Origin of the sequence: Roseovarius sp. (assembly GCF_048262375.1) — a bacterium.
Lineage (GTDB): Bacteria > Pseudomonadota > Alphaproteobacteria > Rhodobacterales > Rhodobacteraceae > Roseovarius.
Genome location: NZ_JBLXFE010000006.1, coordinates 112,981 through 168,422, shown reverse-complemented (window position 1 = coordinate 168,422; position 55,442 = coordinate 112,981). Strand labels below are relative to the sequence as shown.

Sequence of the window (55,442 nt, the reverse complement as noted above, 5' to 3'; positions counted from 1 at the left end):
AGGATCACGTCCGCCTGTCCATAAACCTTGCGCAAATGCGCGGCTTCCGCGTCGGGCAAGGTCAGGACTGGCCTGTCTATGGTTTTTGTCCCGCCCATCTCAACCCAACACGCCTGCAGAGGCGCTGACAGGTACCATGGACACCAAAGCGCCCGCGATCATGCCGTGGCAGTCAGTGACCCGTTGGCCCTCAGTGTGGCGGATGGTGGCAATAATCATCGCGTTTTTCCCAAGGGCGAGCGTTAGCCCACGCTCCCCTCAAGCGAAATCGCCACCAGTTGCTGCGCTTCCATAGCAAACTCCATCGGCAGCGCCTGAAGCACGTCCTTGCAGAACCCATTGACCACGAGAGCGACGGCCTCTTCTTCGTCCATGCCACGGGCGCGGCAATAGAACATCTGATCGTCATCCACCTTGGAGGTGGTGGCCTCATGTTCGACACGGCTCGAGTTGTTCTTGACCTCGATATAGGGCACCGTATGCGCCCCGCATTTGTCGCCGATGAGCAAGCTGTCGCATTGCGTGTAATTACGGCTGTTCTTGGCCTTGGGGTGCATGCTGACCAGCCCGCGATAGGTGTTCTGCGCATGGCCCGCGCTGATCCCCTTGGACACGATGCGCGACCGGGTGTTTTTGCCCAGATGGATCATCTTGGTGCCAGTATCGGCCTGCTGATAATTGTTGGCGATGGCGATCGAATAGAACTCGCCTTGGCTTTCATTTCCGCGCAGTATGCAAGAGGGGTATTTCCATGTGACCGCCGATCCGGTCTCCACCTGCGTCCACATCACCTTGGACCGGTCCCCCCGGCAATCGGCGCGCTTGGTGACAAAGTTGTAAATCCCGCCTTTGCCGTTCTCATCGCCCGGATACCAATTCTGCACCGTGGAATACTTCACCTCGGCATCTTCCTCGATGATGATCTCGACTACGGCGGCGTGAAGCTGGCTCGTGTCCCGCTTGGGCGCGGTGCAGCCCTCAAGATAGCTCACGTAAGAACCCTTGTCCGCGATGATCAGCGTCCGCTCGAACTGTCCGGTGTTCTCGGCATTGATGCGGAAATAGGTGCTCAGCTCCATCGGACAGCGTACACCGGGCGGAACATAGACAAAGGAGCCATCGGAAAACACGGCGGAATTCAGTGTGGCGTAGAAATTATCGCTCACAGGCACGACCGAGCCGAGGTACTTCTTGACCAGTTCGGGATGCTCCCGGATCGCCTCGGAGATCGAGCAAAAGATCACGCCGGCCTTGCGCAACTCAGCCTGAAAGGTTGTCCCGACGCTCACGCTGTCAAACACCGCATCCACCGCCACCTTGCGGCCCTCGGCGGGCGCGTCCTCGGCCCCTTCGACCCCGGCCAGAATCATTTGCTCCTTGAGCGGAATACCCAGCTTTTCATAGGTGGCCAGCAACTTGGGATCGACCTCGTCCAGCGACTTGGGCTTCACCTCCATCGACTTGGGGCGCGCATAGTAATACTGCGCCTGAAAATCGATCTTGGGGTAATCCACCATAGCCCAGTCGGGTTCAGTCTTGGACAGCCAGCGGCGGTACGCCTCAAGCCGCCACTCAGTCATCCATTCGGGTTCTTCGTTCTTGGACGAGATCAGGCGCACGATGTCCTCGTTCAGACCAAGCGGCGCGTATTCCATTTCGATGTCGGTATTCCAGCCGTACTTATAGGCCTCGCCAACTTGGCGCACTGCATCGACGGTTTCGCGGTCTACACCGTCCTTGACCTGAACGTTATCCACAGCAACCATTCCCCTCTCCTTACATATCAGGCCAATCGGCCCCGATGTTTTTGCAGGCGCTTCAGCCAAGCCTCGGCAAAGCGCAAGATATCGTCTTCTGATGTCTGCGGCCCCAACGATACGCGGATCGCGCACCCCGCCAGAGCCTCATCAAATCCCATCGCGCGCAGCACCCGACTTGCCTTGACCTTGCCACTGGAACACGCGCTCCCGGCAGAGATCGCAAACCCAGAAAGATCCATAGACATCACTTGTATCTCGCCCTTCCATCCCGGCGTGACAAAGCAACTGGTATTCGGCAAACGCGGCGCATCTTTCCCGACAAAAATAGTCTCATTTGAAAACTCTGCAATGGTATTTTCTAGAATGTTTCTAAGTTTTTCGATCTGCGCCCATTTTCCTTCAGCAAGATCATGGCCACAGGCCTCGGCTGCAGCGCCAAATCCGGCAATACCGATGACATTCTCGGTTCCGGCCCGACGGCCCATTTCCTGCCCGCCACCGCGAATCTGAGCCGCAAGATCGGTGCCGCGCCGGATAACCAATGCGCCGATGCCTTTTGGCCCGCCCAACTTATGAGCGGAAACAAGCGCCATCTCCGCACCGGACCAGTTGAAGGCCACCGGCAGCTTGCCAAAGGCCTGCGTCATGTCGCTAACGGCCAAACCTTCGGGCAGCGACTGAATCACCCCAGTCTCGGAATTTGCCAGTTGAAGGACTGACCCGCCGGGATCGGAAACTGAGACCCGCCCTTCAGCATCCACCGATAAATCGGGATTGATCCACGCGCCGACAGCATCATGCTCTACCATGCTCCCGTGCAAATCCCGCCCACTGCAGGCAAGAGCCGCCGCCTCTGTCGCCCCGGAGGTAAAGATTACATCCGCCCCCTCCGCGCCAAGGGCCGCCGCCACTTGGGCGCGCGCGCGCTCAACCAGCCCCTTGGCGGCACGCCCTTCTGCATGAACGCTCGACGGGTTGCCGATCAGGTCCATGGCCTCCAGCATGGCCTCGCGCGCCTCAGGGCGCAGCGGGGCCGTGGCATTGTAATCAAGATAGACCCTTTGCATGATCGCCCATTCTTGTTGGTCAGGTCCGCCGGGTCTGTAAGGGCCAAGCTCTCACAGGCATGGCGTCAATCGTCATCTACCACAGCAAAGAGATGCGGCACGGCCGGACATGGGGCGAGCGAATTGCCCGCCACATCGCTCAACCGCGTCTGATGTAAAAATACATAGACATGCGCGCTCAACCCTTCCCACAGCCGGTTCGCCATGGATTGCGCCCGAGATCCGCTTGTCCCCCCCGAGGCCCCTGCCCCCTTGTGCAGCGCGTCGATCGTTTCATCCACGGCAGCCAGAATATCGGCCACCCGGATTTCCGAGGCGGGCCGTACAAGTCGATAGCCCCCTCCAGGTCCGCGCACCGATGTCACAAGCTCTGCCCGGCGCAGCTTTACAAAAAGCTGCTCCAGATAGGGCAATGAAATATCCTGCCGCCGGGAAATATCTCCCAGCGTGACCACCGTTCCCGGAGGCTGTAAAGCGATATCGACAAGCGCAACCATGGCATAACGCCCTTTTGTGCTCAGTTTCATTGATCTTCTCCCATGCGAACAGATTGACCTTGCGCAGCACAACGCTTATCTCGCTCTGAGCCAGTTTGGCCCGGATCGCAATTTAGAACAATTCTAAGGTGCCCGAGCGAAGTCGTCAAGATTATCGCACTCACCCATGAAGAGGACACAGGGAACCCATGCCCGAGGTTATCTTTCCCGGCCCAGAGGGTCGGCTCGAAGGCCGCTATCACCCACAAAAGGAAAAAGACGCGCCCATCGCGATTGTGCTGCATCCGCATCCACAATTCGGTGGCACGATGAACAACAAGGTTGTCTATAACCTGCATTACGCCTTTTACAACATGGGCTTTACCGTGTTGCGGTTCAATTTCCGCGGCGTTGGCCGTAGCCAGGGCGAATACGACCAGGGAATCGGAGAGCTGAGCGATGCCGCCTCAGCCCTCGATTATCTGCAATCGATGAACAACAATTCCAAACATTGTTGGGTTGCGGGTTTTTCCTTTGGCGCGTGGATCGGCATGCAGCTTTTGATGCGGCGGCCTGAAATCACCGGATTCATATCCGTCAGCCCGCCAGCTAATATGTATGACTTCAGCTTTCTCGCCCCCTGCCCGGCCTCTGGCCTGATCATCAATGGCAGCCTAGACCGAGTCGCCCCCCCTGCGGACACCAAGACGCTGGTGAACAAGCTGCATGAACAGCATGGGATCACCATCACCCATCAAGAGGTGGAAGGTGCGGATCATTTCTTCAAAGAGCCGCATATGGACACGATGATCAGTTCCGTCAGCACCTATGTGAAACGTCGTTTGACCGAAAACACGCGTTGAGGACAGAATATGGGTGTTACCGAGGATCTGGCGGATGAGCTGGCCCGCGACGTCATCAAGGCGATCGAGGTCACGGGCGATGAGATGATCGTCAGCGATATCCAAAAGATCCTCGGGGCCACCTCGCAGACTGCAGAAGAGGCGTTTTTAACCGCCGTGCGCGTGCGTCGCGCCAATATCAAGGCGCGCGCGGTTCTTCTGGACAAGCTCAAACGGTTCAAAGCCGCCAAGGAAGCCGCCGCCGACAAAGGCGACGGCTGACGCGTCAGGCACGCAAACGCGCACCATCAGGATCAAACGGTGCCTCATGCAGAATACATGCGCGGTGCGGCCGACCCAAAACCATGACCTCGACCAAGTCACCTGGCACGGCCCCACCTTTGACATAGCCAAGCGCAAGGCTCATGCCGACAGTATAGCCATAGGCCCCCGATGATACGCGGCCGACGCCCACACCATCTTTGAAAATCGGCTCGCCCCCCGTGGCATCAGCGTTTGAGGCGGTCACATCACTCTCGTCGAGATGCAGAATCACCAGTTGCTCACGCGCAGGTTCGCCGATCACTTCCTGCAAGGCAGACTTGTTCAGAAACGCCTTGTCCATCTTGCACAGGCCAGCCAACCCTGCTTCTTGCGGCCAGTATTCGGGGCTGTATTCGCGCGACCAAGAACCGTAGCCTTTCTCAATCCGCAGGCTCATAAGCGCGCGACTGCCCACCGGCCCTGCGCCCACGGTACGTCCGACCTCAAGAAGTGCGGTGTAGAGCCGAACCTGATCCTCTGCCGCGCAATGCAACTCCCATCCCAGATCGCCGGTGAAACTGACTCGCAGGGCCACACAGTCCACCCCACCCAATTCGATCCGGGCCGAGCGCATGAACGGAAATTCCTGAGTGCTGAGTGAGGCATTGGTCAATCGTTGCAATATCTCACGCGATTTCGGCCCCGCGACATTGAAGCCGCACACCTTGTCGGTCAGGCTTTCGAATGTCGTGCCATCCGGCAGCGGTACCGCGTCAAAGAACCGCTTATGATAGCGTTCCGCCATGCCCGATGAAATCACCCAAAACTCGTCTTCTGCCAGCCGCGTAACAGTCGCATCGCCGGCGATTCCGCCGCGCACCCCAATCAGTGGCGTAAGACAGGACCGGCCGACAGACTTTGGCATCCGGTTCGCGAACACAGCATTCAACCAGTCCTCTGCCCCCGGCCCTTTGACCCGGTATTTGGCAAAGTTGGATATGTCGATGATGCCTGCGCGCTCGCGCAGCATGCGGCATTCTTCGCCCACCGTACCCCACCAGTTCTGCCGGGTAAAGCCGTTGGTATCCACCGTGCCGGGCGCGTCTGCGAACCACAAAGGATGCTCCCACCCATAATTGAGTCCAAAGACCGCCCCCATATCGCGCTGCATCTCGTAGGCAGGGCGCACCCGCAATGGGCGCCCTGCGCTCCGCTCTTCATTGGGAAAATGAATCGAGAACCGGTGGGCATATTGATCGCGCACCTTGGCCTTGACGAAATCGCGATTGTTGGCCCAGAGACCAAAGCGCGCGATGTCCCAGGGGAACATATCGTACTTCATTTCTCCGTTGATCAACCATTCGGCCACCATCCATCCCATGCCCGCCGACTGGCTGAACCCCGGAATAATGCCGTTACAACAGAAATACCCCTTAAGCTCTGGCACCGGCCCAAGAATCACGTTGCTGTCTGGCGACCAAATCATCGGTCCGTTTATCACGCGCTTAATGCCCGCATTGCCCACGACGGGCACCCGGTCAATCGCACGCATCATGTTTTCCTCGATCCGCTCCAGATCGTCCGGAAAGAGATCATGTGCAAAATCGAGCGGCGTGCCCTCTTCCGCCCAGAACCGCATGTCGCGCTCATAGGCCCCGATCAAGAGCCCCTTGCCCTCTTGCCGAAGATAATATTCGCCGTCCCGATCCGCGACCGAAGGCAACCTCCGGTCCAGGCCTGAAATCTCGGCGATCATCTCGGTCACGAAATACTGATGCTCGGTGGGCTGCAACGGCAGATCGATCCCGGCCAGTTTCGCCACTTCACGTCCCCAGAGACCAGCGGCGTTGATCACCCAAGGCGTGTGAATATTGCCTTTGGGCGTCTCGACAATCCAGCTGCCGTCGGGCTGCGGCACCGTTGCCGTCACGGGCGTAAAGCGATGAATTTCCGCGCCGCGCTGACGTGCGCCCACTGCGTAGGCGTTTGTCACGCCCGAAGGGTCCACATTGCCGCCATCGGGCTCGTACATGATGCAACGGATACCGTCAAAGTTCACCAAGGGGTGCAACCGCTCGGCTTCGTCGCGGCCAATCTCGTGAAAGTTCATGCCATAAAGCTTGGCCTTGGCCGCTTGCAGGCGCAGCTGATGCTCACGATTCTCGGTCTGCGCCAGATAAAGGCTACCGGGCTGAAACACCCCGCAGCTTTGTCCTGTTTCGGCCTCAAGCTCGTTATAGAGCTTCATCGTGTAATGCTGCAGGCGGCTGATATTGGCGCTGTCGTGCAAGCCGTGGATATTGGCCGCTGCGTGCCAAGTGCTCCCACTTGTCAGCTCGTTACGTTCCAGCAGGACTACATCGGTCCAGCCTAGCTTGGTCAAATGATAAAGAATCGAGCATCCGATAACGCCGCCGCCGATCACAACGGCCTGTGCATGGGTCTTCATGGGGTGTCCCTTTGGCTTTCCGCAGAGGCCACTTTTACCCGTCTCAAACCTGCAGACCTGCCGGTATGCGACAGTTCGTGTCGTGGATATTACAGGTCGCCGCACCCCGTGCGCCAGAGAGGTTGCGCCCAGAGATGTTGCGAAGCGCGGTCAGTAGAATGGCCTGCCCTCGATCAGAGGACAGGCCGATACCCGAACCCACCCGGAAAGGTGCATCAGGATCAATCTCAGGTTAGCACACGCCAAAAGTTTCGCTGAGCACCGTATTGCCCGCGACTTTGATATAGACCTTGATGCCGGTGGGAATGCCGAACTTGGTGCAGATGTCCAGACAGGCCTCAGCCGCAGTGCCATTAGGAATAGACACGGGCAGAGGGAAACAGTGCTTGCCAAATCCAAGCGGCAGATTGAGGCAGACCTTGTTGTTCTCGACGGTCACCGCGATGCATTGCGCCGCAAGGGCGACATGGCCACCGCCTGCGGGCACTGCGGATCGCGCCGTGAGGTTTTTAGCTGCATCGTTCTCTTCGTGTCTGCGTCGTGCGGCGTCCAATGCAGCTTCTACGGCGCCATGATCAAATTCATGAAATTGTTGAGCCATTTCAAAGTTCTCCTTAATATAATTGAAGTGTCCCATAGGCTATATGGGTGACGCCAACATACTATAAACGGGTCTTTTATTCCAATGATTCGTCTTAAGGTTGTTTTTCAGTGTCTAAACTTGGATCTGCAGGGGGCGGTTCTTTCCGTGAAAGCATTCCCGACACCTCATTTGCGTCAGCTTTTGTCGCCAATTGACATGCTCTTTGAGCGCCACCGGGCAGGGTCTGGAAAAACAAACGGAGGTTCCCCATGAAAACCAGCACCCGCGTGGTCGTGATCGGCGGCGGTGTCGTCGGCTGTTCCGTGCTCTATCACCTGACCAAATTGGGTTGGTCGGATGTTATGCTGCTTGAACGGTCTGAATTGACCAGCGGCTCGACATGGCATGCGGCGGGGGGATTTCATACCCTCAATGGCGACACCAATATGGCCGCTCTTCAGGGCTATACGATCCGGCTTTATAAGGAGCTGGAAGAGATCACTGGCATGTCCTGCGGCCTGCACCATGTGGGCGGCGTGACGCTGGCCGACAACCGTGATCGCTTTGATATGCTCTTGGCCGAGCGTGCCAAGCATCGTTACATGGGCCTCGACACCCATATCGTGACCCCCGAAGAGATCGCACAGATCGCACCGGTCACCAATGTCGATGGCATCATCGGTGGCCTCTACGATCCGCTCGACGGGCATCTCGATCCCTCGGGCACCACCCATGCCTATGCCCGCGCCGCGCGTATGGGCGGTGCTACGATCGAGACCCATTGCATGGTGCGCGAAACCAAACAGCGCGCCGATGGCACTTGGGATGTTGTCACCGACAAGGGCACGATTCACACCGAACATGTGGTCAATGCGGGCGGCCTATGGGCACGCGAGGTGGGGGCGATGGCGGGTGTCTACCTGCCGCTGCACCCGATGGAACATCAGTATATCGTCACGGACGAAATCCCTGAAATTTACAACCGCGACAGCGAGCATCCGCATGTCATGGACCCCGCAGGCGAAAGCTATCTGCGGCAAGAGGGGCGCGGTCTGTGTATCGGGTTCTATGAACAGCCCTGCAAGCCTTGGGCGGTGGATGGCACACCTTGGGATTTCGGCCACGAACTCCTGCCCGACAACCTCGACAAGATCGAGGCCAGCATCGAATTCGCCTACAGGCGGTTCCCGGTGCTGGAGCAGGCCGGGGTCAAATCGGTCATTCACGGCCCCTTCACCTTTGCTCCCGACGGTAACCCCCTAGTCGGCCCCATTCCGGGCCTGCGCGGCTATTGGTCAGCCTGCGGCGTGATGGCGGGCTTTTCTCAGGGTGGCGGCGTGGGCCTCATGCTGGCGCAGTGGATGGTTGAGGGCGAATGCGAGCGTGACGTAACCGCCATGGATGTGGCACGCTTTGGCGACTGGATCACGCCGGGGTATACCCGGCCCAAGGTGATCGAGAATTATCAGAAACGGTTCTCAGTGAGCTACCCCAACGAGGAGCTTCCTGCCGCTCGCCCCTTCCGGCAAACTCCAATGTATGACGTATTTGACACGATGGGTGCTGTGTGGGGCGCGCAGTACGGGCTCGAAGTCGTCAATTATTTTGCCCAAGGAGACGAGCCGCGCTTCGAGACCCCGTCTTTCCGTCGCTCGAACGCATGGGAGGCGACAGCCCGCGAAGTCAAGGCAGTACGAGAGGCCGTGGGCATCAATGAGGTGCACAATTTCGGCAAATACCTCGTCACCGGTCCCAAGGCACGGGACTGGCTCGACCGGATCATGGCGGGGCGTATCCCCAAAGCGGGACGGCTGTCACTGACCCCGATGCTTTCGCCCAAAGGTCGGCTTTGGGGGGATTTCACCGTTTCTTGCCTTAATGACGAGACATTTCAGCTCACCGCCTCCTATGGCGCACAGGCGGTCCATATGCGCTGGTTTGGTCTGAACGAGACCGCAGGCGTCAAGGTCGAAAACATCTCGGACCGGCTCAACGGCTTTCAGATCGCCGGGCCAAAGGCGCGCGAGGTGCTCACCGCTTGTACCCGTGACCAAGTGGCAGACATGAAATTCATGGATATCCGCCATGCCACCGTCGGTAAGGTAGAGTGCCTCGTGCAGCGCGTCAGCTACACCGGCGACTTGGGCTATGAGATATTTTGCGATCCAATGGCGCAACGCGCACTCTGGGATGTGCTCTGGTCCGAGGGACAAAAGCACGGGATGAAACCCTTTGGCATGCGCGCGATGATGTCGTTGCGGCTCGATCGTTTCTTTGGCTCATGGCTCAATGAATTCTCGCCGGACTACACCCCCGGCGAGACTGGCATGGACCGTTTCATCAGCTTCGCCAAGAACGCCGATTTCGTGGGGCGGGCGGCGGCTGAGACTGAGCGCGCCAAGGGTGCTGCCCGTAAACTGGTGGCCTTTGAGGTCGCGGCGACGGATGCCGATGTGAACGGCTACGAACCGGTCTGGATCGACGGTGAGGTATGCGGCTTTTGCACCTCGGGCGGCTATTCGCATCATGCGGGCAAATCCATCGCGCTGGCGCTCATCCCAACCGAGCGGGCACAGGCGGGCTTGCGGGCCGAGATTGAGATCCTTGGGCATCGACTGGGGGCGACGATGCTGACCGAGGCGCTCTTTGACGCAGAGGGCGCGCGGATGCGTGGCTGAACCAAAAAAAACCGGCGCCTGCTCTGAAGGCGGACGCCGGTTTTTTGAGTATTTTCAGAACGATGAACGACTGAGTCAGTCCTTGTGCTCATCGGGGTCGGGCTGTCCGACCCCGACAAATACGCGCTTGAGCGGTATGATCCACAGAAAACCAAGCCCGACATAGATCATCAACTCGATCCAGATCGAAGGCCGGTCAATCCAGTTCACAACACTCACGGCCACCACCACATAAGCGGGTAGCCCGATCAGCAAGACCACGAGCGACCAGCGTTTGCGGGCTTTGTAACTCAGCGCCATGCGCTCTCCTCAATCCGCGAACGGGTCGGTGACGAGAATGGTGTCTTCGCGTTCGGGTGACGTAGACAATAGAGCGACAGGGCAATCGATCAACTCTTCGACCCGGCGCACGTATTTGATCGCTTCGGCAGGCAAATCGGCCCAGCTGCGCGCGCCCTCGGTCGATTGCGACCAGCCCGGCAGTTCTTCGTAAATCGGTGTGCAGCGCGCCTGTTGATCGGCGGCAGTTGGCAGGTAATCCAGCCGCGTGCCATCGAGATCATAGCCCACGCAGATTTTCAGCGTCTCGAACCCGTCAAGCACATCCAGCTTGGTCAGCGCGATGCCGGTCACACCAGAAGTGACGCAGGTCTGCCGCACGAGACAGGCGTCAAACCAGCCGCAGCGCCGTTTGCGCCCCGTCACCGTGCCAAACTCACGGCCACGCTCGCCCAAACGCTGACCATCGGCATTGTCCAACTCGGTCGGGAACGGCCCTTCGCCCACGCGGGTGGTATAGGCCTTGACGATGCCCAGCACATAATCGATCGCACTGGGCCCAAGACCAACGCCCGTCGCGGCCTGTCCGGCGATCACATTGGACGAGGTAACAAAGGGGTATGTGCCGAAATCAATATCCAAGAGCGCGCCTTGTGCGCCCTCAAAGAGGATACGCTTGCCCGCACGGCGATTCTCGTTGAGCACTTTCCATACCGGCGCCGCATAGGGCAGAATGAGCGGCGCGATCTCTTTGAGCTGCGCGATCAGCGCCTCGCGATTGACAGGCTCAATGCCCAAGCCTCGACGCAGCGGATCATGATGCTGAAGCGCGCGGTCCACCCGAGCGATCAGCGTCGCCTCATCAGCCAGATCCGCAACCCGGACGGAACGCCGCCCCACCTTATCCTCATAAGCAGGCCCGATACCGCGCCCGGTGGTGCCGATCTTGGTACCCTTAGAGGCCGCTTCCTCGCGCGCACGGTCCAACTCGCCGTGAATAGGCAGAATCAGCGGTGTATTTTCAGCGATCATCAGCGTCTCGGGCGTGATGGTCACACCCTGATCCCGGATAGAGGCGATCTCTTTGACCAGATGCCAAGGGTCAAGCACCACCCCATTGCCGATGACCGACAGCTTGCCGCCGCGCACCACACCCGAGGGTAGCGCATTGAGCTTGTAGACCTTGCCGTCGATCACGAGGGTATGGCCCGCATTATGGCCACCCTGAAAGCGCGCGATAACATCAGCCCGCTCACTCAGCCAATCGACGATCTTGCCTTTTCCCTCGTCCCCCCACTGGGCCCCGACGACGACGACATTTGCCATGATTTACCCCTCGGCATTTGGTCCAAACCGCGCGTCGGTATAGCGGGGCTACGCGCCGGGTGAAACATCTAATTGAGTCCGGTTCGCCGACGGATGCAGACATCCACAGCAGATCAGAGCAAGCAAGAGCCCCACCCCCGGCCGAACTATCCGGCAGAAATCGCATATGACGATGAATAGGGACCCCTGCGCCGATTGTCGGGTTGCGGGCGGGCGCAGAATTGCATAGATAGCGGCAGATCGAGACATAAGCGTAGGCCCCCTGATCCATGGAAAATGTCGTCCTGACCGTCCACCTTCTTTTGGCGCTCGCCCTGATCGGCGTGGTGCTTCTGCAACGCTCCGAAGGCGGCGGGCTTGGCATGGGCGGCGGCGGCGGTGGTGCCATGACGGGCCGTGCGGCCGCTACAGCACTGGGCAAGATGACATGGATCTTGGCCGCTGCCTTTATCATCACCTCGATCACGCTGACCATTATCGCCGCGCAAAACGCCGCCGGGATTTCAGTTCTTGATCGGTTGACCGACGCGCCGCCTGCCATTGAGCAAACTGCGCCGTCTCTACCGGATGCCGACAGTCTGTTGCCGCCGCCGTCTGGCGATACAGCCCCGTTGACACCTACGGCCGACTGACACAATTCATTGAGGTTGGGGATTACCGCGCAACAGCATCTTGCGGTTGGCTTGCGTAATCCTCGCGAATCCTGTAAGGGTTAAATCCCGTGGCAGAGCGGTCTTTCGAGGCTATCTCTGGGTTTTTGACCAACCATCAAACACACAGCAACACGGGGGCCTCAGCGCATGGCACGATATATTTTCATAACCGGCGGCGTTGTTTCCTCGCTTGGCAAAGGACTTGCCTCGGCCGCCCTTGGGGCGCTCTTGCAAGCACGCGGCTTTTCGGTGCGTTTACGCAAACTGGACCCCTATCTTAACGTTGATCCCGGCACCATGTCACCGTTTGAGCATGGCGAGGTCTTTGTGACTGATGATGGCGCCGAGACTGATCTTGACCTTGGACATTACGAGCGCTTCACCGGCGTACCGGCACGGATCAGCGACTCTGTCAGCTCTGGCCGGATCTATTCCAATGTGCTGGAAAAGGAACGGCGTGGCGATTATCTGGGCAAAACCATTCAGGTTGTTCCGCACGTTACCAATGAAATCAAAGAGTTCCTTGCGATTGGCGAGGATGAGGTTGATTTCATGCTTTGCGAGATCGGTGGCACCGTGGGTGACATTGAAGGATTGCCATTCTTTGAGGCAATTCGCCAATTCAGCCATGATCGTCCGCGGGGGCAGTGCATCTTCATGCATCTGACCCTCCTGCCCTACCTCGCGGCAAGTGGCGAGTTGAAGACCAAGCCGACACAGCATTCGGTCAAGGAACTGCAAAGCATCGGCATTGCGCCAGATATTCTAGTGTGTCGGTCGGAACAGCCCATTCCTGATAAGGAACGTGAGAAAATCGCGCTATTTTGTAACGTCCGTAAGGAGCATGTGGTCGCGGCCTACGACCTCAAATCGATCTATGAGGCGCCGTTGGCCTATCACCGCGAGGGTCTGGATCAGGCCGTGCTCGACGTGTTTCAGATCAGCCCCGCGCCCAAACCGGACCTGACCGTTTGGCTGGATGTCGTCGACCGGATCCAGAACACGGACGGCGAGGTCAATATCGCCATTGTCGGCAAATATGTGCAGCTTGAGGATGCCTATAAGTCGATCAAGGAGGCGCTCATTCACGGGGGCATGGCCAATCGGGTCAAGGTCAATGTTCAATGGGTTGATGCCGAGATTTTCGAGCGCGAAGACCCTGCGGCACATCTCGAAGGATTCCACGCTATTCTGGTGCCCGGCGGATTCGGCGAGCGCGGCACAGAAGGCAAGATCAAGGCCGCAGAATTTGCCCGCACCCGCAAAATCCCATATCTGGGAATTTGTCTGGGCATGCAAATGGCCGTGATCGAAGCGGCCCGTAATGTGGCTGGCCTCAAGGATGCTGGATCGGAAGAATTCGACCATGAAGCCGGCAAGCGGCGATTTGAGCCGGTGGTCTATCACCTAAAAGAATGGGTGCAGGGCAACGAGAAAGTGCAGCGCAAAGTCAGCGATGACAAAGGCGGCACCATGCGTCTCGGGGCCTATGACGCAGTGCTCAAGGAAGGCAGCCGCGTAGCGCAGATCTATCACGGCACAGCGATCGACGAACGCCACCGTCACCGTTATGAGGTAGACACCAAATACCGGGAAAAGCTCGAAGGCTGCGGCCTGACATTCTCGGGCATGTCCCCCGATGGTCGGTTGCCTGAGATCGTGGAATGGTCGGATCACCCTTGGTTTATCGGCGTGCAGTATCACCCGGAATTAAAATCCAAGCCATTTGCACCGCATCCGCTGTTTGCCGATTTTGTGCGTGCAGCCGTCGAGACATCTCGTCTGGTCTGAGACCAACACAGAGCGCGCGCGTCAACTCTTGACTGGAAAGAGGAAACACCGATCGCGCCGGATCATCAGCCAAAGAGACTTGCCCGGCTGGGGCAGGAACACATTGGGCACCGTCGCCTTGAGCAACGATCCGTCGTGATCCATTCGGAATTCCACAAGGCTCTCTGACCCCATAAACCGCGCGCGCTCTACGACACCGCGCGCGGGCGTGCCATCCTGAGGTGTCGGGTTCGGGCCGCGCCCCTGACGATCAAAGTCGATCTTGATGTGCTGCGGGCGAATAACGATTTCGACCTCGCTGCCTTCATAGGCACCGGGGGCTAAAAACTGACCAAAGGGGGTATCGACCAGCGAGCCTCGCACCCGGCCCCGGATCACGTTGACCTCAGAGAAAAACGCCATGGCGCTTCGATCCACAGGGGCATTGTAGACATTGTAAGGCGCGCCCTGCTGCACAATCTGTCCATTGCGCATAAGGGCTATCTCATCGGCCATGCGCATCGCTTCTTCCGGTTCATGCGTGACCAAGAGAACGGCTGTGTCCTGTTCGCGCAAAATATCCAGCGTCTCGTCGCGAATGCCATCGCGCAAACGATTGTCGAGCCCGGAAAAAGGCTCATCCATCAACATGATGCCAGGTCGCGGAGCCAGAGCGCGCGCAAGCGCCACGCGCTGTTGTTCCCCCCCCGAAAGCTCGTGTGGGTAGGCATTGAGATAGCGTGCCAGTCCCACTCGGTTCAGTAGTTCGCCAACGCGGGCCATCTTGGCGGATTTATCACCGCTAAGGCCAAAACCCACGTTCTGCGCAACGCTGAGATGAGGAAAGAGAGCGAAGTCCTGAAACATCAGGCCAATATGCCGCCGCTCGGGCGGCACGCGAAACACTGTGTTGCAAACCAGATTGCCATCGACCCAGATTTCACCCGAATCCTGCATCTCGACCCCGGCGATCATGCGCAGCGTCGTCGATTTGCCACAGCCCGATGGCCCGAGCAAACAGGTCACCTGCCCCGGCATAACACGCAACGAGACGTCGTTGACTACAAGCCGCCCGTCATACCGCCGCGTCAGATTCTTGATTTCAAGCCGGGGGATTGGGGTCTGCAACGGGGCCTCGCGTTCTTTCCGATTAAATCTATCGGATTTTGTTCAATGGAAATATCAACCTCATGCGCACCATGCAAGCCATATGGGCTGCGGCCCGTTGACAGGTCCGGGAAGAGGTGTTTGTGTGGCCCCGATTTTACATCATTGGAGTTTGTCCCATGCGGTTTTTGACCGGTGCCTTTTTTGCTCTCTGCCTTGCACTCCCTGCTCATGCCCAAGATGATCGCGACGCCCGCGTCGCTGTGGCCAAGGACTATGTTGCGGCCACAATGCGCGACATGGATATTCAGGAGTTCATTCGCCAACTCTGGCAGCCGATGGTGCAACAGATGGCCGCGACCCGTCAGCCGATGTCACCGGAACAAATCAGCGCAATCGAAACGCTGTTCTCTGATCATCTGACGCAACCACTTACCGATGTGATGCTCCAGCAAGATGAAATCATGGCCGATATCATGACGCTCGATGAACTGACGGCGCTGCGCGATTTCTACACCTCAGAGCATGGCGGTTCCGTGATGCGCAAGATGCCGCAACTGGCGCAGATCCAGCAGCCGATGATTTCTGCTGTTCTCCAAAAGGCGATGCCGGAAATGATGCCCAAGATCGAGGCGATCACAGCCCCGGACTAAGTCAGAGCTCGCCCCGCATTAGAATCAGAGCCGGGTGAATACACCCGTTGGGGTTCGACAGAGCATCTGCCCGTGGCTGGCGCCAACGTCAGGCACGGGCCCATGTGACATCCGAGCTATCCTGAATTACCGCAGGACAGCGGATCTCTGGCAAGGCGTCACTCCTTCGGTAAATCCATCATCGCAGTAAATTCAGCCTCGGCGGCCAACTCGCCCTCGACTTCGGCAACTCCCGCGAACTTCCAGACCTTACCACCGGGTTTTCCCCGCGTTGTGCGCAGTTTCATTTCCAGCACATCGCCGGGTACCACCATGCGCCGAAACTTGGCGCTGTCGATGGCCATGAAATAGACCAACAAGTTGCGATCCTGCATGTTCAGAGCCGTGCCGACCATAACAGCGGCAGTCTGCGCCATCGCCTCGATGATCGTCACGCCGGGCATGATTGGTTTGCCTGGGAAATGGCCCTGAAAATGCGGCTCGTTCATTGTCACGTTTTTAATACCACGCGCCGATTGATAGCTGTCGATGTCGACCACCTTATCAACCAGCAAAAACGGGTATCGATGCGGGATAAGCCGCTGAATCAGGTGGATGTCCGCAGATTTGAGAGGCTCTGTCATGGAATGTCCTTTCGCGTAGCACCATGGGTGCCCCTAGCAAGCCGAATGGCACGGGGCAATATCACTTGAGCGGCCTATTCTACAGGCTCCTGTTGGGTCTTGGGGTCCTGCCCCGGCTGGGTATCCGATGTATCCTGCGCCTGGGGCCCGGCGCCAATACGTTCGTTGATTCGCGCCACAGCAACATCGGTGATATCGGCTGCGCCTGCATGCAGCAAAACGGCGCGCGCATCTATCATCACCATCGCATCAGCCTCTTGCAGCAGTTCAGCCAAAACTGGCTGAACAACTCTCATAAACTGAATTGGCACCAATTCGCGCCGACGTTCAAGATCACGGGACATCCGCTCGCTTTCCAAGCGCAATTCCTCGACCTTTTGATCAAAGGCATCCGCAAGCACACGAAACCCAGACGGAGCGGTTGTGGCCCGCAAACCGGTCAGCTTCTTCTCTTCGGCCTCCAGCTCCATCGCAATCCGCTCATTATGCGCAATCAGACGGTCGCGCTCGGCCTGAATCTCGACCTGCAGACGTTGACCATAGTCGGATTCGATCAGCATCCGCTCGGGATCAATCACCAGAACATCGCTCTGGATCACACCCATTTGCTGCGCCTTCAGGGGGCCATGCGCGCCGAAGGTCATCGCCACGACCAGCCCAGCCATAGCAAGGGCAGTCCGCATGATCAGAATTCCGTTCGAACCGTCAGATCAAACTGCTGCTCGATATCGCCGGGTTCCTTTTTGAGGGCGTTCGAGAAGTTCATCCGGATCGGGCCAAAGGGCGAGGACCAGAAGACTGAAAATCCGACAACATGCCGTGCCTTGAACCCGGTTGATGCCAACGTGCCTGTGGCTGACCCGCGGTTTCCAATGCCCCAGATAGAGCCGATATCATAAAACGCGCCACCGGTGATGCCGTATTCTTCGGGCAGCCCTAAGGGGAATTCAGCTTCCAACTTAAGGGCTGCAAAATAATCACCGCCCAACAGTTCGTCGCCCTCTACCGGTCCAATACCGTTGGGCTCAAAGCCGCGAATGACCTGAGAGCCGAAGCGGTTAAGAAAGCGACTGCTCTGATTGCCAGAGAATTCAATCGCACCCCCCTCAAGGATGGCCCGCAGAGTGACATCCTCATTCAGCACCGTTGTTTGGCCGACGAACCGCGCTGTGGTCTTGACATAATCGTTGTCCCCGCCAAGGCCCGCAAACTCCTGACCGAAAGACAACAGGATCCCGGCATTGGGGTTAAGGCCCGTTTGGCGGGTGTCGTAAACGAAATCATACCCCAAAGCGCTGGTCCAGAGACCGCCTTGGTTGACCTCATTCTGGAGAATGCCAGACGTGCCCTGATAATCGGACATATCCTCATAGCTGGCATTATAGAATATCCCAAGGCGGGTGTTCTCGCCGGTGGGAAAGGTCAGACTGGGACGGAATGTACCGATTGCTGTGTCAAACAGGCTGTTGTCACTTTCAGTTTCCTGAAACGCAAAGTCGAGTCCAAAGGCCACATCACGACCCAGAAACGCCGGCTCTACGAACCCGAGGTTATAGTTGATCGTGTCCCCCGTCGCCAGAATCTGCGCGGTCAGTTGCTGACCCCGTCCAATAAAATTGCGCTCGGAGAATCCCAATGAAATACCAAGACCAGAGTTGGTGGAGAAGCTGGCACCCACGGAAACCGTGCCGGTGGTGGTCTCTTCTACATCGGTCTCAATCACCACCTGATCAGGGCGCGAACCCTCGCGGGCATTCACGTCTACGTCCTTGAAGTAGCCCAACGCCCGTATCCGGTCAGCCGCCTGACGAATCGAGCGCGGATTGAACGGATCGCCTTCCGCCTGATCGAACTGACGACGGATCACCCTATCCAGCGTCGTCGTGTTGCCCTCGATGTCGATACGCTCGACAAATACGCGGGGGCCGCGCTGAAGCACGAATTCGACATCAAGGGTCAGATCCCGGTCATTGCGAGTGATCCGAGGCGAGACCCGCATAAAGTCCACGCCATTCTTGATCGCAAGGCGTTCCATACGCGCGATCGAATTTTCAACCAGTGTCGGAGAATAAACCACCCCCGGCTTGATCTTGAGAGTATCGTGATACGTTTCGGACTCGACCCCGTTCATCTCGCTGACCGTGGTTATCTGCCCGAATCTGAACTGCTGCCCCTCTTGGACATTGAAGGTTACGAAATAAGCATCCCGCTCACGCGCCAATTCGGCATTGGTGCCTGTCACCCGGAAATCCACAAAACCGCGCGAATTGTAGAAATCGGTCAGAACCTGACGGTCGAAATTGACCCTGTCCTCGACAAAGGTGTCGCGTTCGATCAGGGCTCGTAGAATGCCGGTCTGTTTACTCTCGACCACGCGACGCAGACGGGTATCGGAAAAGGCCCGGTTGCCCACAAAGCCGATACGCTGCACCTCAATCTTGCGGCCTTCAAAAATCTCAAAGACCAAATCAACCCTGTTGTCACTCCGGCGGATCACCTTGGGCGTTACGCGTGCCGCAATCCGGCCATTCTGGCTATATGCCTCGGAAATTGTACCTGCATCGCGCTCGGCCTGAGTGGGGCTGAAAACCTGACGCGACTTGCTCTGGATGAACCCGGCAAGATCCTCATCCTTGATCTTGTCATTCCCCTCAAAGGCGATCTGATTGATCGTCGGGAATTCTGTGACACGGATCAGAAGATTACTGCCCTGCGGAACAAGTTCGACGTCTTCAAAAAGACCTGAGGCAAGGATTTTCTGGTAGGCATCGTTCAGTTCCCCGGCCGAGACGGTCTCATTGCGGGCGATCCCAGCATAAGACAGAATCGTCCCGGTCTCGATACGTTGATTGCCTTCGATGGCGACGGTGGAAAATCTGTAGGATTGCGCCTCTGCCTGGTGTCCCGCTCCGAACAGGGTTATCGCCACAATAAGTGCGAGCAGAACACTCGCGCTTGTGCGCACCGCAAGAAAAATTTTGCCGCCCTGCCGCCGGCTAACGTCGCGATTATTCATTGCTCAAACCCAGTCAGACATCCCATTGTCGATGTCAGTAACCCGTCTGTCTGGCCTTGTCAAAACGCGAGTGGCTGGAGGTGGAACCGCAGGTCTCAGAGGGTGCCGAAATACCCACCGGCAAGAAGCGCTACCGCAAGGGTCAAGAGATAGAGCAGCAGATCCGCATTGACATGAAGCAGCACGCTGGCCCCCCGATATCCGTCTTTGAGCTGTTGCATATCATTCCCCTCCTGCAAAAGTTTAACGCCTGCAAACATGCCATTCGGTTCCGGCGAGATAAGGACTGGAATGTGGCGAAACTCTGACAGCGGAGTTAAATCGGTCTGCAAAGCGTCAAGTTTGACGCTCTTCCATGAAGCGGCGCAGCCGCGCCAGTCCCTCTTCTATATCTGCCGTCGCGCGGGCATAAGAAAACCGCAATGTGCCCGCGCCGCGAACGGGATCAAAATCCAGCCCTGGTGTCACAGCCACACCGACCTTCTCCAATATCTCGGCGGCAAAGGCGCGGCTGTCCTCAGTCAGATGGCTGACATCGGCATAGACATAGAACGCCCCGTCAGGCGGTGCGATGCGGTCAAACCCTGCTCTTGGCAGCCCTTCAAGCATCAAAGCACGGTTGCGGCGGTAAACCGCCATATTGGCCTCGAGTTCCTCGTGGCAATCCATCGCTGCAAGAGCAGCTACCTGACTGGCATGTGGAGGACAGATAAACAGATTCTGCGCCAAGCGTTCGACCACGCGCACATGATCCTCCGGGACCACCATCCAGCCGATCCGCCACCCGGTCATGGAAAAATACTTGGAAAAGGAATTTATGACATAACAGTCATCGGTAACTTCCAGCGCGGATACGGCACGACGATCATATTCGATCCCGTGATAGATCTCATCGCTGATAAAGGACGCGCCCTGCCCCTGTGTGGCCTCGATCAGCCCGCCAAGGGCTGCACGGTCGAGCATGGTGCCCGAAGGATTCGCCGGACTCGCCACCAAGAGCCCACTCAGGGCACGCCCCGCAAGATCGTCCGGCACAGGTTGCAGGCGGTTTTCCGCCGCCGTCTCGATGTCCACCGGCACAAGATCGAGCGCCCGCAGGATTTGCCGGTAGCTGGGATAACCAGGCGCGCCGATTCCCACCCGGTCCCCCGCGTCAAAGAGCGCCGTGAACGCCAGAATGAATGCCCCCGACGATCCCGATGTGATCACCACCCGGTCCGGGCTCACGTCAACATTATACCATTCACCATATAATCGCGCGATGCGTGCGCGCAGCTCTGGCAGGCCGAGCGTCACAGTATACCCCAAAGGCTCGCGCGCCATCGTTTCGGCCAGAACCTCACGTGCGCCATGTGGTGCGGGCGTGCCGGGTTGACCAACCTCCATATGAATAATGTGCCGCCCCTCCGCCTCGGCACGGCGTGCAGCCTCCATCACATCCATCACGATAAACGGATCGACCTGCGACCGGGTTGAGTTCCGCATCGGTTTTCTCCTAGAATGACATCACGTGCGACCCGTCTCACTGGAAAAGGCCGCCAAGGTCAATGCCGCTTCTCCGTCTTACCGCGCTATCGCTCCTGCTTAGCCTGACGCTGGTCTTGCCCGCTCGGGCCGTCACCTTGCTGCGCGATCCCGATATTGAATATGCGCTGCGCAATCTTGCCACGCCGGTCCTGCAAGCAGCAGGTCTAAGCCCCGCCCGGGTTGATATTCTCTTGATCGACGACTCGAACTTGAATGCGTTTGTGATCGACTCGGACACCATCTTTATTCATTCCGGCCTGCTGCTGCGGATGGAAACTCCTGCGATGCTGCAATCGGTCATTGCCCATGAGGCGGCGCATATTGCCAATGGTCACCTGATGCGGCGCCCAATTAACGCCCGCAACGCACGAACAGCCGCCGCGCTCGGCACCGCGCTGGCGGCAGCGGCAGGCGCCGCAACCGGCAATGGTCAATTTGCGGTTGGTGCCGCGGCTGGTCTGCAAGGAGCCGCGATACGCAGCTTTTTTTCGCACACGAGGGCCGAGGAAAACGCGGCTGATGCCAGCGGCCTGCGATTTCTTGCAGTTGCAGGCATAGATTTGCGTGGCGCAGTGCAAGTGATGGAACTCTTCCGGGGCCAAGAAGCGCTGTCCCTCGGCCGTCAGGATGCCTATGCCCGCACGCACCCTCTCTCGCGTGATCGTTTTCGGCGCATCAGCCAATTGGCCGAGGCGCAATCCACGGCCGTCCCCCCTGATCCCGAGGCCATGTATTGGTTCGCCCGCGCCAAGAGCAAGCTCTCGGCCTTTCAACGCTCTCCTAAATGGACGCTGACGCGGGCGGGCGAATATGCCTATGAGGACGTCAGGCTGATGCGGCAGGCGATTGCCTATCACCGGCAAACGGATCTGCGGCGGGCGCTCGCGGCCATTGACGGGGCAGTCGCACGGCGTCCCGACGACCCCTATCTGCACGAATTGCGCGGTCAGATTCTGATGGAAAGCCGCCAGATCAAGCCAGCTGTGGCCGCTTATGCACGGGCGGCCAATCTTGCACCGCGCAATGCGCTGATCCTTGGATCTTATGGTCGGGCGCTCTTGGCCGATGGTCAGGTGCAAAAGGCGGCGCAGTTTCTGGAAACGGCAAGGGCGCGCGATGGCCGTGACCCACGAATTCTCAGGGATCTGGCACAGGCCAACGCCAAGCTGGGTAACAATGGAATGGCCTCAGTTTTGACCGCAGAGCGTTATGCGATGGCAGGACAATTGAAAGATGCTAAAGTGCACGCAGAGCGCGCATCCGCCCTCTTGCCGCGCGGCTCTGCCGCATGGCAAAGGGCACAAGATGTTCTCTTTGCCGCCGAAGCCGAAGAAAAACGGAGAAAATGATCCTGATGCTACGTCCGATTCTGTCCGCCGCAAGTTTTAGCCTTTGCTTTGCTCTGGCACAGCCCGCCTCGGCACTCGACCTTGAACGCTTGAGCGAAACGGATCGCGCGCTTTTGCGTGCAGAAATTCGTGCGTATCTGCTCGAAAATCCAGAAGTGATTATGGAAGCGGTCGCAGTTTTGGAACAACGCGAAGCGCAAGGACAGGCGCAGGCCGATAGCGATCTGGTCAAGGTCAATGCCGAGGCTCTGTTCAACGATCCAAACTCTTGGGTCGGGGGGAATCCAGAGGGCGATCTGACGCTGGTGGAATTCATGGATTACCGGTGCGGCTATTGCCGTCGCGCGTTTGACGATATCAAGGGTCTCTTGGCGGCAGATGGAAACATCCGGTTTATCATCAAGGAGTTTCCGATCCTTGGCGAGGAATCACTGCTGGCATCACGCTTTGCGATTGCAACCCGGCAGGTGGCCGGAGATGAGGCCTATAAAACGGTGCATGACGCATTGATGAGTTATAGCGGCACGATGAATGAAACCGGATTTACCCGTTTGGCGGATACGCTAGGATTGGATGCGACCAAAATCGTTGCCGAAATGAACAGCGATGCCGTCACGCAGGTGATTGCAGCCAACCATGCGCTCGGTCAGCGGATGAAAATCACCGGCACACCGTCATTTGTGATGGGTGATCAGATGCTGCGCGGTTATCTGCCTCAGGATGCCATGCAGGAGATCGCCAACGAGATCCGCACCCAATAACCGTGCGTCGTGCTTTGATTTGGGCGATCCTTCTACAGGGGGTCGCCATGCCTGCATGTGCCGAGCAAACGCCGATGCAATCGCGTAGCGTGCTTGGCGAAGCAATACGGGCGGTTTTGATCGACACGCCGACTGTGTTCGACACTCTTCGAGAACCGGCCACTCCTCTGACTGCCGACCTCTACCAAGAGGATGCCGCGCGAGATCTGAGCATGCTTGAGCGCGCGGCTGATCGGTTGTTCGCGCCCAACCTGCCCGGATTCGGGATCACAGGCGCGACTGCTGCGATTGCATTTTTCACCCGGGATGATTGTAGTGATTGTGCCACGACTGAGGCTGATCTGCGGGTCTTGGCCACGCGGCTTGGTGTCAGGGTCAGCCGCTTTGACATCACCGAGGATGCGGCACTCGCAGCTGAGCTTGGGCTTGATATGGCGCCCTCATATGTCTTGCCCGATATGCTCTTGCGCGGAGCTATGCCCTCAATCGTGCTTGAAAAATATCTGACCCGGTCGTTTACCGCAAAAGACGCGCCATGATGGCGCGTCTTTGTAACATTTCAGGCGATTAGGGTTCAGTTCACCAGCGTAGCGGCCGCGGCCTGTGCGATAGCTTCAACCCCGAACATGTTGGCAATACCCAAGAGCATCACCGCTGCCGAGGCCATCAAGAAGGCCCATTGCACTGGCGAGCGGTCGGTTTCAACGCCGCCCCCCTCTTCTCCGAAATACATGTAGAATACGATCCGGAGATAGTAGAACGCCCCGATCACAGAGGCGACCACCCCTGCAATCGCAAGCCACGCGAGACCGCCTTCATAGGCCGCGCGCAAGACGTAGAGTTTGCCGAAAAAGCCCAGTAGCGGCGGCACCCCTGCGAGGCTGAACAGAAGGATCAGCATGGCAAGTGCCCGGCCCGGTTCGGCCTTGGAATACATGGCAAGGCTGCGGATATCGGTAACCGGATGCCCATCCCGTTCCATCGACAGAATGAAGGCGAAGGTCCCCACGTTCATCGTGACGTAGATTGCCATGTAGATCAGCATCGCCTGCACCCCAAACACGGTGCCCGCCGCCAATCCCATCAGCGCATAGCCCATATGGGCAATAGAAGAATAGGCCATCAGCCGCTTGATGTCGGTTTGTCCGATGGCTGCAACCGCACCAAGGAACATCGACAAAAGCGACAAAAGCGCCAGGACCTGCTGCCAGTCGGCAACCACACCGCCGAACGCATCATGGACGACGCGGGCAAAGAGCCCCATCGCCGCCATTTTGGGGGCTGTGGCAAAAAACGCGGTGATTGGCGTGGGGGCGCCCTCATAAACATCGGGCGTCCACATATGGAACGGCACGGCCGAGATCTTGAACGCGAGACCAGAAATCACAAGCACCAGACCGATCAACAGGCCAACCGGGGCTTGCCCGTCTGCCGCCGCGATAATTCCAGAGAAAAGCGTGGTTCCCGCATAGCCATAGGTCAGCGAGGCGCCGTAAAGCAAAAGACCGGAACTCAGCGCGCCCAGAACGAAATACTTAAGACCCGCCTCGGTCGATTTGGCGCTGTCCCGCCGCAAGGAGGCGACAACATAAAGCGCCAGAGATTGCAGCTCGAGCCCCATGTAAAGCGCCATGAGATCCCCGGCGCTGACCATGACCATCATGCCAACGACGGCAAGCGCGACCAAGAGCGGATATTCAAACCGCAGGATATCACGCCGCGACATGTAATCTTGACCCAGAACCAGCACGGCGCCCGCTGAGAGCAGGATCGTCACCTTGGCAAAGCGGGCAAAGCCATCATCATTGAACATGCCGCCAAAAGCGGTGCGTGTCCCGGTCCCCGAGGCCCCGATCCAGATCGCAAGGAGGACGAACAGCCCCGCCGTGGCCCAGACCAGCATGCCAGCCATCCGGTCCTTGCCGGTATAGGCAACCACCAACAAAGCAACCAATGCATATACCGAGAGCACAATCTCTGGCAGGATTATAGATAGATCAGCCTGCATATCTCAGCGCCTCCGGTTCAATGCGAGGTTTCGGCGACTTGGGTCGTGGCTTGCGCCACGGCCTGTGCCGTCTCAACGTTGGAAATCAGCGCCTCAACCGAGGGGCCGGTGATATCTGTCACAAGCCGGGGATAAACCCCAAGCAGGAGCGTCATCACCACCAGCGGTGCGAAAATCGCCCGCTCGCGTTTGTTCATGTCGGTAATCGTGCGCAGGCTCTCTTTGATCAGGTCGCCAAACACAACCCGGCGATAGAGCCAGAGCGCATAGGCCGCCGAGAGGATCACGCCCGTCGTGGCCACGGCCGCCACCCAGGTGTTGACCTGAAACACCCCCACCAGCGTCAGGAATTCCCCAACAAACCCAGAAGTGCCCGGCAGGCCGACATTGGCCATGGTGAAGAACATGAAGATCAGCGCATAGGCGGGCATGCGATTGACAAGCCCCCCGTAGGCGTCAATCTCGCGGGTGTGCATCCGGTCATAGATCACGCCCACGCACAAAAAGAGTGCGCCCGAGATAAATCCGTGGCTGACCATCTGGAAGATCGCCCCATCCACGCCCTGTTGATTGGCCGCGAAGATGCCCATGGTCACATATCCCATATGAGCGACCGACGAATAGGCAATCAGCTTTTTCATATCTTCTTGGGCAAGTGCGACAAGCGAGGTGTAGACAATGGCAATGGCCGACATCCAAAGCACCAGCGGCGTCAGCACCTCGGTTCCAACCGGGAACATCGGCAAGCTGAATCGCAGAAAACCGTAACCACCCATTTTGAGCAAGATCGCCGCCAGCACCACAGAACCTGCCGTGGGGGCCTGAACGTGGGCATCGGGCAACCAAGTGTGAACCGGCCACATCGGCATCTTGACCGCAAAGCTGGCAAAGAACGCGAGGAACATCAGCGTCTGCATCCCGCCGATCACATGGATACCAAGGATCGAGAAGGTCTCGCTCTCGAATTCATGTTTGAGCAGGGCCGCGATATCGGTGGTGCCCGCATCCGAGAACATCGCGACCATCGCCACCAGCATCAGCACAGAGCCAAGGAAGGTGTAGAGAAAGAACTTGAATGACGCATAGATCCGCGCCTTGCCGCCCCAGATGCCGATGATCAGGAACATCGGAATAAGCCCCGCCTCGAAGAACAGGTAGAACAGCACCAAGTCGAGCGCCATGAACACGCCCAGCATGAGCGTTTCCAAGAGCAGGAAGGCGATCATGTATTCCTTGACTCGGCTGGTCACGTTCCAAGAGGCTGCAATGGTCAGCGGCATGATGAAGGTCGTGAGCATCACGAAAAGAACGCTGATCCCGTCAACGCCCATCTTGTATTTCAAACCCAAGAGCCACTCGCGCTCTTCGACGAACTGAAACCCGGTGTTGGAAGGATCGAACTCAAACAGAATGAACAACGACACCACAAATGTCAGCGTTGTGGCGATAAGTGCCACCCATTTGGCATTTCGCTGTGCCGGCTCATCCTGTCCACGCAGGAAGATCGCAAGAATCGCCGCCGCAACCGCCGGGATAAAGGTCACAATGGAAAGCAGGTTGTCCATCAGTTGGCTCCCCCGAAGATCGTCATCCATGTCACCAGAACCGCAATTCCGATCACCATGGCAAAGGCATAGGTAAAGATGTAGCCGGATTGCGCGCGACCAGCGAGGCGGGTGAACCAAGGGATAAGCCCCATAGCTACACCATTGATCGACCCGTCAATTACGTCGCCGTCGCCCCGCTTCCACAGGAGTTTACCAAGCGCCTTGGCGGGCCGGACAAAGAGGAAGTCGTATATCTCGTCAAAATACCACTTGTTGAGCAGGAAGAGGTAAAGCGGGCGATTGGTCTCGGCCACTCTGCGCGGCATCGCGGGATCAAGAACATAGAACCAAAATGCCGTCAGGAACCCGATCAGCATCGCGACAAAGGGGCTGACTTTGACCCAAGTCGGGGCATGATGCGCATCGTCCATCACATGATTGTCGGGATGCATGAAAACAGCACCTTGAGGGGCCTCAGCTTGGGCGACGGCGGGGGCATGGCCCTCAGCCGTGGTTGTCTCGCTGTGATCGGCAGCGCCCTCGCTGCCATGCGCCTCGGACGCCTCGGCGTGAGTTGCCGCGATGCCAAAGAACTTGTTGACCGCGTCGTGGCTTCCAAAGAAGCTGTTGTACCAGATCATCCCGGCAAAGACCGCGCCAAGCGCCAGCACACCAAGCGGCACCAGCATCACCATCGGGCTTTCATGCGCGTGCTCATGGGTGTGCTTGTCACCGCGCGCCTCGCCAAAGAAGGTGAGGAACATCAAGCGCCAGCTGTAGAACGAGGTAAACAGCGCCGCGATCACCAGCATCCAGAAGGCATAGCCACCATTGGTGCCGGCCCATGCGCTTTCGATCACCGCGTCTTTCGACAGGAAGCCCGCAAAACCGATATGGGTCAGCGGAATGCCCACACCGGTAATGGCCAGCGTGCCGATCATCATCGCCCAGAACGTATAGGGCAGTTTCTTGCGCAGACCGCCATAGTTGCGCATGTCCTGCTCATGATGCATGCCGTGGATGACCGAACCCGCGCCAAGAAACAGCATCGCCTTAAAGAAGGCATGGGTGAAGAGGTGGAACATCGCCACCGAATAGACACCCATACCGGCAGCCACAAACATATAGCCCAACTGGCTACAGGTCGAATAGGCAATCACCCGTTTGATATCGTTCTGAACCAGACCCACGGTCGCCGCAAAGAACGCGGTGCTGGCACCAAGGAAGACGATCATCATCTTGGCCTCTGGCGCGTATTCCATCAACGGCGACATGCGACAGACAAGGAAAACGCCCGCCGTCACCATGGTTGCCGCGTGAATGAGGGCTGACACAGGTGTCGGACCTTCCATCGCGTCGGGCAGCCATGTGTGCAGGAAAAGCTGGGCTGATTTGCCCATCGCCCCGATGAAGAGCAGAACCGCAATCAGGTTCGCCGCGTTCCATTCAGACCAAAGGAATGTGAGTTGGGTTTCCGCCAACTGCGGTCCGGCGGCAAAGATATCGTCGAACTTGATACTGTCGGTCAGGAAATAAAGCGCCATGATCCCAAGCGCAAACCCGAAATCGCCCACCCGGTTGACCACGAACGCCTTGATCGCAGCGGCATTGGCCGACGGTTTACGATAGTAAAAACCGATCAGCAGATACGAGGCAACGCCCACACCTTCCCAGCCAAAGAACATTTGCAGCAGGTTGTCCGACGTCACCAGCATCAGCATCGCAAAGGTGAAGAACGACAGATAGGCAAAGAACCGTGGCCGATAGCTCTCGTTGTCACGGAAATTCTCATCATGCGCCATGTAGCCCATGGAATAGAGATGCACGAGCGCCGACACCGTGGTGATCACAATCAGCATAACCGCGGTCAGCCGGTCCAGCCGAATGGCCCACGCCGTATCCAGCGTGCCCGACTGTACCCAATCGAGGACATGAACCTGATGCATGACACCGTCATGACCAAGGAAAACAACCCAGCTGAGAAGGCAGGACAAGAACAACAGGCCTGTGGTCAGCCATTGCGCGCCCTTGTCGCCAAGGATGCGCCAGCCAAAACCCGCGAGGAGCGCACCGATGAGAGGCGCGAAGAGGAGGATGGTTTCCATGGCTTCAGCCTTTCATCACGTTGACGTCTTCCACGGCGATGGTGCCGCGGTTACGGAAGAAACAGACCAGAATGGCAAGGCCAATCGCAGCCTCAGCGGCGGCAACGGTCAGGACAAAGAGCGTAAAGACTTGTCCCACCAAATCGCCCAGAAAGGACGAGAACGCGACGAGGTTGATATTGACCGAAAGCAACATAAGTTCGATGGACATCAAGAGGATGATCACGTTCTTGCGGTTCAGAAAGAGGCCAAAGATACCAATGACAAAGAGCGCCCCCGCCACCGTCAGGTAATGTTCAATTCCGATCATCGTTTCACCCTCTGACCCTCAATTTTCTTTTTTTCACGACGCGCAGGGCGGTAAAACCCAGCAGCATTTTAAAGCCCCAAAGCGCGACCAAACCGGTCAGCCCAAGGGTTGAAACCATCTGATGCGCAATGTCAGCCATCACAGCCCCTGCCCCGGTTTCACGTCACGCAACTCCATTGCCTTGGCCGGATCGCGGTACATCTGTGCCAGCACATCCTGCCGCTTGACATCTGTCCGGTGCCGCAACGTGAGAACAATCGCACCGATCATCGCCACCAACAGGATCAGGCCTGCAAGCTGGAACAGAATGAAATAGCTGTCATAGAGCAAGAGACCCAAGGCGGCGGTATTCTCGACACCCTCAGGCGTCACTGAGCGGCGCGCGGCCTCGGCCCCATCAGCCATTTGCCAATTGCCAAAGGCCAGACCGAATTGCATCAGCAAGATCACTCCGATCAGCAAGGCCAGCGGCATATACTTCGCCATTTCCGCCTTCAACTCGGCAAAATCGACATCCAGCATCATCACCACAAACAGGAAGAGAACCGCAACCGCGCCCACATAGACGATGATCAAAAGCATCGCCACGAATTCCGCCCCCAAGAGCACAAAGAGCCCCGCCGCACTGATGAACGACAAGATCATCCAGAGCACCGAATGGACCGGGTTGCGGCTGATGACCGTGAACAGCCCCCCGATCAGCAGCGACACCGCGAAAAGATAAAAGGCCATGGCCGCAAACGTCATTTGTCTTTTCCTTCCTTATCGGCCTCGTCCAGAACCTCGCGGGCAAAATCCATCGCGCGGGTCATCGACGGGATACCGGCAAACATCGACATCTGCGCGATGGTCTCGGCGATCTCATCGCGGGTGGCCCCCGCTTCGAGCGCGTGACGCACGGTCATGCGGATCTGTGTGTCGCTCTGCGCACCCAGCATGGTCAGCCCAGCCAGAGTGATCAGCAGCCGCGTCTTGGCATCCAACCCGTCCTTGTTCAACCCCTTGCCAAAGCTCATTTCCATGAAGTCCTTGGGCATGGTCGGCCACAGTGTCTCGAACCCTTTTGGCGAAAAGGATTCAAGAGCCGGGTTCATCGCCTTGGCCATTTCCTGAGCCTGGCGCATCATCATCTCGAAGGGGTTGGTGGGATCGCTCATCTGTAAGGTGCATCCATCTCGAGGTTGCGGGCAATCTCGGCTTCCCAGCGGTCGCCGTTGGCGAGCAGTTTGGCCTTGTCGTAAAACAATTCTTCACGCGTTTCGGTCGCGAACTCGAAATTTGGCCCCTCGACAATGGCATCGACCGGGCAGGCCTCCTGACAGAAACCGCAATAGATGCATTTCGTCATGTCGATGTCATAGCGCGTGGTGCGGCGGCTGCCATCGTCGCGTGGCTCGGCGTCGATGGTGATGGCTTGCGCCGGGCAGATTGCCTCGCAGAGCTTGCAGGCAATGCAGCGTTCCTCGCCGTTGGGATAGCGGCGCAACGCATGCTCGCCCCGGAACCGCACCGAAAGCGGACCCTTTTCATGCGGATAGTTGAGCGTGGCCTTGGGCGCAAAGAAGTATTTCAACCCAAGTTTGAACCCCTTGATGAAGTCGCTCAGCAGGAAATACCCCGCCGCACGGCCGTAATCGATCTTGCTCATGGTTCAGCCTCCAATCGCCCAGCGGGCCCAAAAGCCGCCCAGAACTTCGAATTTCGCAAGGAAAGATACGATCACCACCCAGCCCAAGGACATGGGCAGGAACACTTTCCAGCCGATCCGCATCAGCTGATCGTAGCGGTAGCGCGGCGTGATCGCCTTGACCATGGCGAAGATGAAGAAGAAAAACGCCATCTTGCCGACCATCCACAGCACGCCATCAGGCAGGCCCGGAATGGGCGAGAGCCAGCCACCAAAGAACAGAAGGCTCATCAGCGCGCACATCAGGAAAATCGCGATATATTCACCGGCCATGAAAAGCAGGAAGGGCGTTGCGGAATACTCCACCTGATACCCCGCCACCAGTTCCGACTCCGCCTCGGGAAGATCGAACGGCGGGCGGTTGGTCTCGGCCAAGGCGCTGATGAAAAAGAGGAAAACCATCGGGAAATGCGGCAGCCAGTACCAGCCGAAAAAGCCGAAATCCGTATCCTGAGCCGCGACAATGGAACTAAAATTGAGCGAGCCTGTGGAAATGATCACGCCAATGATGATCAGACCCAGCGACACCTCATAGGAAATCATCTGCGCCGCCGACCGCAGCGACCCAAGAAAGGGATATTTGGAGTTGGACGCCCAGCCCCCCATGATCACCCCGTAGACCTCAAGCGAAGAGACCGCAAAGACAAACAGGACCGCGACATTGATATCTGACAGCACCCAGCCGTCATTCATCGGGATCACGGCCCAGGCCAGCACCGCCAGCACGAAACTGGTCATCGGGGCCAGGATGAACACGGTCTTGTCGGCGCCTGCGGGCACCACCACTTCCTTGACCACATATTTCAGCGCATCTGCCACACTCTGCAAGATGCCCCAAGTGCCCACGACATTCGGGCCTCGGCGCATCTGCACGGCGGCCCAAATCTTGCGGTCGCCGTAGACCAGGAACAAGAGCGATATCATGACAAAGCCAAGCACCGCCAAACATTGCGCAAAGATGATCACAAGGATCCCGAGCGGGGTTGTAAAGAATTCAGCCATCAGGTCCTCACACCATCGGTATTCCGTTTTCCGCGCAATTCGCGGCGACGACTTCGGCGTCGATTGTTTTTAGTCCGCGGGGCAACGCCGCCGAGATCGTATAAACCGCATCGCCCTGCCAGATGCCACCCTCTTGCGCGACATTCGTGCGCAGATGACGCGCAAATCCATAGCCACGGATCAGCGCATATTGCGCAGCGGCACATTCAGAGTAGCGCTCAACATCAGCGGTATCGCGCGCGCCGCTCATGGTGACGTGGAAATTCACCAGATCGCCATCCAGGAGCCGCGTCTCGATACCTTGATACTCCGGCGCAAACGCAGGCACCGGTGCAGCAGAGTCCGTGCAGCCCGCAAGCCCGAGCGCCAGAGGCGTTATGAGGGCCATGACCATTCTCACTCTGCCGCCATCGGTTGATTGGCGCGCGCCTTGGCATTGGCGCTCAGTTCTGCCATCAGTTCGCTGGCCCGCGCAATCGGGTTGCTCAGGTAGAAATCGGCAATCGCCAGCCGGAAATCGGCCTTGCCAAGTGCGGCCTTGGTCAGCGGTTGCCAGTCATTTGCCGGAACCTTGTCGATTTTCTTCAGATGCGGCACGGCCTTGACCAGCGCCTGACGCAGTTGCGCGATGCTGTCATAGGGCAGGACCGCGCCCAATTCACCACTGAGCGCCCGCAGGATAGCCCAGTTTTCCTTGGCCTCGCCCGGCGCGAACCCGGCGCGCAGCGCCAGTTGCGGGCGGCCTTCGGTATTGATGAACAGGCCCTGTTCTTCGGTGTAGGCAGCGGCTGGCAGGATCACATCGGCACGATGCGCACCGCGATCCCCGTGGCTGCCCTGATAGATCACAAAGGGACCCGACGCGATCTCGACCTCATCGGCGCCAAGATTGTAGATCACATCGGCCCCATCAATCGCCGCCTCAAGACCGCCCTCGGTTACAGCCCCCACATCCATCGCACCGACGCGGGACGCCGCAGTGTGCAGCACCAGCATCCGGCCCGACAGCGCCATAGCCGCGCCAAGCACCGCTTCGCCATCAGCCTCGCGCAGCGCACCTTGGCCAACGATGACGATCGTGTCCTCAGGCACATTGAGCGCCTCAAGCGCAGCCCGATCAGTGCCCGCATGGGTGTAGTCATAGGTCAGATTGACCTTGGGGCCGACCACGGTAACATTGGCCCCTTTGATCCATGCCTTGCGCAGACGGGCATTCAGAACCGGGGCCTCGATCCGCGGATCGGTGCCGATCAGAACCACGTTCTTGGCCCCATCCAGATCTTCAATCGCGACATTGCCCACATAACCGCTGCGATTGCCGGCGGGCAGACGCGCCTTGTCGGTGCGGCATTCCACATGCCCGCCCTGCCCCTCGATCAAACCTTTGAGCGCAAAGGCTGCCTCGACGGGGGCCAGATCACCAACCAAGCCGGCCAATTTCTTGGCCCCCTTGATCGCCTGCGCGACCGCGGCCAAGGCCTCGGGCCATGTTGCGGGTCGAAGTTTTCCGTTTTCGCGCAGAAAGGGGCGATCCAGACGCTGACGTCGCAACCCATCCCAGACAAAGCGTGTCTTGTCGGAAATCCACTCCTCATTCACGCCGTCATGGTTGCGCGGCAGGATGCGCATGACCTCGCGCCCCTTGCAATCAACCCGGATATTCGATCCTAGCGCGTCCATCACGTCGATGGTTTCGGTCTTGGTCAACTCCCAAGGGCGGGCGGTAAAGGCATAGGGCTTGCTGACCAGCGCGCCAACCGGGCACAAGTCGATGATGTTGCCCTGCAAATTGCTATCCAGCGTTTGCCCCAGATAGCTGGTGATTTCGGCATCCTCACCGCGTCCGGTCTGGCCCATCTGCATGATCCCCGCCACCTCGGACGTAAAGCGCACGCAGCGCGTGCAGGAAATGCAGCGCGTCATATGGGTCTCGACCAGCGGGCCAAGATCCAGATCCTCGCTCGCCCGCTTGGGTTCGCGGTAGCGGCTGAAATCGACGCCATAGGCCATGGCCTGATCCTGCAAATCGCACTCACCACCCTGATCGCAAATCGGGCAATCCAGCGGATGGTTGATCAACAGGAATTCCATAACCCCCTCGCGGGCCTTCTTGACCATGGGCGAGTTGGTTTTGACCACCGGCGGCTGACCATCAGGTCCGGGACGCAAATCCTTGACCTGCATGGCGCAGCTGGCGGCGGGCTTGGGCGGGCCGCCTACGACTTCGACCAGACACATCCGACAGTTCCCGGCAATCGATAACCGCTCGTGATAGCAGAACCGCGGCACCTCCACCCCGGCCTGCTCACAGGCCTGAATCAGGGTCATTGCGCCCTCTACCTCGATCTCCTGATCGTCGATGATGATCTTGCGTAGGTCAGACATCTTATCTCACTTTGCTTTCAGAAACTTGCCGATCGGGCTCTGCTTTGCGATTTCCGTTTGGCCCAGTTCACACAGGCTCGGCCCATCATTGGGCATGGCCCCCATCAACCGGATATATGCATCGCTGCGCGCGCGTATCTTTCTCTTTTCGTCCTTGTCCGAGATGTAGGCGTCAATCTCGGCCTCTGTATATCCGCGCTGGCGAGCCTCGGCTTTCAGGCTCTTCATATACGAGATTGCCCTAAACACTCGCGGAGAGATTGACCCACAACGTTTGCGGATCTCGTCTGCTACGGCCATATGGAAAAGGCCCTGATTGATATCGGCCTCCCGCGCCAGCGATCCGGCGCTGGCCGCCGCCGCGATACCGGACGCGCCAATACCAAGGCTCAGGACAAAAGACAGGATCATCCGCATGGAAGCATTCCTTTCATATCCGTACAGGGCATGGCCACCATGGCGCGCCCACCTGCAAGACAGATGGGTTGCATGATATCTGCTATACAATAGCGAGCAGGCCAAGCCCCTGATATGAAATGGTTTACGACCATATGATACAGCGTCCTTTGACCGATACCGTATCCCCGGAGCGGACATAAACCGGGCCTTCCGACCCGTCAGGTACGCCCACCCACTCGATCTCGGAGGTGCCGAAATTATCAAGACAATAGCGGGTTGCCTCGTAAAAAACTGCCTGCTGAGCGCCGTTAGCACCGCGGCCGGCGCGCCGCACAGACGCGGTGAAATTACGCCGGTCCGCTTTCTCGGCCCGAGCCTTGCCGGGATAGTAATTCCCTTCGAACAGCACCCGCTGCTCACGCTCGGTACAGGATGCCAGCACGGCCAGCGAGATCAGGGCCAAGCCTGCACGCCGATATGCGTCAAAGGCCTTCATTCCGCCGCCACCGCGCTCACGCGCCCGCTGCGCTTGGCCTTGATCCGGTCCTCGATCTCGTCGCGGAAATTGCGGATGAGTCCCTGAATCGGCCAGGCTGCCGCGTCGCCTAGCGCGCAGATTGTGTGGCCCTCGACCTGCTTGGTCACATCGAGCAGCATGTCGATTTCCTCGACCTCGGCCTCGCCACGCACCAGACGATCCATCACCCGCATCATCCAGCCGGTGCCCTCGCGGCAGGGGGTGCACTGGCCACAGCTTTCGTGCTTGTAGAATTTCGACAGACGCCAGATCGCCTTGATCATGTCGGTGGATTTATCCATCACGATCACCGCTGCCGTGCCAAGGCCCGAGCGCTGTTCACGCAGGTAATCGAAATCCATGATCGCTTCGCGCATGTGCTCACCGCGAATACAAGGTACCGATGATCCCCCCGGAATCACCGCCTTGAGATTGTCCCATCCACCACGGATACCGCCACAGTGCTTTTCGATCAGTTCCTCGAATGTGATCGACATTGCCTCTTCGACAACACACGGGTTGTTCACATGGCCCGAGATTGCAAAGAGTTTGGTGCCGGAATTATTGGGGCGGCCAAAGCCTGCAAACCAATCCGGCCCGCGCCGCAGAATGGTGGGCACCACGGCAATTGATTCAACGTTGTTCACCGTTGTCGGACAGCCATAAAGTCCCGCGCCCGCAGGAAATGGCGGCTTCATCCGGGGCATGCCCTTCTTGCCCTCAAGGCTTTCAAGCAGGGCGGTTTCTTCACCGCAGATATAGGCCCCGGCGCCGTGATGCAGATAGATGTCAAAATCCCAGCCGGATTTGCAGGCGTTCTTACCCACCAGTCCCGCCGCATAAGCCTCGTCAATCGCGGTCTGAAGCGCCTCTTTCTCGCGGATATATTCGCCGCGAATGTAGATATAGCAGGCATGTGCATTCATCGCGAAGCTGGCAATCAGACAACCCTCGATCAGCGTATGCGGATCGTGGCGCATGATCTCGCGGTCCTTGCAGGTGCCCGGTTCGGATTCGTCGGCATTCACCACCAGATAGCTGGGGCGCCCGTCGCTTTCCTTGGGCATGAACGACCATTTCAGACCGGTCGGAAAACCAGCCCCGCCGCGACCGCGCAGCCCGCTCGCCTTCATCTGGTTCACGATCCAGTCGCGCCCATTCTGCAATATCTTTGCCGTGCCATCCCAATGCCCACGCGCCAAGGCCCCTTTGAGGCTGCGATCATGCATCCCGTAGAGATTGGTAAAGATACGGTCCTGGTCCTTGAGCATTCCGCTACCCCTAATTGTCCCGACGCATGCGCCAGATTTGATAAGTCACCACCAGCGCCCAGAAAAAGGCGGCAATGGCAGCCAGATCGAACAGAAAGACGAACCGAACCGGCCACCCCATCTGTGCGCCCAGCCATTGAACCGCCATCCAGATCAGCATGGTCGCCGCAATAACCACACCCACGGTGCGGCCCTTGCGTGCCATTTTCCTGTCTCTGTCCAACGCGCTCATTGCTTGCATCACACCTCGTAAACGCCGCCCGCCGCGGCGCGTTTTGAAAACTCTGTCTCGCCGCCCATAGCGAGCGTCTTGGCCTGTTCGACCCAATTGTCGCGGCTCACCCGGCCCTTGAACCCCTTAAGGTTCGCATCGACCCAGGCAATCTCTTGCTTCGACCAGCCCGCGATCTGATCGAAGTGGTAAAATCCCATCGCGTGGCAGAGCTCTTCAAGCTTGGGACCCACACCCTTGATAAGCTTGAGATCGTCTGCCGTCCCGCCGCGCGGCCCGGCCAATGAAACGGGTTGTCTGCCTGCGTCATCCCCCTCAGATACCGTCTCCGCCTTTGCTTCTGTCACAACCGCCGCCGACGGCGCGGGTGCCTCCTCCTCGACATCGTGTACCACGATCCCACAATCTTCAACGCGAGAGCCGGTGCAGACCAGACTTGTCACCACCAACCCAAGGAAGACCGCAAAGGCCAACCCCAATAGCAGTGCGGCAAAGAAGCCGACCGCCCCAGATGTGGTCCAGAGCACCAGAACCCCGAACAAGAGCGCAAGGCCCCAGCTGATGATTTGGCAAGTGCTCAGTTTCGACGTGTCAGACATGACAAATAGCCCCTTTTGTGTTCAAGCAGGCGTTTTCAGTACACTCCGCCTTTCTTGGCCCGGGCAGAGAACTCGGTCTCTTTGCCATCGGCCAGCAATTTTGCCTGATCAACCCAGTTGTCCCGGCTGACCCGTCCCTTGAAACCCTCAAGGTTCTGATCGACCCAACTGATCTCCTCTTCCGTCCAGTTCGCCACCTGATCAAAGTGGAAAAAGCCCATGTCATGCAGCAGCTTTTCGAGCTTGGGTCCAACCCCTTTGATCATCTTGAGATCATCGGCACCGGTGTCACGCGGCGCACTCATCACCTCGGGCTTCTTACCCGCAGCGACCTCGGTTGATCCGGTGGCCTTGGCAGGCTTTGCCGCTGGCTTTACGGGCGGTTTTGCGGCCGAAGTCGCCTGCGCCTCGGCCTTGGTGGCCCCTGTTGCATCTGCCGGGGCCGTCGCGGCAACCTTGCTCACGATGGCCACTGGCTCGGCATTCTGCGTGACGCTGGACGCAGCGGGTTTGTGCATCGCGCCCTTATCGCGCCAAGGCGTCAAGAGCGGCACCTCGGTTCCGTCAATCCGCTTAACCGTATCGCCGATATCCACGGCAGCCTGAGCGCTTGCATTATATTGCGCCCGACCGCTCTCAAACTCCTTGAGACTGGTAAGACCCGATTTTGGCTCGGCGGCATAGCGGCCATTTTGCGGCCCCGGTACTGGCACCTTGCCTGCGGCCAACTCGTCGATAATCTCGGCAAACCGGTCTGCGGTCAGATCCTCGTAGTAATCCTTGCCGATCTGCGCCATCGGCGCATTGGCGCAAGCGCCCAGACATTCCACCTCTTCCCAGCTGAACTTGCCATCCGCCGACAACTCAAACGCCTTGGGCGCGATTTTGTCCTTGCACACAGCAATCAGGTCTTCTGCTCCACAGATCATACAGGTCGTCGTGCCACAGATCTGAAAATGTGCAACGCTGCCAACCGGCTGCAATTGGAACATAAAGTAGAACGTCGCCACCTCAAGCGCCCGGATGTAATCCATCCTCAGCATATCGGCCACATGCTCTATCGCCGGACGGCTCAGCCATCCTTCCTGCTCTTGCGCCCGCCACAAGAGCGGGATGATCGCGCTGGCCTGACGGCCTTCGGGATATTTGCTAATCTGACCTTCGGCCCAGGCCTGATTGGCGGGGCTAAAGGCAAAGCTCTCGGGTTGTTGATGATAAAGGCGACGTAGCATTCTCAGGCACAGGCTCCTGTAGTCAGTTTAACGCCCCCATCAGGCAGCCGAACGGCTCCGCCCGAGGACAGTTTATAGGCAGTGATGTCAAGCAATTGCTGCCGCTCAAGCCCGGTCTGAATGCCCGCGGCCAGATAATCGGGTTCGCTCACCAATGTGCAGCCCAGTGATGCGGCAGCGCCATCATAAAGCGCAATATCTTGCTGGCTCACGCCCTCCGGCGGCAGGGCGCAGCCCGCCACCAGGGCCAGTGCGGCCAGCGTTGCGATACGTGAAGACATCATTGAGAGCACACCTTCTGCGAAAGGGTCAGGGAATCATCATCGACATTCATTACCGCCTCGCCATCCTGAATCATCTTGCCAATCACAGGCCGCAATTCCTTGGTGGTGAAACCGGCGGCTGGCAACTGGCTATCTGCATCCGTCCGTCCAAGGCTGCAATTGACCGTTCTCATGAAAGCGATGAACGCGATGCGCAATTGCTCCTGACTGCGTGGCGGTGTGGGCAACTGGGGATTGCTCTGCATCATACCCGCCGAAAGGCCCCTGAACTTGTCGCACAGGCTTTTCTCTAGAAAGACCGCGGTATCATCCGAGGATAGCCGAATTTCAGACATCTTGATCATCTTGTCCATCAAGAGCTGTACTTCGGTCATTTCAACGCCGACACCCGGTAACAAAACCTTGGCTTCTTCGATCGTCATCCCGCAATTATTGTCCGCAATCGCCGCGAAAAACCGCTCGCGTCCGGAATAATCGAGCTTGCCGCCGCAGGCCCCCCCAAACACCACAAGCTGCCCGTCCAGAATGCGCGCGCGCTCTTCGGTGATGAGTTGTTCGGTGATCGCTTTGGTTTCGTTTTTATCGGCAAACCCGGCCGCAGGCATGACCTTATCGGCCTGATGCGGCGACATACGACAGGCGTATTCTGCCATAACGCCAACAAATTCCTCGATCCGTTCAGAGGGCACGGACTGCGCCTGTGCCATCGCGGGCAGCGCTGCAATCAACAGTGCGAAAACACCCCTCATGCGCTGCGTCCCGCTGCGAACATTGCCACCAGTGCCACACTCAACGCTGCCACTCCGGCACCAATATGCTTGGCCACTGTGTGACCCGCACGGCCATAAATCCAAGCATCATGAAACGCCATGTAAGAAAACGCGCCAAAGAGAAGCGCGATCGCCTTGAGATCCCCATAGATCGTCGCACCAACCGTCAGGATCAACATGGCAACATAACGATTGGCCATAACCTGCGGCAATTGCTCTGCCCGGTGCGTCGTTGCCGCCATGCCGGCCACCGGGTCACGCAGGAACAGCGCAGCAAGCAGCCCCGTGACCAGCACCCCCGCGCCCGAAAGCGCTATGGCAAGGCTTGCCAGCGTCATTACCGGTCGATCTCCCCAAAGACGACATCCATCGTCCCGATGATCGCCGCCACATCGGCCAACTGGTGCCCCTTGGCGACATGATCCATCGCCTGCAAATGCAGGAAACCCGGCGCACGCAGCTTGGCGCGGTACGGACGATTGGTGCCATCCGCCACAAGGTAGACGCCGAACTCGCCCTTGGGGGCCTCAACCGCGGCATAAACCTCGCCTGCGGGAACGTGGAACCCTTCTGTATAGAGCTTGAAGTGGTGAATCAGCGCCTCCATCGAGCGCTTCATCTCTCCGCGTTTCGGCGGGGTGATTTTGCCGCGCGCCAGAATATCGCCCTGCCCCTCGGGGGCACGCAGTTTCTCGATTGCCTGATGAATGATCCGCAACGATTGGCGCATTTCCTCCATCCGGCAGAGATAGCGATCATAGCAGTCGCCATTCTTGCCCACCGGAATGAGGAAGTCGAACTCGTCATAGCATTCATAGGGCTGCGCGCGGCGCAGATCCCATGCCATGCCAGAGCCACGTACCATGACACCGCTAAATCCCCAATCGAGCGCCTCTTGCTGGCTGATCACCCCGATATCGGCATTGCGCTGCTTGAAAATCCGGTTCTCGGTCAAGAGCCCGTCAATATCATCCAGAACGCGTGGGAATTCATTGGCCCAAGTTTCGATATCGTCGATCAACTCGGGCGGCAGGTCCTGATGCACACCGCCGGGCCGGAAATAGGCCGCGTGCAGACGCGCGCCGCACGCCCGCTCATAGAACACCATCAGCTTTTCACGCTCTTCAAAGCCCCAGAGCGGCGGGGTGAGCGCGCCCACATCCATCGCCTGCGTGGTGACGTTCAAGAGGTGATTGAGAATGCGCCCGATTTCACAATAAAGCACCCGGATCAGGCTGGCGCGGCGCGGTACCTCAACGCCGGTCAGACGCTCAATGGCCAGACACCACGCATGTTCCTGATTCATCGGCGCAACGTAATCCAGCCGGTCGAAATAAGGCAGGTTTTGCAGATAGGTCCGGCTCTCCATCAGCTTCTCGGTGCCGCGGTGCAACAGGCCGATATGCGGATCGCACCGCTCGACCAATTCGCCGTCCAGTTCCAGCACCAAACGCAAAACCCCATGCGCCGCAGGGTGTTGCGGACCAAAGTTGATGTTGAAGTTGCGAATCTTCTGCTCGCCGGTCAGGGCGTCATCGAAACCTTTGGTGCCGTCCATTATGTGCGTCCTCCGTCAAGCTTGTCGCGGAATGCCATGACCCAGAGCAGAATAAGCGCGCCAAGCGGGATGATCGCAACAAGGCTGACCCAGTTCGGAATGCCGAACTTCGGCAAGAGTTTCCAGAAAGGTACCACAATCAGCGCGGCAAAGATCAGCATGAAAATCAGGCCGCCGCCGCCCATGCCATAACCGCCCATACCATAACCGCCCATCATTTTGTCCCCTTCTCATCACCCGGCAGGATGTACTCGGCACCCTCCCAAGGGCTCATGAAATCGAACTGCCGGTATTCCTGCACAAGGCTCACAGGCTCATAAACAACGCGCTTTTGCACCTCGTCATACCGTACCTCGGTATAGCCCGTGGTCGGGAAATCCTTGCGCAGCGGATGACCGCGAAAGCCATAATCCGTGAGAATGCGCCGCAGGTCAGGATGACCCGAAAACAGAATTCCGAACATGTCGAAGACTTCGCGCTCGAACCAGTTGGCGGCCTGATAGGACTCGGTGATCGAGGGCACCATATCCTCTTCCCGCACCGCCACCCGCAGACGGATGCGATGGTTTTGATACATGCTCAGGAAATGATACACCACGTCGAACCGCTTGGCGCGCTCAGGGTAGTCCACCGCTGTGATATCGACCAACGAGGAAAAGGCGCAATTCTGATCGGTCTTCAGAAACTCCGCCAGACCAGCGATATGATTTAAGGCTACATCGACGGTCAGCTCGCCATGGGCGACGTCCCAACCGATCACGCAATCCGTGCGCTTGGCCTCAATATACTGGCCCAGTTCCTTGAGTGTTGCGCTCATCGTACAATCGTCCCCGTGCGGCGGATTTTGCGCTGCAATTGCAGAATACCGTAAACCAGCGCCTCGGCGGTCGGCGGGCAGCCCGGCACATAAATATCGACCGGCACGATCCGGTCGCAACCGCGTACAACGCTATAGCTGTAGTGATAATAGCCGCCACCATTGGCGCAGCTGCCCATGGAAATCACATAACGCGGCTCGGGCATCTGGTCATAGACCTTGCGCAGCGCCGGGGCCATCTTGTTGGTCAGGGTCCCGGCCACGATCATCACATCGGATTGGCGGGGCGACGCGCGTGGCGCAAAGCCAAATCGTTCAACATCATAACGCGGCATGGCGGTGTGCATCATTTCGACCGCGCAGCACGCCAAACCAAAGGTCATCCAATGCAAGCTGCCGGTACGCGCCCAGTTGATGATATCCTCGGTCGAGGTCAGCAGAAACCCCTTGTCCTGCAACTCGGCGTTCAGCGCCTGCGTTGCGACCTCGCGGTCCGGCCCTGCGGTGTGGGCGCCCGTCATCACTGCCATTCCATCGCTCCCTTGCGCCATTCATAGGCGAAACCGGCGGTCAGTACGGCCAGAAACGCCATCATTGACCAAAATGCTGCCATGCTCAGGTCCTGAAACGCCACCGCCCATGGAAACAGCATCGCAATTTCAAGGTCAAAGATGATGAAGAGGATAGAAACCAGATAGAATCGCACATCAAACTTCATCCGCGCATCATCAAAGGCGTTGAACCCGCATTCATAGGCGCTGACCTTTTCGGGATCGGGGTTGCGCACGGCCAAAATGACGGCGGCGAGGATCAGAACAAGACCCAATCCGATGGCGACGGCCAGAAAAACGAGGATGGGAAGGTATTCCCTCAGCATCTCTTCCACGGTGTGGCTCCTTTCATGCGCGAGGATTGGCGCATCAAGATGGCTGCATGACTAACGCGGGTTTAAACCTGCCCTTGGCAGGGGTCAACCGAGCGCGCGCAGGTTTGGGACAGAAGAGACCGGGATTTTCTGTTTTTGCATGCCGCGGTATGCCGCAAAACGGTCAAATTGGCCCTGTTCCTTGACCGAATCCGGCGGCCGAGCGGCAAATGCGCGCGACTCAGCCCTGCCAACGCGGCTTGCGACGATCAAAAAAAGCGCCGATGCCCTCGCGCGCCTCTGCGCCTGCCCAACAGGTCGAGAGCGCGTCGATGGTCATGGCGATCGTGGACTGATCGATGCGTGGACCAAGCGCATGCACCAGCGCCTTGGCCTGCCCCACAGCGCCCGGCGCGCAGTCCAGATAAGGGGCGATCTCGGCCTCGATCGCGGCGTCAAGCGCCCCTTCGGGCACAGCGCGGGTCAACAGGCCCAGATCCACAGCCTCGGCGGCGTCAAACCTGCGTCCAGACATGAACACGCGCCGTGCCCGGGCTTCGCCCATCCGCGCCACCACATAGGGACCGATGGTGGCGGGAATCAGCCCCAGACGTGTTTCTGTCAGCGCCATCAGCACATGATCGGCCCCGATCGCGACATCACATACGCTCATCAGGCCAACGCCTCCCCCAAAGGCATTGCCCTGCACCCGGCCAATCAGCGGCTTGGGCAATGTGTTGAGCGCCTGAAGCATATGCGCCAACTTGGCCGCCTCAAAGGCGCGCGTTTCGGGGTCGGCCTCGAATTGGTCACGCATCCACCCCAAATCGCCACCTGCGCAAAACGTCTTGCCGCGTGCCGTCAGCACCACCGCGCGGCATGTCTCATCCGCGCCAAGATCCGTCGCCGCACGGTGTAATTCGGCAATCATCTGCGCCGACATGGCATTGTGTTTTTCTGCCCGATCCAGCGCAAGCGTCACCACGCCCCGCGCGTCCCTGTCCAGGCTTATGGTTTCAAACATGATGTTTCCCTCCCTGCCCGGTCCGCATCGCCCGCGCCATCTCTGCCGCGCGCGCCAGCACCTCGCGGTCTAGCCCGGTTTCATAACCAAGCGACACCAGCCGATCCTGCACGGCCTCGGTCGCAACATTGCCCGCGGCACCGGGCGCATAAGGGCAGCCTCCGAGCCCGCCCACAGCGGCATCAAACACCCGCACGCCTTGGGCCAAAGCAACCTCGATATTATCCAGCGCCCGCCCATTCGTATCATGGAAATGCCCTGCCAACCGGTTGACAGGAATAACATTCTTTACTGCTACCAACATCGCCTCGACAGCCTCGGGCGCGCCGCGACCTATGGTATCGCCAAGGCTGATCTCATAGCATCCCATAGTCCAGAGTGCCTCTGCCACCCGTGCCACCTGCGCAGGGTCCACCGCCCCGTCATAGGGGCACTCGACCACGCAGGACACATAGCCGCGCACCCGCACCCCCTCGGCCCCCGCCGCCTCCATCACTGGCGCGAACCGTGCAAGGCTCTCGTCTATCGTGGCGTTTATATTGGCCTTCGAGAACCCTTCCGAGGCAGATCCAAAGATCGCAACCTCATCCGCCCCCGCCTCCAAGGCATCGCTCAGCCCGCGCAAGTTGGGCGTAAGCGCCGCATAGCGCACCCCCGGCGCGCGCCGGATTCCGCGCAGGACATCGCCAGAGTCGGCCATCTGTGGCACCCATTTCGGGCTGACAAAACTCGCCACCTCGATCCGCGAGAACCCCGCCTCACTCAGGCAATCGACAAGCGCGATCTTTTCGCGCGTGGGGATATGCCGCGCCTCATTTTGCAACCCATCGCGCGGCCCGACCTCAAATACGTCAACATGTTCCGCCATCACGCCCCCTCCGGCACTGGATAAAAGTCCTGTTCATAAATATCCTGCGCCCCGTCCCGCGCCTTGGCGCGGAGGTATCCAGGCCGCGCACGTAGCCGGTCCCAATAAGCCATCAGTCGGGGATAGACCGTCAGATCGACATAATAGCGTGCCAATTCAAAGCCATAGGAAAACATGACATCCGCCGCTGAAAATCCCGAGGACAAAAGATACGCCGCCTCAAGCCGCTCCTCCATCGCACCAAGCGCTGCACGCAATCGCGCGTTCAAGAGTTTGATCACCACCGCCGAGGGCTGCGCAGGCGGACGCAGAAACACCTGGTTAAGATTAAGATTCTCCAGGAGACAGCCCACCGTTTCGGCATAGCTGAACAGCTCAAGACAGCGCGCCCGATCCGCGCTGCCCGGCGCGGGCATCAACCCGGCTTGCGGATATGTCTCACATAACAGCTGCACAATCGCGCCACTCTCAAACCAGACCTCTCCCTCGTGCTCAAGCACCGGTACGCGCCCTGCAGGCGACAATGCCAGAAATTCCGGATTGCGCATCGACCCGTTCCGGATCGAATAATACCGGACCTCATAATCAAGCCCGATCTCCTCCATCAGCCACATGACCCGCAGCGACCGCGCAAGGGGCACATGATGCAACGTAATCATGCGTTCTCCTCCTCCAGCCGCACCAGCGCGGCCCCCGCACTCACCTGATCTCCTGCCGAAACCAGCACCTCGGCCACCACACCATCGCGCGCCGCCAAGAGGCTATGCTCCATCTTCATCGCCTCCAGCACCGCCAACCTGTCACCTTTGGTCACCGCCTGCCCCGGCGCGGCATAGACCGCCTTGACCAGACCGGGCATCGGTGCCTCAATCAGCGTGGCATCGCCGCCCGCGGCCCCCTCCCGCGCCAGAGGATCAACCAGATCGAACGTCAGCCCATAGCGGGCAAAGACGGTGATCCGATGGCCGTCAATTGCGACGGCAGGGGCGGGATGATCATCAAGCCGCCACTGCCCGGCCACCTGCCGCGCCTTGACTGGAACCTCCCCGATGCGCAGATCATGCGCATTGGATGACAGGGTCGCCAACCGCACCGCAATCTCCTCGCCGCCATGTATCAACCGCAGCTCTCGTTCCAGAGGCTGCCATAGGAAAAAACCCGCATCCTGCGATTTGTTGTCCAACAGACCCAATCCGGCCAGAACCGCCAACGCCATCTCACGGGGTCCAGCCTCAGGCGGCACCACCAAACTATCGATGTCACGCGCGATCAGTCCGGTGTCGACCTCGCCCTGCGCAAATCCGGCGTGCCCCGCCAGCGCCCCAAGAAACCCAAGGTTCGTGACCGTGCCCGCCACCTCTGTTGCGCCCAACGCCGCCGCCAGGCGCCGCAGCGCCACGGCCCGGCTCGGGCCATGGGTGATGACTTTGGCGATCATCGGATCGTACCAAGGGCTGATCTCATCCCCGGCGCGCACACCGCTATCCGCACGGCAACCGTCCGGAAACATCAGATGCGTCAATCGTCCCGTGGCGGGCAGAAAGCCTTTGGGCACATCCTCGGCATAAAGCCGCGCCTCAAAGGCATGGCCATTGATCGACAATTCCTCTTGTTGCCGGGGCAGCCCTTCGCCGGACGCCACCCGCAATTGCCATTCCACCAGATCAACTCCGGTGATTGCCTCGGTGACCGGATGCTCGACCTGCAACCGCGTGTTCATCTCCATGAACCAGAAACGATCTGTGCGCAGCCCCTCCGAGCCATCGACGATAAATTCGACCGTACCCGCACCTGAATAACCAATGGCCTCAGCGGCACGCACCGCCGCCTGCCCCATGCTTGCGCGCATCTCGGGGGTCATGCCCGGGGCGGGCGCCTCTTCGATCACTTTCTGATGCCGCCGTTGCAGCGAACAATCGCGCTCGAAAAGATGCACCGCGCGGGTGCCGTCGCCAAACACCTGCACTTCGATATGCCGGGGCTTTTGCACAAACTTTTCGATCAGAACGGCGGCATTGCCAAAGGCGGTGCGCGCCTCACCTTGGGCGCTCTCCAACGCGTCCATGAAATCCTGCGGTCGCTCCACCAGCCGCATGCCCTTGCCGCCACCACCTGCCACGGCCTTGATCAAGACAGGATAGCCAATCGCATCCGCCGCCCCCGCCAGATGCTCAGGGTCTTGGTTGGCGCCGTGATACCCCGGCACCACCGGCACACCCGCCTTTTCCATCAGCGCCTTGGCGGCATCCTTTAGGCCCATCGCCCGGATCGCAGTGGCCGAAGGTCCGATAAAGACCAGTCCCGCCGCCTCGACCGCCTCGACGAAATCCGGGTTTTCGCTCAGAAATCCGTATCCGGGATGAATCGCCTGCGCGCCCGTCTCGAGCGCGGCGGCAATGATCGCCTCGCCGCGCAAATAGCTCTCCGCAGGGGACGCCCCTCCGATATGCACCGCCCGATTAGCCAGCGCGACATGCGCCGAGTCACGGTCGGCATCGGAATAAACCGCCACCACCTCGACCCCCATGGCCCGCGCAGAGCGAATGACACGACAGGCAATCTCGCCCCGGTTTGCCATCAAGATGCGTTCAAACATGCGCCCAGCCCCTGCTTTCATCGTTCCAAAAATACTCAAATTCCATGCTCACCCCCTTGCGATACGGCATCAGCACCATCCCAATCGAGCCCCACCATCATAGGGACGCGCCAGCCCCTTCGCGATCATAGCCCGTGCCACCGGAACCGCATCCACAGAGACAAAGACCAGTGCGCGCCCATAATGATCGGTCCCTTGGCGGACAAATTTCACATCCCCAGCCGTCATCAACATCCATCTCAGCATCCATTTTGCACGCATTGCGGCTACGAATTCAGATGTGCATTGCGCCGAGAACAGCTCAGGCGTGTCAAATCCCGTCAGCCGGGCCGAAATCAATCCTCTGGTCGAACAATAGAGCTTGACCGTGTCACCATCGGTAACATTAACCAATCTGCATCCAGCGGCCTGAGACCCCGACCGGACGAGCGGCCCTATGCGCGTTGCCGCCAAGAGGTCCGAGCCCAGTGGCAGAACAACCAATATCACCATTCCCAAGGCCATAACGCCGTGCAGATAAAGTTTCGGATCAAGCGCCCTATCGCGAAATCTGCGCCGCGCCGGACGCAATTTTGTGCGACCTCGCGGATTTGGCACCGCGTGCATTTCCCCGTCAGGGTCTTGGCCGGCACCTCGCGTGAGCTTTGTGAGCTTGCTTTTTCGCATGCGTTCACATCCGAAACACGCCAAAGCGCGTGTCTTCCACTGGCGCATTGAGAGATGCCCGCAAGGACAGCGCCAGCACATCGCGGCTTTTGCGCGGATCGACGATGCCGTCATCCCAGAGCCGGGCACTGGCATAGAGCGGATGCGCCTGCCGCTCGAACATCTCGATCGTTGGCCGCTTAAACTCCGCCTCATCCTCAGTCGACCATGTTCCGCCTTTGCGCTCGATCGCGTCGCGTTTGACCGTGGCCAGAACGCCCGCTGCCTGCTCACCGCCCATCACCGAGATCCGGCTATTGGGCCAGGACCACATGAACCGCGGCTGATACGCGCGCCCGGACATACCGTAATTGCCCGCACCGAAACTGCCGCCCACCACCATGGTGATCTTGGGCACCGATGTTGTCGCCACCGCCGTCACCATCTTGGCGCCATGCCGCGCGATACCCTCATTCTCGTATTTGCGCCCCACCATAAAACCGGTGATGTTTTGCAGAAAGACCAGCGGCACCTTACGCTGCGAACAAAGCTCTATGAAATGCGCGCCTTTTTGGGCCGCCTCGCTGAACAACACGCCATTATTGGCCACGATCCCCACCGGACAGCCCTTGATATGGGCAAAGCCCGTGACCAAGGTCTCGCCAAACCGCGCCTTGAACTCGTCAAGCCGCGAGCCATCGACGACGCGCGCGATCACCTCGCGGATATCATAGGGCGTGCGCAGGTCGGCGGGCACGACACCCAGCAATTCCTCAGGGTCATAGGCCGGCTCTTCGGGCACCTCCCAACCTTGGGTGGGTGCCAACCCACCGCCCAGAGACCCCACCGCGCGGCGTGCCAGCGCCAGGGCGTGCCCGTCATCCTCGGCCAGATAATCCGCCACGCCTGAAAGGCGGGTATGCACATCGCCCCCCCCCAGATCCTCGGCAGTGACGACCTCGCCGGTCGCGGCCTTGACCAAGGGCGGCCCCGCGAGAAAGATCGTCCCCTGATCGCGCACGATGATGGTAACATCCGACATCGCAGGCACATAGGCGCCACCGGCGGTGCAACTCCCCATCACCACCGCAATCTGTGCGATGCCCTTGGCCGACATGCGGGCCTGATTGTAAAAAATCCGCCCGAAATGGTCCCGGTCCGGAAAAACCTCGTCCTGATTGGGCAGGTTGGCCCCGCCACTATCGACCAGATAGAGGCACGGCAGGTGACATTCCTCGGCAATCTCCTGCGCGCGCAGATGTTTTTTCACCGTCATCGGATAATAGGTGCCGCCTTTCACGGTGGCGTCATTGCAAACGATCATGCAGTCGCGTCCCATCACGCGGCCCACACCAGCGATCACCCCGGCAGCGGGGGCCGCCCCGTCGTATAGCCCATGCGCCGCCGTCGCTCCCACCTCCAGAAACGGGCTGCCGGGATCAAGCAGGCCTGCGACCCGCTCGCGCGGCAGCATCTTGCCGCGCGACAGATGCCGTTCGCGCGCCACCTCTCCGCCTCCGGCCGCCGCCAGATCTGCGGCCTCGCGCACCACGCGCAGCGCCTCCAGATGACCGGCCCGGTTGGCCCTGAACGTCTCGGACCCTGTCAGAACAGATGATGTCAAACGCATGAACTCTCCCCTCGTCTTGGCAACTTTGTTGCATAAATACCACGGCCCTCGCCACACCCAGCAATTTGACCCAAATCAATGTTATCCGAGTCGGATGCGCGCATACCCCCCCTTGTAAGAACAAGAGTGGACAGATCATGAAACACATTACAGCCCTCACCCTCTCGGCTCTGCTGGCTTCTGCCGCAGCTCCGGCCCTCGCTCAGGAAAAAGGCGACATCCTGCTCGGCCTCGGTCTCGGTTGGGTTGAGCCGACCCAGAACTCCAACACCCTCGCGGGTCAGATTGACGTTGATGGAAATCTCCGTCCGACTGTGACAGCCGAATATTTCGTCGCTGATCGCGTCGGGATCGAACTGTTGGCCTCGTGGCCCTTTCAACATGACGTGAACCTTCAGGGTGTCGGCAATGTTGCGAAGGTCAAGCATCTGCCGCCGACCCTCTCGCTGCAATATCACTTCGTGAACACCAGCAAGATCACGCCTTTTGTTGGCGCAGGCATCAACTATACCTACTTCTTCGACGAAGACGGCACTGGCGCGCTCGCGGGCACCAAGGTTGAGCTTGACGACTCTTGGGGTCTCGCACTCCATGCCGGTCTGGACTATGAAATCACCGAAAAATCCGCCTTCCGGGTCGACGTGCGCTATATCGACATTGAAACCGACGTAAAGGTCGGCGGCGTCGATATCGGTGAGGTCAAGATCGACCCTTGGGTCTTCAACGTCGCCTATGTGATGAAATTCTGATCCCCTCCCAAATTGGATCGGACGCTGAGGGCTGGCCATCGTGCCAGCCCTTTTTTCATGGTGAAGCCGCTTCATGCCTGCCCCTCCGCCGCCGCGCGCGCCTTTAGCTCTTTGCGGATAACCTTGCCCGTAACGGTCATCGGCAAGGCATCGAGAAACGCAATCTCCCGAGGATAGGAATACCCCGCAAGCCGCGCTTTGACGTGGTCCTGCAATGTCTTTGCAAGGGCCTCGGATGGCTCGAATCCGGCTTTCAGCACCACATAGGCCTTGACCACTTCGGTTCGCAGCGCGTCGGGCTTGCCCACGACGCCCACCGTCGCAACCGCCGCATGGGTCAAAAGACAATCCTCGATTTCCGCCGGACCAATGCGATAGCCCGCGCTCGTGATGACATCATCCTCACGCCCGACAAAGCGGATATAGCCGTCCTCGATGATGCCGCGATCCCCGGTCAAGAGCCAGTCACCGCGAAATTTCTCCGCCGTCGCCTGCGGCTTTTGCCAATATTCCAGCATCATTGACGCCGACCCGCGACGTATGGCGATTTCGCCCTCGCCTTCGGTCAATTGACCCGAGCCATCAATCACCGCCACCTCATGCCCCGGCACCGCTCGCCCTAGACTGCCCGGCACCGGCACAAAAAGCGTGGCACAGGAGGACCCCACCATATTGCACTCGGTCTGCCCGTAAAACTCGTTGATCGTCACGCCAAAGGCCCGGCGGCCCCAGTCGAGCATCTCCGCCCCCAGCGGCTCTCCTCCGCTTGCCACGCTGCGAAGGCCAGCTATCCGTGCATCGGCCGCTTTCAACATCCGCAGCGCAGTTGGCGGAAAAAATACATTCTTAACAGATCCTTGCTCAATGATCGTCATGCACTCTTGCGGGCTGAACTTGGTCATGCGTGCCGCCACAATCGGCACACCTATCGCCAGCCCCGGCATCAGCACATCGAAAAGCCCCCCGATCCACGCCCAATCCGCCGGCGTCCAGAGACAATCCCCCGGCTGCCCCAGAAAATCATGGCTGAGCTCAACCCCCGGCAAATGCCCTGTCAGAACGCGGTGCGCATGCAGCGCGCCCTTGGCGCTGCCGGTCGTGCCGCTGGTATAGATCAGGACCGCGGGGTCCTCTGCACGGGTGTCTTGTGTCGCAAACTGCCCCTCGGGCAACGCCTCGGTCTCGGGCACCAGCGCCGTCACCTCCGGCAGTGTCCCCAGCAACGCCGCGCCCTCGGCGTCGGTCACAATCACCTGCGCCCCTGCATCGCCAACCCGGCTGATCAGGGCATCCTGTTTGAAGAGCTTGAACAGGGGGATAGAAATTGCACCAATTTTCCAGATCGCGATATGCGCCGCCGCACACCACGCCCCCTGAGAGCGCAGAACGCCCACCCGGTCGCCGCGCCGTACACCGCGCGCCGCAAGCCCCTGCGCCAGAGCATCGGCCATGCGCCGCAACATCCCATAGCTCACATCGCGCACGCCCTCACCCGAGAGATCGACAATCGCCACCCGTCCGGGGTCGGACTCGGCCCAACGGTCGCATACTTGCACCGCCATGTTCAGCCGCGCCGGAATGTCCCAACAAAACCCGTCGCACAGTTCCGCGTAGGGTGCGCGTTGCAACAGGGGCCGCATGCCGCTCATGATGCCGCCTCGGGCGCATTCACATGCACCAGTCGCCCATAGCCATCGACAAAATACTCAAACTCACCGCAGATCACGATAAGCCACAGATCCGCGCTCGTCGCCGGGCGCGCCGCGCAATCAGCGGGCACAGCCCCCGCGCCCGCCTCAGTCAGATAGCGCGCCGCCACCTGTTCGATCACTTCGGTCCCGGTCGTCAGCACCGCGCGCCAACCCAGCATGAGACCAATCCCGGCCACCGCCGCAATCAGCGCCAGAACGGGCAGAAACAGCAACCACCGTGACATGCCTTCAGTCCCCCAGTTGGTTCGATTGCAGATACAGCATCTGACGCGCGGTCTCTTGCAGGTGGCAACTCACGGACGCAGGACCAGCCCCGGTGCCGCCGCCCCATTGCGACGCCTCATAGCTGCATTTCGCATCGCGAAATCCGATCCAGGCCCGCTGCATATCGCGCAGCGCCTCAGCCTGTTTAGGGGCATGGGACTGAAACGCGGCATCCTCAGCGGCAAGTTTCGCATAAAGCTGTTGATACACGATGTTGAGCCAGCCATCCCAATGGGACAACTCGCGGCCTGTGCAGGCCCCCATGCCGACGGTGGTATAGCCGCCGGGCGTGGCGTCCACACACAGGTCTGCGGCCTTGCCCGCACAGGTTTCGCCGCCACCCGCGCGAATGCAGGCCTCGACCGGCGCGATATCAAACACCAACTCCTGCGCTTTCGCAGGAACCGCCAACGCAAGAAAAATAAGTAGGGCTTTCATGCTGAAACGCCCAAAGCAGAGTAAAGCTTTAAAAAGCCTAATCCGATCAAGATGAGATAAATAACGGCCATAAAGTGAGGTAGATAAAACGACACTGCTATACGCTTCTTGAAGGGCTCTTGCCTTCCCAACTCCAATTCCTTCGGTGAAACGTTTTCTATATGCAACTTGCGCAAGACCTCAGCTCGGTTTTCCCAATGCTTCTCCCAAGCCGCCGAGTGGAGGGTCCAGTTGAGATGAATTATGTAGGTCGCAAAAATGGCAATAAGCAAAGCGGACACAAAATAGATGCCCGCAACAGCGGCTTGCGCTCTATCAATCGGAACGTCTTTTGATAGACCAACTATAGCGGGAATAGCCAAAAGACCGCCACCAGCAACCAGAATCGCATTCTTCACGACCAAGATGCCATAGTCGAAAGCTTTATTCTGAGTGTCAGCGACAAGGTTATCATAGTAGGCCTGTTCCTTGTCAAACTCCGCCCTGTAAGTCTCATAATCGCTCACGCCATCGCCCCCATCAATTCGCGACCCACCAGCATGCGTCGGATCTCGGATGTCCCTGCCCCGATTTCCATCAGCTTGGCATCGCGGAAAAGCCGCGCGACGGGCGCATCGTTGAGAAATCCTGCACCGCCCATCGCCTGCACCGCCTGATGTGCCTGAACCATCGCCTGCTCGCTGGCATAAAGACAACAGGCCGCCGCATCCTGCCGGGTCACATCGCCCCGGTCACAGGCCTTGGCCACCTCATAGACATAGGCGCGCGCCGAATTCATCGCCGTATACATATCCGCGATCTTGCCCTGCATGAGCTGGAAAGAACCGATCGCTTGGCCAAATTGCTTGCGCTCGGCCAGATAGGGCATGATCTCATCAAGACAGGCCGCCATGATCCCGGTGCCGATACCGGCCAGCACGACGCGTTCGTAATCAAGACCGGACATGAGCACGCGCACGCCGCGCCCCTCTTCGCCCAGGATATTCTCGAACGGCACTTCCACATCGTCAAAGATCAATTCGGCGGTATTGCTGCCCCGCATCCCCAGTTTGTCGAAATGCGGGCTTGTGCTGAACCCCTTCATGGTTTTCTCGATCAAAAAGGCGGTGATCCCCTTGCTGCCCGCATCGGGATTGGTCTTGGCATAAACCACCAGCGTATCGGCATCCGGCCCGTTGGTGATCCAGTATTTGTTGCCATTCAGCTTGTAATGGTCGTTCCGTTTCTCCGCGCGCAACTTCATCGAAACCACATCACTGCCCGCGCCCGCCTCGGACATGGCCAGCGCCCCAACATGCATGCCCGACACCAGCCCCGGCAGATATTTCGCCTTTTGTTCAGGCGTGCCATTCAGCTTGATCTGATTGACGCAAAGGTTGGAATGCGCGCCATAGCTCAGCGAGACAGAGGCCGAGGCGCGCGCGATCTCTTCGACCGCGATCACATGCGCAAGGTAATTCATACCCGCGCCCCCAAATTCCTCGGGCACGGTGATCCCTAAGAGCCCCAGATCCCCCATTTCACGCCAAAGCGCATTTGGAAACACGTTGCTGCGATCCACCTCTGCCGCAATCGGCTTGACGCGTTCTTGCGCCCACCGATGCACCATCTCGCGCAGCGCATTCACATCCTCGCCCAGATCAAACTGCATGACCGCATTGAACATCGCGCTTCCTCCTCCGAAACGGATTTATTGAACAGTTGTTCATTTTATACACCCAAGGACTTGCATCCGTCAATCGCGACGGCGTGCAAAGCCTGAGCGCCACACCGCTGATCACAGCCCAATTTTCAGAATACCCGCTCTTCCACCGCTGACTTTCGCTATTCAGCGTGCAATGCTTGTCAAAACACAACCTTTTTAGGACCCCCAGATGAAGCATGCCGAGATCAAAACTGTGGTCCAATGGGGCAAAGGCACCGATTGGCGCCTGACCCTTCAGCATAGCTGTGACGATCATGCGCTGATCTGGATCACCCGCGGTCAGGGAATCGCCATCATCGACGGGGTCCGGCGTGGTGTGGGCGTGCACAACGCGCTGGCCATTCCGGCAGGCACGATGTTTTCGCTCGATCTGGGCAAAACCGGATTCGGACAGGTCTGCCTCCTGCCTGCGGGCGGCCCGATCCTGATGCCGGACAGTTTTCAACACTTGCGCATCCGTGATGTCGCGAGCCAGAACGACTTGACAGCAATTCTAGAGGCCATGCAGCGCGAGCAATCCAGCCACCGCGATTTCATGGACGAGGCGTTGAACGCCCAAGCCCGCCTGCTGACAGTTTGGTTGCGCCGGGCCATGATCGCACAGGGCCCCAGCGAACGGCACAGCAGCAGCGCCCGGCTGATGCGGGCCTATGCCGCCCTGATCGCACGCGATTTTGCCAGTGGCCGGGCCATGGCGGTCTATGCCCGCGCGCTCGGGGTGACGCCGACCCACCTCACACGGGTCTGCAAACAAGCGTCTGGCCTGACAGCCGCAGAGCTTTTGACCGAACGCAGCCTCTATGCCGCCCGAGACATGCTTGAGACAGGAACACAGCCCATTGGCCAGATCGCCGCCAGTCTGGGCTTTGGCAGCGCCGCCTATTTCTCTCGCTTCATCCTGCAACACACCAACCAGACACCGTCCGCCCTGCGCGCCACAGCCGCCGCACGCAAACCCACCGTTCCGGTCCTCTGAACGCCGATGTAACGGGACAATGGGTTGCGCTTTGACGTCACGCATTATCTAATGATCTCGACCG

The 55,442-nt window shown here is 58.8% G+C and carries 61 protein-coding genes (1 of these 61 running past the window's edge); 11 read left to right on the top strand and 50 right to left on the bottom strand.

Annotated elements, in window-relative coordinates; all coding sequences use genetic code 11:
• The 4 genes from ACN0SW_RS09135 to ACN0SW_RS09120 form a co-directional block, all read right to left on the bottom strand.
• Positions 1–98, bottom strand: the 5' portion of a protein-coding gene (locus ACN0SW_RS09135) for a hypothetical protein (protein WP_417727610.1). The gene continues 508 nt to the left of window position 1, outside the view; 98 of the gene's 606 nt are visible here — the first part of the coding sequence; its start codon is at positions 96–98; its stop codon lies off the left edge, out of view.
• Between the two features lie 144 nt (positions 99–242).
• A complete protein-coding gene (gene sufB / locus ACN0SW_RS09130; protein WP_417727609.1) occupies positions 243–1,766 on the bottom strand; it encodes a Fe-S cluster assembly protein SufB in 1,524 nt (507 codons plus the stop codon).
• A 17-nt stretch (positions 1,767–1,783) separates the two neighbouring features.
• Entirely contained in the window at positions 1,784–2,827 is a 1,044-nt protein-coding gene (locus ACN0SW_RS09125; RefSeq protein WP_417727608.1) for a cysteine desulfurase family protein, read from the bottom strand.
• Between the two features lie 65 nt (positions 2,828–2,892).
• On the bottom strand, positions 2,893–3,354 hold the full coding sequence (locus tag ACN0SW_RS09120) for an Rrf2 family transcriptional regulator (protein WP_417727607.1): 462 nt from the start codon (positions 3,352–3,354) through the stop codon (positions 2,893–2,895).
• 158 nt (positions 3,355–3,512) lie between these two features.
• On the opposite strand from ACN0SW_RS09120, the gene ACN0SW_RS09115 reads away from it, so the two are divergent.
• A complete protein-coding gene (locus ACN0SW_RS09115) occupies positions 3,513–4,166 on the top strand; it encodes an alpha/beta hydrolase (protein ID WP_417727606.1) in 654 nt (217 codons plus the stop codon).
• Between the two features lie 9 nt (positions 4,167–4,175).
• On the top strand, positions 4,176–4,427 hold the full coding sequence (locus ACN0SW_RS09110) for a hypothetical protein (RefSeq protein ID WP_417727605.1): 252 nt from the start codon (positions 4,176–4,178) through the stop codon (positions 4,425–4,427).
• 4 nt (positions 4,428–4,431) lie between these two features.
• On the opposite strand, the gene ACN0SW_RS09105 is transcribed toward ACN0SW_RS09110, so the two are convergent.
• Positions 4,432–6,858 (bottom strand): GcvT family protein, encoded by a 2,427-nt coding sequence (locus ACN0SW_RS09105; RefSeq protein ID WP_417727604.1) that lies wholly within the window; start codon positions 6,856–6,858, stop codon positions 4,432–4,434.
• 232 nt (positions 6,859–7,090) lie between these two features.
• Positions 7,091–7,459 carry a hypothetical protein gene (locus ACN0SW_RS09100; RefSeq protein WP_417727603.1) on the bottom strand — a complete coding sequence of 123 codons (369 nt, stop codon included), beginning with the start codon at positions 7,457–7,459 and terminating at the stop codon, positions 7,091–7,093.
• A 251-nt stretch (positions 7,460–7,710) separates the two neighbouring features.
• Between ACN0SW_RS09100 and ACN0SW_RS09095 the strand changes: the two genes are divergently transcribed.
• A complete protein-coding gene (locus ACN0SW_RS09095; protein ID WP_417727602.1) occupies positions 7,711–10,119 on the top strand; it encodes a GcvT family protein in 2,409 nt (802 codons plus the stop codon).
• Between the two features lie 75 nt (positions 10,120–10,194).
• Here ACN0SW_RS09095 and ACN0SW_RS09090 read toward each other — a convergent pair whose 3' ends face one another.
• Together ACN0SW_RS09090 and ACN0SW_RS09085 are read right to left on the bottom strand one after the other, a co-directional pair.
• Positions 10,195–10,419: a DUF2842 domain-containing protein gene (locus ACN0SW_RS09090; RefSeq protein WP_417727601.1), complete on the bottom strand. Its 225-nt coding sequence runs from the start codon at positions 10,417–10,419 to the stop codon at positions 10,195–10,197.
• Positions 10,420–10,428: 9 nt separating this feature from the next.
• On the bottom strand, positions 10,429–11,724 hold the full coding sequence (locus ACN0SW_RS09085; RefSeq protein WP_417727600.1) for an adenylosuccinate synthase: 1,296 nt from the start codon (positions 11,722–11,724) through the stop codon (positions 10,429–10,431).
• A gap of 269 nt (positions 11,725–11,993) precedes the next feature.
• On the opposite strand from ACN0SW_RS09085, the gene secG reads away from it, so the two are divergent.
• Both secG and ACN0SW_RS09075 read left to right on the top strand, forming a co-directional pair.
• Positions 11,994–12,356 (top strand): preprotein translocase subunit SecG, encoded by a 363-nt coding sequence (secG, locus tag ACN0SW_RS09080; protein ID WP_417727599.1) that lies wholly within the window; start codon positions 11,994–11,996, stop codon positions 12,354–12,356.
• A 168-nt stretch (positions 12,357–12,524) separates the two neighbouring features.
• Positions 12,525–14,168, top strand: a complete 1,644-nt coding sequence (locus tag ACN0SW_RS09075) for a CTP synthase (RefSeq protein ID WP_417727598.1) — start codon at positions 12,525–12,527, stop codon at positions 14,166–14,168.
• A 21-nt stretch (positions 14,169–14,189) separates the two neighbouring features.
• Here the strand turns inward: ACN0SW_RS09075 and ACN0SW_RS09070 are convergent, their stop codons facing one another.
• Complete coding sequence (locus tag ACN0SW_RS09070) at positions 14,190–15,275, bottom strand: ABC transporter ATP-binding protein (RefSeq protein WP_417727597.1); 1,086 nt, start codon at positions 15,273–15,275, stop codon at positions 14,190–14,192.
• Between the two features lie 158 nt (positions 15,276–15,433).
• Between ACN0SW_RS09070 and ACN0SW_RS09065 the strand changes: the two genes are divergently transcribed.
• Positions 15,434–15,907, top strand: coding sequence for a DUF2059 domain-containing protein (locus ACN0SW_RS09065; protein WP_417727596.1), 474 nt, complete (start codon positions 15,434–15,436; stop codon positions 15,905–15,907).
• A gap of 158 nt (positions 15,908–16,065) precedes the next feature.
• Here ACN0SW_RS09065 and fabZ read toward each other — a convergent pair whose 3' ends face one another.
• The 5 genes from fabZ to ACN0SW_RS09040 all read right to left on the bottom strand — a co-directional run bounded on the left by fabZ (position 16,066) and on the right by ACN0SW_RS09040 (position 21,031).
• The gene (fabZ, locus tag ACN0SW_RS09060; RefSeq protein ID WP_417727595.1) at positions 16,066–16,530 is read right to left on the bottom strand and encodes a 3-hydroxyacyl-ACP dehydratase FabZ; all 465 of its coding nucleotides are present in this window, start codon (positions 16,528–16,530) and stop codon (positions 16,066–16,068) included.
• 74 nt (positions 16,531–16,604) lie between these two features.
• Positions 16,605–17,213, bottom strand: a complete 609-nt coding sequence (locus tag ACN0SW_RS09055) for an OmpH family outer membrane protein (protein ID WP_417727594.1) — start codon at positions 17,211–17,213, stop codon at positions 16,605–16,607.
• Between the two features lie 2 nt (positions 17,214–17,215).
• Complete coding sequence (bamA, locus tag ACN0SW_RS09050; RefSeq protein WP_417727593.1) at positions 17,216–19,546, bottom strand: outer membrane protein assembly factor BamA; 2,331 nt, start codon at positions 19,544–19,546, stop codon at positions 17,216–17,218.
• Positions 19,547–19,641: 95 nt separating this feature from the next.
• Positions 19,642–19,767, bottom strand: a complete 126-nt coding sequence (locus ACN0SW_RS09045; RefSeq protein WP_417727592.1) for a hypothetical protein — start codon at positions 19,765–19,767, stop codon at positions 19,642–19,644.
• Between the two features lie 115 nt (positions 19,768–19,882).
• Positions 19,883–21,031 carry a pyridoxal phosphate-dependent aminotransferase gene (locus ACN0SW_RS09040; RefSeq protein ID WP_417727591.1) on the bottom strand — a complete coding sequence of 383 codons (1,149 nt, stop codon included), beginning with the start codon at positions 21,029–21,031 and terminating at the stop codon, positions 19,883–19,885.
• Positions 21,032–21,093: 62 nt separating this feature from the next.
• Here ACN0SW_RS09040 and ACN0SW_RS09035 point away from each other — a divergent pair, with 62 nt between their 5' ends.
• Genes ACN0SW_RS09035 through ACN0SW_RS09025 form a run of 3 tightly spaced genes read left to right on the top strand, consistent with a single transcriptional unit; the run spans position 21,094 to position 23,722 of the window.
• Positions 21,094–22,422, top strand: a complete 1,329-nt coding sequence (locus ACN0SW_RS09035) for a M48 family metalloprotease (RefSeq protein WP_417727590.1) — start codon at positions 21,094–21,096, stop codon at positions 22,420–22,422.
• On the top strand, positions 22,419–23,183 hold the full coding sequence (locus ACN0SW_RS09030; protein ID WP_417727589.1) for a DsbA family protein: 765 nt from the start codon (positions 22,419–22,421) through the stop codon (positions 23,181–23,183). Before ACN0SW_RS09035 ends, ACN0SW_RS09030 begins: the two co-directional genes overlap by 4 nt.
• A 47-nt stretch (positions 23,184–23,230) precedes the next feature.
• Positions 23,231–23,722 (top strand): hypothetical protein, encoded by a 492-nt coding sequence (locus ACN0SW_RS09025; RefSeq protein ID WP_417727588.1) that lies wholly within the window; start codon positions 23,231–23,233, stop codon positions 23,720–23,722.
• A 35-nt stretch (positions 23,723–23,757) separates the two neighbouring features.
• Here ACN0SW_RS09025 and nuoN read toward each other — a convergent pair whose 3' ends face one another.
• The 31 genes from nuoN to ACN0SW_RS08870 all read right to left on the bottom strand — a co-directional run bounded on the left by nuoN (position 23,758) and on the right by ACN0SW_RS08870 (position 49,534).
• The gene (nuoN, locus tag ACN0SW_RS09020; protein WP_417727587.1) at positions 23,758–25,191 is read right to left on the bottom strand and encodes an NADH-quinone oxidoreductase subunit NuoN; all 1,434 of its coding nucleotides are present in this window, start codon (positions 25,189–25,191) and stop codon (positions 23,758–23,760) included.
• A gap of 17 nt (positions 25,192–25,208) precedes the next feature.
• On the bottom strand, positions 25,209–26,756 hold the full coding sequence (locus tag ACN0SW_RS09015; RefSeq protein WP_417727586.1) for an NADH-quinone oxidoreductase subunit M: 1,548 nt from the start codon (positions 26,754–26,756) through the stop codon (positions 25,209–25,211).
• Complete coding sequence (gene nuoL, locus ACN0SW_RS09010; RefSeq protein WP_417727585.1) at positions 26,756–28,843, bottom strand: NADH-quinone oxidoreductase subunit L; 2,088 nt, start codon at positions 28,841–28,843, stop codon at positions 26,756–26,758. Before nuoL ends, ACN0SW_RS09015 begins: the two co-directional genes overlap by 1 nt.
• 4 nt (positions 28,844–28,847) lie before the next feature.
• Positions 28,848–29,153 carry an NADH-quinone oxidoreductase subunit NuoK gene (gene nuoK, locus ACN0SW_RS09005; RefSeq protein WP_417727584.1) on the bottom strand — a complete coding sequence of 102 codons (306 nt, stop codon included), beginning with the start codon at positions 29,151–29,153 and terminating at the stop codon, positions 28,848–28,850.
• 4 nt (positions 29,154–29,157) lie between these two features.
• Positions 29,158–29,292, bottom strand: coding sequence for a hypothetical protein (locus ACN0SW_RS09000; RefSeq protein WP_417727583.1), 135 nt, complete (start codon positions 29,290–29,292; stop codon positions 29,158–29,160).
• Positions 29,292–29,900 carry an NADH-quinone oxidoreductase subunit J gene (locus ACN0SW_RS08995; protein WP_417727582.1) on the bottom strand — a complete coding sequence of 203 codons (609 nt, stop codon included), beginning with the start codon at positions 29,898–29,900 and terminating at the stop codon, positions 29,292–29,294. Before ACN0SW_RS08995 ends, ACN0SW_RS09000 begins: the two co-directional genes overlap by 1 nt.
• Positions 29,897–30,310 (bottom strand): carboxymuconolactone decarboxylase family protein, encoded by a 414-nt coding sequence (locus ACN0SW_RS08990; protein WP_417727581.1) that lies wholly within the window; start codon positions 30,308–30,310, stop codon positions 29,897–29,899. The genes ACN0SW_RS08995 and ACN0SW_RS08990 overlap by 4 nt, the downstream gene beginning before the upstream one ends.
• Positions 30,307–30,801, bottom strand: a complete 495-nt coding sequence (nuoI, locus tag ACN0SW_RS08985) for an NADH-quinone oxidoreductase subunit NuoI (protein ID WP_417727580.1) — start codon at positions 30,799–30,801, stop codon at positions 30,307–30,309. Before nuoI ends, ACN0SW_RS08990 begins: the two co-directional genes overlap by 4 nt.
• Positions 30,802–30,804: 3 nt before the next feature.
• A complete protein-coding gene (nuoH, locus tag ACN0SW_RS08980) occupies positions 30,805–31,842 on the bottom strand; it encodes an NADH-quinone oxidoreductase subunit NuoH (RefSeq protein ID WP_417727579.1) in 1,038 nt (345 codons plus the stop codon).
• A gap of 7 nt (positions 31,843–31,849) precedes the next feature.
• Positions 31,850–32,236 carry a hypothetical protein gene (locus tag ACN0SW_RS08975; protein ID WP_417727578.1) on the bottom strand — a complete coding sequence of 129 codons (387 nt, stop codon included), beginning with the start codon at positions 32,234–32,236 and terminating at the stop codon, positions 31,850–31,852.
• Positions 32,237–32,238: 2 nt separating this feature from the next.
• Entirely contained in the window at positions 32,239–34,227 is a 1,989-nt protein-coding gene (gene nuoG / locus ACN0SW_RS08970; RefSeq protein WP_417727577.1) for an NADH-quinone oxidoreductase subunit NuoG, read from the bottom strand.
• Between the two features lie 6 nt (positions 34,228–34,233).
• Entirely contained in the window at positions 34,234–34,644 is a 411-nt protein-coding gene (locus ACN0SW_RS08965; RefSeq protein WP_417727576.1) for a DUF5333 domain-containing protein, read from the bottom strand.
• A gap of 124 nt (positions 34,645–34,768) precedes the next feature.
• Positions 34,769–35,122 carry a hypothetical protein gene (locus tag ACN0SW_RS08960; RefSeq protein WP_417727575.1) on the bottom strand — a complete coding sequence of 118 codons (354 nt, stop codon included), beginning with the start codon at positions 35,120–35,122 and terminating at the stop codon, positions 34,769–34,771.
• Positions 35,119–36,414, bottom strand: a complete 1,296-nt coding sequence (gene nuoF / locus ACN0SW_RS08955; RefSeq protein ID WP_417727574.1) for an NADH-quinone oxidoreductase subunit NuoF — start codon at positions 36,412–36,414, stop codon at positions 35,119–35,121. Before nuoF ends, ACN0SW_RS08960 begins: the two co-directional genes overlap by 4 nt.
• Positions 36,415–36,424: 10 nt before the next feature.
• Positions 36,425–36,658 carry a DUF5337 domain-containing protein gene (locus tag ACN0SW_RS08950; protein ID WP_417727573.1) on the bottom strand — a complete coding sequence of 78 codons (234 nt, stop codon included), beginning with the start codon at positions 36,656–36,658 and terminating at the stop codon, positions 36,425–36,427.
• Positions 36,655–37,245, bottom strand: coding sequence for an NADH:ubiquinone oxidoreductase (locus tag ACN0SW_RS08945; protein WP_417727572.1), 591 nt, complete (start codon positions 37,243–37,245; stop codon positions 36,655–36,657). Before ACN0SW_RS08945 ends, ACN0SW_RS08950 begins: the two co-directional genes overlap by 4 nt.
• A 35-nt stretch (positions 37,246–37,280) precedes the next feature.
• Positions 37,281–38,477: an NADH-quinone oxidoreductase subunit E gene (locus ACN0SW_RS08940; protein WP_417727571.1), complete on the bottom strand. Its 1,197-nt coding sequence runs from the start codon at positions 38,475–38,477 to the stop codon at positions 37,281–37,283.
• A 2-nt stretch (positions 38,478–38,479) separates the two neighbouring features.
• Positions 38,480–38,761: a hypothetical protein gene (locus tag ACN0SW_RS08935; RefSeq protein ID WP_417727570.1), complete on the bottom strand. Its 282-nt coding sequence runs from the start codon at positions 38,759–38,761 to the stop codon at positions 38,480–38,482.
• Positions 38,758–39,510 (bottom strand): hypothetical protein, encoded by a 753-nt coding sequence (locus tag ACN0SW_RS08930; protein WP_417727569.1) that lies wholly within the window; start codon positions 39,508–39,510, stop codon positions 38,758–38,760. Before ACN0SW_RS08930 ends, ACN0SW_RS08935 begins: the two co-directional genes overlap by 4 nt.
• On the bottom strand, positions 39,507–39,869 hold the full coding sequence (locus ACN0SW_RS08925) for a hypothetical protein (protein WP_417727568.1): 363 nt from the start codon (positions 39,867–39,869) through the stop codon (positions 39,507–39,509). Before ACN0SW_RS08925 ends, ACN0SW_RS08930 begins: the two co-directional genes overlap by 4 nt.
• Positions 39,869–41,089 (bottom strand): NADH-quinone oxidoreductase subunit D, encoded by a 1,221-nt coding sequence (locus tag ACN0SW_RS08920; RefSeq protein ID WP_417727567.1) that lies wholly within the window; start codon positions 41,087–41,089, stop codon positions 39,869–39,871. Before ACN0SW_RS08920 ends, ACN0SW_RS08925 begins: the two co-directional genes overlap by 1 nt.
• On the bottom strand, positions 41,089–41,307 hold the full coding sequence (locus ACN0SW_RS08915) for a hypothetical protein (protein ID WP_417727566.1): 219 nt from the start codon (positions 41,305–41,307) through the stop codon (positions 41,089–41,091). Before ACN0SW_RS08915 ends, ACN0SW_RS08920 begins: the two co-directional genes overlap by 1 nt.
• Positions 41,304–41,906: an NADH-quinone oxidoreductase subunit C gene (locus ACN0SW_RS08910; protein WP_417727565.1), complete on the bottom strand. Its 603-nt coding sequence runs from the start codon at positions 41,904–41,906 to the stop codon at positions 41,304–41,306. The genes ACN0SW_RS08915 and ACN0SW_RS08910 overlap by 4 nt, the downstream gene beginning before the upstream one ends.
• Positions 41,903–42,436: a NuoB/complex I 20 kDa subunit family protein gene (locus tag ACN0SW_RS08905; protein WP_008281002.1), complete on the bottom strand. Its 534-nt coding sequence runs from the start codon at positions 42,434–42,436 to the stop codon at positions 41,903–41,905. The genes ACN0SW_RS08910 and ACN0SW_RS08905 overlap by 4 nt, the downstream gene beginning before the upstream one ends.
• Complete coding sequence (locus ACN0SW_RS08900; protein WP_417727564.1) at positions 42,427–42,792, bottom strand: NADH-quinone oxidoreductase subunit A; 366 nt, start codon at positions 42,790–42,792, stop codon at positions 42,427–42,429. Before ACN0SW_RS08900 ends, ACN0SW_RS08905 begins: the two co-directional genes overlap by 10 nt.
• Positions 42,793–43,012: 220 nt before the next feature.
• Positions 43,013–43,795, bottom strand: a complete 783-nt coding sequence (locus ACN0SW_RS08895) for a crotonase/enoyl-CoA hydratase family protein (RefSeq protein WP_417727563.1) — start codon at positions 43,793–43,795, stop codon at positions 43,013–43,015.
• A complete protein-coding gene (locus ACN0SW_RS08890; protein ID WP_417727562.1) occupies positions 43,788–44,663 on the bottom strand; it encodes a hydroxymethylglutaryl-CoA lyase in 876 nt (291 codons plus the stop codon). The genes ACN0SW_RS08895 and ACN0SW_RS08890 overlap by 8 nt, the downstream gene beginning before the upstream one ends.
• Positions 44,663–45,322, bottom strand: coding sequence for a glutathione S-transferase family protein (locus ACN0SW_RS08885; protein WP_417727561.1), 660 nt, complete (start codon positions 45,320–45,322; stop codon positions 44,663–44,665). The genes ACN0SW_RS08890 and ACN0SW_RS08885 overlap by 1 nt, the downstream gene beginning before the upstream one ends.
• Positions 45,319–47,259: an acetyl/propionyl/methylcrotonyl-CoA carboxylase subunit alpha gene (locus ACN0SW_RS08880; RefSeq protein ID WP_417727560.1), complete on the bottom strand. Its 1,941-nt coding sequence runs from the start codon at positions 47,257–47,259 to the stop codon at positions 45,319–45,321. The genes ACN0SW_RS08885 and ACN0SW_RS08880 overlap by 4 nt, the downstream gene beginning before the upstream one ends.
• 69 nt (positions 47,260–47,328) lie before the next feature.
• Positions 47,329–47,925, bottom strand: a complete 597-nt coding sequence (locus ACN0SW_RS08875; protein WP_417727559.1) for a thermonuclease family protein — start codon at positions 47,923–47,925, stop codon at positions 47,329–47,331.
• Between the two features lie 4 nt (positions 47,926–47,929).
• Entirely contained in the window at positions 47,930–49,534 is a 1,605-nt protein-coding gene (locus ACN0SW_RS08870) for a carboxyl transferase domain-containing protein (RefSeq protein ID WP_417727558.1), read from the bottom strand.
• A gap of 137 nt (positions 49,535–49,671) precedes the next feature.
• Here ACN0SW_RS08870 and ACN0SW_RS08865 point away from each other — a divergent pair, with 137 nt between their 5' ends.
• On the top strand, positions 49,672–50,283 hold the full coding sequence (locus ACN0SW_RS08865) for an OmpW/AlkL family protein (protein WP_417727557.1): 612 nt from the start codon (positions 49,672–49,674) through the stop codon (positions 50,281–50,283).
• Between the two features lie 71 nt (positions 50,284–50,354).
• Here ACN0SW_RS08865 and ACN0SW_RS08860 read toward each other — a convergent pair whose 3' ends face one another.
• From ACN0SW_RS08860 to ACN0SW_RS08840, 5 genes are read right to left on the bottom strand one after another with little or no spacing between them, the layout of a single operon-like run.
• Positions 50,355–51,932: an AMP-binding protein gene (locus ACN0SW_RS08860; RefSeq protein ID WP_417727556.1), complete on the bottom strand. Its 1,578-nt coding sequence runs from the start codon at positions 51,930–51,932 to the stop codon at positions 50,355–50,357.
• Complete coding sequence (locus ACN0SW_RS08855) at positions 51,929–52,219, bottom strand: hypothetical protein (protein ID WP_417727555.1); 291 nt, start codon at positions 52,217–52,219, stop codon at positions 51,929–51,931. The genes ACN0SW_RS08860 and ACN0SW_RS08855 overlap by 4 nt, the downstream gene beginning before the upstream one ends.
• Before the next feature lie 4 nt (positions 52,220–52,223).
• The gene (locus ACN0SW_RS08850) at positions 52,224–52,697 is read right to left on the bottom strand and encodes a lysozyme inhibitor LprI family protein (protein WP_417727554.1); all 474 of its coding nucleotides are present in this window, start codon (positions 52,695–52,697) and stop codon (positions 52,224–52,226) included.
• A complete protein-coding gene (locus tag ACN0SW_RS08845) occupies positions 52,694–53,203 on the bottom strand; it encodes a hypothetical protein (RefSeq protein WP_417727553.1) in 510 nt (169 codons plus the stop codon). Before ACN0SW_RS08845 ends, ACN0SW_RS08850 begins: the two co-directional genes overlap by 4 nt.
• Positions 53,200–54,363 carry an isovaleryl-CoA dehydrogenase gene (locus tag ACN0SW_RS08840; RefSeq protein WP_417727552.1) on the bottom strand — a complete coding sequence of 388 codons (1,164 nt, stop codon included), beginning with the start codon at positions 54,361–54,363 and terminating at the stop codon, positions 53,200–53,202. The genes ACN0SW_RS08845 and ACN0SW_RS08840 overlap by 4 nt, the downstream gene beginning before the upstream one ends.
• Before the next feature lie 208 nt (positions 54,364–54,571).
• On the opposite strand from ACN0SW_RS08840, the gene ACN0SW_RS08835 reads away from it, so the two are divergent.
• Entirely contained in the window at positions 54,572–55,378 is an 807-nt protein-coding gene (locus ACN0SW_RS08835) for a helix-turn-helix transcriptional regulator (protein ID WP_417727551.1), read from the top strand.
• The last annotated feature ends 64 nt before the right edge of the window (positions 55,379–55,442 follow it).

Coding starts and splice junctions, on each gene's coding strand:
- secG (WP_417727599.1), top strand. CDS start 11,994: ATGGAAAATGTCGTCCTGACCGTCCACCTTCTTTTGGCGCTCGCCCTG.
- ACN0SW_RS08875 (WP_417727559.1), bottom strand. CDS start 47,925: ATGCGAAAAAGCAAGCTCACAAAGCTCACGCGAGGTGCCGGCCAAGAC.
- ACN0SW_RS08910 (WP_417727565.1), bottom strand. CDS start 41,906: ATGAGCGCAACACTCAAGGAACTGGGCCAGTATATTGAGGCCAAGCGC.
- ACN0SW_RS09045 (WP_417727592.1), bottom strand. CDS start 19,767: ATGCAACAGCTCAAAGACGGATATCGGGGGGCCAGCGTGCTGCTTCAT.
- nuoL (WP_417727585.1), bottom strand. CDS start 28,843: ATGGAAACCATCCTCCTCTTCGCGCCTCTCATCGGTGCGCTCCTCGCG.
- ACN0SW_RS09125 (WP_417727608.1), bottom strand. CDS start 2,827: ATGCAAAGGGTCTATCTTGATTACAATGCCACGGCCCCGCTGCGCCCT.
- ACN0SW_RS08925 (WP_417727568.1), bottom strand. CDS start 39,869: ATGACGCTGGCAAGCCTTGCCATAGCGCTTTCGGGCGCGGGGGTGCTG.
- ACN0SW_RS09030 (WP_417727589.1), top strand. CDS start 22,419: ATGATCCTGATGCTACGTCCGATTCTGTCCGCCGCAAGTTTTAGCCTT.
- ACN0SW_RS09085 (WP_417727600.1), bottom strand. CDS start 11,724: ATGGCAAATGTCGTCGTCGTCGGGGCCCAGTGGGGGGACGAGGGAAAA.
- ACN0SW_RS08965 (WP_417727576.1), bottom strand. CDS start 34,644: ATGCGGATGATCCTGTCTTTTGTCCTGAGCCTTGGTATTGGCGCGTCC.
- ACN0SW_RS08945 (WP_417727572.1), bottom strand. CDS start 37,245: ATGTCTGACACGTCGAAACTGAGCACTTGCCAAATCATCAGCTGGGGC.
- ACN0SW_RS09035 (WP_417727590.1), top strand. CDS start 21,094: ATGCCGCTTCTCCGTCTTACCGCGCTATCGCTCCTGCTTAGCCTGACG.
- ACN0SW_RS08975 (WP_417727578.1), bottom strand. CDS start 32,236: ATGGTCATGGCCCTCATAACGCCTCTGGCGCTCGGGCTTGCGGGCTGC.
- ACN0SW_RS09105 (WP_417727604.1), bottom strand. CDS start 6,858: ATGAAGACCCATGCACAGGCCGTTGTGATCGGCGGCGGCGTTATCGGA.
- ACN0SW_RS08960 (WP_417727575.1), bottom strand. CDS start 35,122: ATGAAGGCCTTTGACGCATATCGGCGTGCAGGCTTGGCCCTGATCTCG.
- ACN0SW_RS08860 (WP_417727556.1), bottom strand. CDS start 51,932: ATGAGCGGCATGCGGCCCCTGTTGCAACGCGCACCCTACGCGGAACTG.
- ACN0SW_RS09000 (WP_417727583.1), bottom strand. CDS start 29,292: ATGGCTGACATTGCGCATCAGATGGTTTCAACCCTTGGGCTGACCGGT.
- ACN0SW_RS08850 (WP_417727554.1), bottom strand. CDS start 52,697: ATGAAAGCCCTACTTATTTTTCTTGCGTTGGCGGTTCCTGCGAAAGCG.
- nuoH (WP_417727579.1), bottom strand. CDS start 31,842: ATGGCTGAATTCTTTACAACCCCGCTCGGGATCCTTGTGATCATCTTT.
- ACN0SW_RS08890 (WP_417727562.1), bottom strand. CDS start 44,663: ATGGCGGAACATGTTGACGTATTTGAGGTCGGGCCGCGCGATGGGTTG.
- nuoG (WP_417727577.1), bottom strand. CDS start 34,227: ATGTCTGACCTACGCAAGATCATCATCGACGATCAGGAGATCGAGGTA.
- ACN0SW_RS09075 (WP_417727598.1), top strand. CDS start 12,525: ATGGCACGATATATTTTCATAACCGGCGGCGTTGTTTCCTCGCTTGGC.
- ACN0SW_RS09110 (WP_417727605.1), top strand. CDS start 4,176: ATGGGTGTTACCGAGGATCTGGCGGATGAGCTGGCCCGCGACGTCATC.
- ACN0SW_RS08940 (WP_417727571.1), bottom strand. CDS start 38,477: ATGCTACGTCGCCTTTATCATCAACAACCCGAGAGCTTTGCCTTTAGC.
- ACN0SW_RS09095 (WP_417727602.1), top strand. CDS start 7,711: ATGAAAACCAGCACCCGCGTGGTCGTGATCGGCGGCGGTGTCGTCGGC.
- ACN0SW_RS08990 (WP_417727581.1), bottom strand. CDS start 30,310: ATGAGCGATCCCACCAACCCCTTCGAGATGATGATGCGCCAGGCTCAG.
- ACN0SW_RS08840 (WP_417727552.1), bottom strand. CDS start 54,363: ATGTTCAATGCGGTCATGCAGTTTGATCTGGGCGAGGATGTGAATGCG.
- sufB (WP_417727609.1), bottom strand. CDS start 1,766: ATGGTTGCTGTGGATAACGTTCAGGTCAAGGACGGTGTAGACCGCGAA.
- ACN0SW_RS08870 (WP_417727558.1), bottom strand. CDS start 49,534: ATGCGTTTGACATCATCTGTTCTGACAGGGTCCGAGACGTTCAGGGCC.
- bamA (WP_417727593.1), bottom strand. CDS start 19,546: ATGAATAATCGCGACGTTAGCCGGCGGCAGGGCGGCAAAATTTTTCTT.
- ACN0SW_RS08935 (WP_417727570.1), bottom strand. CDS start 38,761: ATGATGTCTTCACGTATCGCAACGCTGGCCGCACTGGCCCTGGTGGCG.
- nuoI (WP_417727580.1), bottom strand. CDS start 30,801: ATGAGCAAGATCGATTACGGCCGTGCGGCGGGGTATTTCCTGCTGAGC.
- ACN0SW_RS08930 (WP_417727569.1), bottom strand. CDS start 39,510: ATGAGGGGTGTTTTCGCACTGTTGATTGCAGCGCTGCCCGCGATGGCA.
- ACN0SW_RS08880 (WP_417727560.1), bottom strand. CDS start 47,259: ATGTTTGAACGCATCTTGATGGCAAACCGGGGCGAGATTGCCTGTCGT.
- ACN0SW_RS08995 (WP_417727582.1), bottom strand. CDS start 29,900: ATGACGTTTGCGGCCATGGCCTTTTATCTTTTCGCGGTGTCGCTGCTG.
- ACN0SW_RS08920 (WP_417727567.1), bottom strand. CDS start 41,089: ATGGACGGCACCAAAGGTTTCGATGACGCCCTGACCGGCGAGCAGAAG.
- ACN0SW_RS09025 (WP_417727588.1), top strand. CDS start 23,231: ATGCCTGCATGTGCCGAGCAAACGCCGATGCAATCGCGTAGCGTGCTT.
- nuoK (WP_417727584.1), bottom strand. CDS start 29,153: ATGATCGGAATTGAACATTACCTGACGGTGGCGGGGGCGCTCTTTGTC.
- ACN0SW_RS09090 (WP_417727601.1), bottom strand. CDS start 10,419: ATGGCGCTGAGTTACAAAGCCCGCAAACGCTGGTCGCTCGTGGTCTTG.
- ACN0SW_RS08885 (WP_417727561.1), bottom strand. CDS start 45,322: ATGATTACGTTGCATCATGTGCCCCTTGCGCGGTCGCTGCGGGTCATG.
- ACN0SW_RS09055 (WP_417727594.1), bottom strand. CDS start 17,213: ATGCGGACTGCCCTTGCTATGGCTGGGCTGGTCGTGGCGATGACCTTC.
- ACN0SW_RS08915 (WP_417727566.1), bottom strand. CDS start 41,307: ATGATGGGCGGTTATGGTATGGGCGGTTATGGCATGGGCGGCGGCGGC.
- ACN0SW_RS08895 (WP_417727563.1), bottom strand. CDS start 43,795: ATGTTTGAAACCATAAGCCTGGACAGGGACGCGCGGGGCGTGGTGACG.
- ACN0SW_RS09100 (WP_417727603.1), bottom strand. CDS start 7,459: ATGGCTCAACAATTTCATGAATTTGATCATGGCGCCGTAGAAGCTGCA.
- ACN0SW_RS08835 (WP_417727551.1), top strand. CDS start 54,572: ATGAAGCATGCCGAGATCAAAACTGTGGTCCAATGGGGCAAAGGCACC.
- nuoN (WP_417727587.1), bottom strand. CDS start 25,191: ATGCAGGCTGATCTATCTATAATCCTGCCAGAGATTGTGCTCTCGGTA.
- ACN0SW_RS08905 (WP_008281002.1), bottom strand. CDS start 42,436: ATGGCAGTGATGACGGGCGCCCACACCGCAGGGCCGGACCGCGAGGTC.
- ACN0SW_RS09115 (WP_417727606.1), top strand. CDS start 3,513: ATGCCCGAGGTTATCTTTCCCGGCCCAGAGGGTCGGCTCGAAGGCCGC.
- nuoF (WP_417727574.1), bottom strand. CDS start 36,414: ATGCTCAAGGACCAGGACCGTATCTTTACCAATCTCTACGGGATGCAT.
- ACN0SW_RS09040 (WP_417727591.1), bottom strand. CDS start 21,031: ATGCGGAACTCAACCCGGTCGCAGGTCGATCCGTTTATCGTGATGGAT.
- ACN0SW_RS09015 (WP_417727586.1), bottom strand. CDS start 26,756: ATGGACAACCTGCTTTCCATTGTGACCTTTATCCCGGCGGTTGCGGCG.
- ACN0SW_RS09065 (WP_417727596.1), top strand. CDS start 15,434: ATGCGGTTTTTGACCGGTGCCTTTTTTGCTCTCTGCCTTGCACTCCCT.
- fabZ (WP_417727595.1), bottom strand. CDS start 16,530: ATGACAGAGCCTCTCAAATCTGCGGACATCCACCTGATTCAGCGGCTT.
- ACN0SW_RS08855 (WP_417727555.1), bottom strand. CDS start 52,219: ATGTCACGGTGGTTGCTGTTTCTGCCCGTTCTGGCGCTGATTGCGGCG.
- ACN0SW_RS09120 (WP_417727607.1), bottom strand. CDS start 3,354: ATGAAACTGAGCACAAAAGGGCGTTATGCCATGGTTGCGCTTGTCGAT.
- ACN0SW_RS08865 (WP_417727557.1), top strand. CDS start 49,672: ATGAAACACATTACAGCCCTCACCCTCTCGGCTCTGCTGGCTTCTGCC.